55 protein-coding genes (2 of these 55 cut by a window edge) are annotated in these 57,671 nt (G+C 42.7%); 16 read left to right on the plus strand and 39 right to left on the minus strand.

Annotated features, from left to right (window positions below; genetic code table 11):
* A protein-coding gene (locus tag K2225_RS05975; RefSeq protein ID WP_220583897.1) for a sugar O-acetyltransferase crosses the window boundary here: on the minus strand, nt 1-547 show its 5' portion. It extends 8 nt beyond the left edge of the window; only the first 547 of its 555 coding nucleotides appear in the window; its start codon is at nt 545-547; its stop codon lies off the left edge, out of view.
* 88 nt (nt 548-635) lie between these two features.
* On the opposite strand from K2225_RS05975, the gene K2225_RS05980 reads away from it, so the two are divergent.
* From K2225_RS05980 to K2225_RS05990, 3 genes are all read left to right on the plus strand, one after another.
* Nucleotides 636-1,139 (plus strand): GNAT family N-acetyltransferase, encoded by a 504-nt coding sequence (locus tag K2225_RS05980; protein ID WP_220583898.1) that lies wholly within the window; start codon nt 636-638, stop codon nt 1,137-1,139.
* Nucleotides 1,140-1,394: 255 nt separating this feature from the next.
* Nucleotides 1,395-2,117, plus strand: coding sequence for an ABC transporter ATP-binding protein (locus tag K2225_RS05985; protein WP_220583899.1), 723 nt, complete (start codon nt 1,395-1,397; stop codon nt 2,115-2,117).
* The gene (locus K2225_RS05990) at nt 2,110-3,744 is read left to right on the plus strand and encodes a putative ABC transporter permease subunit (RefSeq protein ID WP_220583900.1); all 1,635 of its coding nucleotides are present in this window, start codon (nt 2,110-2,112) and stop codon (nt 3,742-3,744) included. The genes K2225_RS05985 and K2225_RS05990 overlap by 8 nt, the downstream gene beginning before the upstream one ends.
* Before the next feature lie 65 nt (nt 3,745-3,809).
* Here the strand turns inward: K2225_RS05990 and K2225_RS05995 are convergent, their stop codons facing one another.
* The gene (locus K2225_RS05995; protein WP_220583901.1) at nt 3,810-4,016 is read right to left on the minus strand and encodes a zinc ribbon domain-containing protein; all 207 of its coding nucleotides are present in this window, start codon (nt 4,014-4,016) and stop codon (nt 3,810-3,812) included.
* A 35-nt stretch (nt 4,017-4,051) separates the two neighbouring features.
* Entirely contained in the window at nt 4,052-4,471 is a 420-nt protein-coding gene (locus K2225_RS06000; RefSeq protein ID WP_220583902.1) for a universal stress protein, read from the minus strand.
* 282 nt (nt 4,472-4,753) lie between these two features.
* On the opposite strand from K2225_RS06000, the gene K2225_RS06005 reads away from it, so the two are divergent.
* On the plus strand, nt 4,754-6,214 hold the full coding sequence (locus tag K2225_RS06005; protein WP_220583903.1) for a SulP family inorganic anion transporter: 1,461 nt from the start codon (nt 4,754-4,756) through the stop codon (nt 6,212-6,214).
* 14 nt (nt 6,215-6,228) lie between these two features.
* Here the strand turns inward: K2225_RS06005 and K2225_RS06010 are convergent, their stop codons facing one another.
* Both K2225_RS06010 and K2225_RS06015 read right to left on the minus strand, forming a co-directional pair.
* Nucleotides 6,229-6,774 (minus strand): GNAT family N-acetyltransferase, encoded by a 546-nt coding sequence (locus K2225_RS06010; RefSeq protein ID WP_255574286.1) that lies wholly within the window; start codon nt 6,772-6,774, stop codon nt 6,229-6,231.
* 47 nt (nt 6,775-6,821) lie between these two features.
* Entirely contained in the window at nt 6,822-7,094 is a 273-nt protein-coding gene (locus K2225_RS06015; RefSeq protein ID WP_220583905.1) for a hypothetical protein, read from the minus strand.
* 719 nt (nt 7,095-7,813) lie between these two features.
* On the opposite strand from K2225_RS06015, the gene K2225_RS06020 reads away from it, so the two are divergent.
* Nucleotides 7,814-8,686, plus strand: coding sequence for a DMT family transporter (locus K2225_RS06020; protein WP_220583906.1), 873 nt, complete (start codon nt 7,814-7,816; stop codon nt 8,684-8,686).
* A gap of 88 nt (nt 8,687-8,774) precedes the next feature.
* Here K2225_RS06020 and abc-f read toward each other — a convergent pair whose 3' ends face one another.
* Entirely contained in the window at nt 8,775-10,349 is a 1,575-nt protein-coding gene (gene abc-f / locus K2225_RS06025; RefSeq protein ID WP_220583907.1) for a ribosomal protection-like ABC-F family protein, read from the minus strand.
* A gap of 283 nt (nt 10,350-10,632) precedes the next feature.
* Between abc-f and K2225_RS06030 the strand changes: the two genes are divergently transcribed.
* Both K2225_RS06030 and K2225_RS06035 read left to right on the plus strand, forming a co-directional pair.
* The gene (locus K2225_RS06030; protein WP_220583908.1) at nt 10,633-11,166 is read left to right on the plus strand and encodes a dihydrofolate reductase family protein; all 534 of its coding nucleotides are present in this window, start codon (nt 10,633-10,635) and stop codon (nt 11,164-11,166) included.
* Nucleotides 11,163-11,789 carry a class I SAM-dependent methyltransferase gene (locus tag K2225_RS06035; protein WP_255574238.1) on the plus strand — a complete coding sequence of 209 codons (627 nt, stop codon included), beginning with the start codon at nt 11,163-11,165 and terminating at the stop codon, nt 11,787-11,789. Before K2225_RS06030 ends, K2225_RS06035 begins: the two co-directional genes overlap by 4 nt.
* Before the next feature lie 15 nt (nt 11,790-11,804).
* Here K2225_RS06035 and K2225_RS06040 read toward each other — a convergent pair whose 3' ends face one another.
* Nucleotides 11,805-11,984, minus strand: coding sequence for a hypothetical protein (locus K2225_RS06040; protein ID WP_220583909.1), 180 nt, complete (start codon nt 11,982-11,984; stop codon nt 11,805-11,807).
* Nucleotides 11,985-12,114: 130 nt separating this feature from the next.
* Here K2225_RS06040 and K2225_RS06045 point away from each other — a divergent pair, with 130 nt between their 5' ends.
* A complete protein-coding gene (locus tag K2225_RS06045) occupies nt 12,115-13,092 on the plus strand; it encodes a S66 family peptidase (protein ID WP_220583910.1) in 978 nt (325 codons plus the stop codon).
* Nucleotides 13,093-13,124: 32 nt separating this feature from the next.
* Here the strand turns inward: K2225_RS06045 and K2225_RS06050 are convergent, their stop codons facing one another.
* Nucleotides 13,125-13,883, minus strand: a complete 759-nt coding sequence (locus tag K2225_RS06050; RefSeq protein ID WP_220583911.1) for a (S)-benzoin forming benzil reductase — start codon at nt 13,881-13,883, stop codon at nt 13,125-13,127.
* 140 nt (nt 13,884-14,023) lie between these two features.
* Here K2225_RS06050 and K2225_RS06055 point away from each other — a divergent pair, with 140 nt between their 5' ends.
* Entirely contained in the window at nt 14,024-14,659 is a 636-nt protein-coding gene (locus K2225_RS06055) for a YczE/YyaS/YitT family protein (RefSeq protein ID WP_220583912.1), read from the plus strand.
* A 20-nt stretch (nt 14,660-14,679) separates the two neighbouring features.
* Here the strand turns inward: K2225_RS06055 and K2225_RS06060 are convergent, their stop codons facing one another.
* The 8 genes from K2225_RS06060 to K2225_RS06095 form a co-directional block, all read right to left on the minus strand.
* Nucleotides 14,680-15,117 (minus strand): hypothetical protein, encoded by a 438-nt coding sequence (locus K2225_RS06060; protein WP_220583913.1) that lies wholly within the window; start codon nt 15,115-15,117, stop codon nt 14,680-14,682.
* A 249-nt stretch (nt 15,118-15,366) separates the two neighbouring features.
* Nucleotides 15,367-16,257 (minus strand): D-amino-acid transaminase, encoded by an 891-nt coding sequence (dat, locus tag K2225_RS06065; protein WP_220583914.1) that lies wholly within the window; start codon nt 16,255-16,257, stop codon nt 15,367-15,369.
* Nucleotides 16,258-16,362: 105 nt separating this feature from the next.
* Nucleotides 16,363-17,103 (minus strand): UMP kinase, encoded by a 741-nt coding sequence (gene pyrH, locus K2225_RS06070; protein WP_220583915.1) that lies wholly within the window; start codon nt 17,101-17,103, stop codon nt 16,363-16,365.
* Between the two features lie 128 nt (nt 17,104-17,231).
* Nucleotides 17,232-17,768, minus strand: a complete 537-nt coding sequence (locus K2225_RS06075) for a hypothetical protein (RefSeq protein WP_220583916.1) — start codon at nt 17,766-17,768, stop codon at nt 17,232-17,234.
* Nucleotides 17,769-17,942: 174 nt separating this feature from the next.
* Entirely contained in the window at nt 17,943-19,352 is a 1,410-nt protein-coding gene (locus K2225_RS06080; protein ID WP_220583917.1) for a SpoVR family protein, read from the minus strand.
* Nucleotides 19,353-19,436: 84 nt separating this feature from the next.
* The gene (locus tag K2225_RS06085) at nt 19,437-19,934 is read right to left on the minus strand and encodes a GNAT family N-acetyltransferase (protein ID WP_220583918.1); all 498 of its coding nucleotides are present in this window, start codon (nt 19,932-19,934) and stop codon (nt 19,437-19,439) included.
* A gap of 183 nt (nt 19,935-20,117) precedes the next feature.
* Complete coding sequence (locus K2225_RS06090) at nt 20,118-22,325, minus strand: YhgE/Pip domain-containing protein (protein WP_220583919.1); 2,208 nt, start codon at nt 22,323-22,325, stop codon at nt 20,118-20,120.
* Between the two features lie 69 nt (nt 22,326-22,394).
* Complete coding sequence (locus tag K2225_RS06095; RefSeq protein WP_220583920.1) at nt 22,395-22,970, minus strand: TetR/AcrR family transcriptional regulator; 576 nt, start codon at nt 22,968-22,970, stop codon at nt 22,395-22,397.
* Between the two features lie 128 nt (nt 22,971-23,098).
* Here K2225_RS06095 and K2225_RS06100 point away from each other — a divergent pair, with 128 nt between their 5' ends.
* Complete coding sequence (locus K2225_RS06100) at nt 23,099-23,812, plus strand: class I SAM-dependent methyltransferase (protein WP_220583921.1); 714 nt, start codon at nt 23,099-23,101, stop codon at nt 23,810-23,812.
* 17 nt (nt 23,813-23,829) lie between these two features.
* Here K2225_RS06100 and K2225_RS06105 read toward each other — a convergent pair whose 3' ends face one another.
* Complete coding sequence (locus K2225_RS06105; protein WP_220583922.1) at nt 23,830-24,372, minus strand: YhcN/YlaJ family sporulation lipoprotein; 543 nt, start codon at nt 24,370-24,372, stop codon at nt 23,830-23,832.
* A 128-nt stretch (nt 24,373-24,500) separates the two neighbouring features.
* Complete coding sequence (locus K2225_RS06110) at nt 24,501-24,971, minus strand: hypothetical protein (protein WP_220583923.1); 471 nt, start codon at nt 24,969-24,971, stop codon at nt 24,501-24,503.
* Nucleotides 24,972-25,155: 184 nt separating this feature from the next.
* Here K2225_RS06110 and K2225_RS06115 point away from each other — a divergent pair, with 184 nt between their 5' ends.
* Complete coding sequence (locus K2225_RS06115; RefSeq protein ID WP_146814402.1) at nt 25,156-25,392, plus strand: YhdB family protein; 237 nt, start codon at nt 25,156-25,158, stop codon at nt 25,390-25,392.
* A 55-nt stretch (nt 25,393-25,447) separates the two neighbouring features.
* On the opposite strand, the gene K2225_RS06120 is transcribed toward K2225_RS06115, so the two are convergent.
* On the minus strand, nt 25,448-26,173 hold the full coding sequence (locus K2225_RS06120) for an SDR family oxidoreductase (protein WP_220583924.1): 726 nt from the start codon (nt 26,171-26,173) through the stop codon (nt 25,448-25,450).
* Nucleotides 26,174-26,186: 13 nt separating this feature from the next.
* The gene (locus tag K2225_RS06125; protein WP_220583925.1) at nt 26,187-27,749 is read right to left on the minus strand and encodes a bifunctional GNAT family N-acetyltransferase/carbon-nitrogen hydrolase family protein; all 1,563 of its coding nucleotides are present in this window, start codon (nt 27,747-27,749) and stop codon (nt 26,187-26,189) included.
* Nucleotides 27,750-28,501: 752 nt separating this feature from the next.
* Here K2225_RS06125 and K2225_RS06130 point away from each other — a divergent pair.
* Complete coding sequence (locus tag K2225_RS06130; RefSeq protein WP_220583926.1) at nt 28,502-29,119, plus strand: TetR/AcrR family transcriptional regulator; 618 nt, start codon at nt 28,502-28,504, stop codon at nt 29,117-29,119.
* 47 nt (nt 29,120-29,166) lie between these two features.
* On the opposite strand, the gene K2225_RS06135 is transcribed toward K2225_RS06130, so the two are convergent.
* From K2225_RS06135 to K2225_RS06170, 8 genes are all read right to left on the minus strand, one after another.
* Nucleotides 29,167-30,588, minus strand: a complete 1,422-nt coding sequence (locus tag K2225_RS06135) for a dihydrolipoyl dehydrogenase family protein (RefSeq protein WP_220583927.1) — start codon at nt 30,586-30,588, stop codon at nt 29,167-29,169.
* Nucleotides 30,578-30,979: a DUF1499 domain-containing protein gene (locus K2225_RS06140; protein ID WP_220583928.1), complete on the minus strand. Its 402-nt coding sequence runs from the start codon at nt 30,977-30,979 to the stop codon at nt 30,578-30,580. The genes K2225_RS06135 and K2225_RS06140 overlap by 11 nt, the downstream gene beginning before the upstream one ends.
* Nucleotides 30,980-31,050: 71 nt before the next feature.
* Nucleotides 31,051-32,235 carry an anti-sigma-I factor RsgI family protein gene (locus K2225_RS06145; protein ID WP_220583929.1) on the minus strand — a complete coding sequence of 395 codons (1,185 nt, stop codon included), beginning with the start codon at nt 32,233-32,235 and terminating at the stop codon, nt 31,051-31,053.
* A complete protein-coding gene (gene sigI / locus K2225_RS06150; RefSeq protein WP_220583930.1) occupies nt 32,232-32,969 on the minus strand; it encodes an RNA polymerase sigma factor SigI in 738 nt (245 codons plus the stop codon). The genes K2225_RS06145 and sigI overlap by 4 nt, the downstream gene beginning before the upstream one ends.
* Before the next feature lie 359 nt (nt 32,970-33,328).
* Nucleotides 33,329-34,162 (minus strand): S1C family serine protease, encoded by an 834-nt coding sequence (locus tag K2225_RS06155; protein ID WP_220583931.1) that lies wholly within the window; start codon nt 34,160-34,162, stop codon nt 33,329-33,331.
* 32 nt (nt 34,163-34,194) lie between these two features.
* Entirely contained in the window at nt 34,195-36,222 is a 2,028-nt protein-coding gene (locus tag K2225_RS06160) for an ABC transporter ATP-binding protein (RefSeq protein WP_220583932.1), read from the minus strand.
* Entirely contained in the window at nt 36,219-37,967 is a 1,749-nt protein-coding gene (locus K2225_RS06165) for an ABC transporter ATP-binding protein (RefSeq protein ID WP_220583933.1), read from the minus strand. The genes K2225_RS06160 and K2225_RS06165 overlap by 4 nt, the downstream gene beginning before the upstream one ends.
* A 901-nt stretch (nt 37,968-38,868) precedes the next feature.
* Entirely contained in the window at nt 38,869-39,888 is a 1,020-nt protein-coding gene (locus K2225_RS06170) for a TIGR00341 family protein (protein WP_220583934.1), read from the minus strand.
* Between the two features lie 188 nt (nt 39,889-40,076).
* Between K2225_RS06170 and K2225_RS06175 the strand changes: the two genes are divergently transcribed.
* Genes K2225_RS06175 through K2225_RS06185 form a run of 3 tightly spaced genes read left to right on the plus strand, consistent with a single transcriptional unit; the run spans nt 40,077 to nt 43,788 of the window.
* Nucleotides 40,077-41,558 carry a spore germination protein gene (locus tag K2225_RS06175; RefSeq protein ID WP_220583935.1) on the plus strand — a complete coding sequence of 494 codons (1,482 nt, stop codon included), beginning with the start codon at nt 40,077-40,079 and terminating at the stop codon, nt 41,556-41,558.
* A complete protein-coding gene (locus K2225_RS06180) occupies nt 41,555-42,661 on the plus strand; it encodes a GerAB/ArcD/ProY family transporter (RefSeq protein WP_220583936.1) in 1,107 nt (368 codons plus the stop codon). The genes K2225_RS06175 and K2225_RS06180 overlap by 4 nt, the downstream gene beginning before the upstream one ends.
* A complete protein-coding gene (locus K2225_RS06185; RefSeq protein WP_220583937.1) occupies nt 42,658-43,788 on the plus strand; it encodes a Ger(x)C family spore germination protein in 1,131 nt (376 codons plus the stop codon). The genes K2225_RS06180 and K2225_RS06185 overlap by 4 nt, the downstream gene beginning before the upstream one ends.
* 129 nt (nt 43,789-43,917) lie before the next feature.
* On the opposite strand, the gene helD is transcribed toward K2225_RS06185, so the two are convergent.
* The 4 genes from helD to K2225_RS06205 all read right to left on the minus strand — a co-directional run bounded on the left by helD (nt 43,918) and on the right by K2225_RS06205 (nt 48,517).
* Entirely contained in the window at nt 43,918-46,200 is a 2,283-nt protein-coding gene (helD, locus tag K2225_RS06190) for an RNA polymerase recycling motor HelD (protein ID WP_370632712.1), read from the minus strand.
* 255 nt (nt 46,201-46,455) lie between these two features.
* Nucleotides 46,456-46,809 carry a hypothetical protein gene (locus K2225_RS06195; RefSeq protein WP_146818533.1) on the minus strand — a complete coding sequence of 118 codons (354 nt, stop codon included), beginning with the start codon at nt 46,807-46,809 and terminating at the stop codon, nt 46,456-46,458.
* Nucleotides 46,810-46,814: 5 nt separating this feature from the next.
* Nucleotides 46,815-47,237, minus strand: coding sequence for an ATP-binding protein (locus K2225_RS06200; protein ID WP_220583938.1), 423 nt, complete (start codon nt 47,235-47,237; stop codon nt 46,815-46,817).
* A gap of 203 nt (nt 47,238-47,440) precedes the next feature.
* Nucleotides 47,441-48,517 carry an undecaprenyldiphospho-muramoylpentapeptide beta-N-acetylglucosaminyltransferase gene (locus tag K2225_RS06205; protein WP_220583939.1) on the minus strand — a complete coding sequence of 359 codons (1,077 nt, stop codon included), beginning with the start codon at nt 48,515-48,517 and terminating at the stop codon, nt 47,441-47,443.
* 110 nt (nt 48,518-48,627) lie between these two features.
* On the opposite strand from K2225_RS06205, the gene K2225_RS06210 reads away from it, so the two are divergent.
* Nucleotides 48,628-49,989 (plus strand): MATE family efflux transporter, encoded by a 1,362-nt coding sequence (locus K2225_RS06210; protein WP_220583940.1) that lies wholly within the window; start codon nt 48,628-48,630, stop codon nt 49,987-49,989.
* A 253-nt stretch (nt 49,990-50,242) separates the two neighbouring features.
* Here the strand turns inward: K2225_RS06210 and K2225_RS06215 are convergent, their stop codons facing one another.
* The 7 genes from K2225_RS06215 to K2225_RS06245 form a co-directional block, all read right to left on the minus strand.
* Nucleotides 50,243-51,667 carry an aldehyde dehydrogenase family protein gene (locus K2225_RS06215; protein ID WP_220583941.1) on the minus strand — a complete coding sequence of 475 codons (1,425 nt, stop codon included), beginning with the start codon at nt 51,665-51,667 and terminating at the stop codon, nt 50,243-50,245.
* Nucleotides 51,668-51,800: 133 nt separating this feature from the next.
* Nucleotides 51,801-52,988, minus strand: coding sequence for a NupC/NupG family nucleoside CNT transporter (locus tag K2225_RS06220; protein WP_220583942.1), 1,188 nt, complete (start codon nt 52,986-52,988; stop codon nt 51,801-51,803).
* A gap of 268 nt (nt 52,989-53,256) precedes the next feature.
* Complete coding sequence (locus K2225_RS06225; protein WP_255574241.1) at nt 53,257-54,249, minus strand: FecCD family ABC transporter permease; 993 nt, start codon at nt 54,247-54,249, stop codon at nt 53,257-53,259.
* Entirely contained in the window at nt 54,246-55,265 is a 1,020-nt protein-coding gene (locus tag K2225_RS06230) for a FecCD family ABC transporter permease (protein ID WP_370632713.1), read from the minus strand. The genes K2225_RS06225 and K2225_RS06230 overlap by 4 nt, the downstream gene beginning before the upstream one ends.
* 107 nt (nt 55,266-55,372) lie before the next feature.
* Nucleotides 55,373-56,329, minus strand: a complete 957-nt coding sequence (locus K2225_RS06235; protein WP_220583943.1) for an ABC transporter substrate-binding protein — start codon at nt 56,327-56,329, stop codon at nt 55,373-55,375.
* 126 nt (nt 56,330-56,455) lie between these two features.
* On the minus strand, nt 56,456-57,067 hold the full coding sequence (gene safA / locus K2225_RS06240; RefSeq protein WP_220584033.1) for a SafA/ExsA family spore coat assembly protein: 612 nt from the start codon (nt 57,065-57,067) through the stop codon (nt 56,456-56,458).
* 156 nt (nt 57,068-57,223) lie between these two features.
* Nucleotides 57,224-57,671 carry the 3' portion of a hypothetical protein gene (locus tag K2225_RS06245; protein ID WP_220583944.1) on the minus strand. It continues 47 nt past the right edge of the window, so 448 of the gene's 495 nt are visible here — the last part of the coding sequence; its start codon lies beyond the right edge, outside the window — the gene reads right to left on this strand; it ends in the stop codon at nt 57,224-57,226.

Below are 57,671 nucleotides of genomic sequence, written 5' to 3' on the forward strand. Positions count from 1 at the left end.
CTCTTCGAATTTCCTTCGCAGGGTTACCAGCTACAAACACGTTCGGCGGGATATCCTTCGTTACCACTGCTCCTGAGCCAATTACGACATTATCTCCAATGGTCACTCCTGGGTTGATGACAGCACTTCCTCCAATCCAAACATCATCACCAATGGTAATCGGTCTGCCTGACTCCAACCCACTCGCCCTTGTTTCTCGATCCATTGGATGAGTGGCCGTGTACAATTGAACATTCGGACCAATCAGTACTCTTCGCCCGATACGAATCTCACATACATCCAGAAATACGCAGTTGCAATTAGCAAAAAAACCGTCCCCTACATGAATATTGTAACCATAATCACAATAAAATGGGGGTTCGAGTCCCATCTCCCCTTCAATCGTTCCGAAAAGGTCTTGTATGAGCTGCTTACGATAATGGTCTTCTGTATCTTTCGTCTGGTTCAATTGGTACGTCAATTGCTTTGCGCGTGACCGTTCCATCATTAACTCATCGTCCCAGGATTTATACAATTCGCCTGCCAGCATCTTTTCCTTTTCAGTCATGAGATCACCTCAGTCATTGGATACGTTCTCTCTTTACTTTACCATAGTTTTTCGCTAGTCTAGGAACAACCGAAGGAGGTTATTTATTATGCAAGTACGCGAATTGAATCAATCCGATGCCGAAGAATATTACCGTTTAAGACTGGAAGCGCTACTTACCAATCCTGATGCGTTTATCACTACATATGAACAAGAAAAACAAAGGCCTAATCCCATTATGACGATAGCACAAAGACTGGAAAGTGAAACTTCCCGGACGTTCGGGCTTTTTGTTAAAGAGACGCTCGCAGGGGTTGTTACCTTAGTGAAAGAAACTCACCCAAAGTTTTCCCACAAAGCTTCCATCCTAGCCATGTACATAACCAAAGATCATAGACGAAAAGGTGGCGCAGAACTCTTAATCAACGAATTGATTCAATTTGCGCGTGCCATTGAGCTTGAGGTCCTTCATTTGAGCGTGGTTACAGATAATCACCCAGCAAAGGAATTGTATAAAAAACTCGGCTTCCAAACGTACGGCACAGAGGTAAAAGCCATCAAATTACCAGGCCGCTATTTAGACGAAGATCATATGGTCCTCTTTCTAAAATGATTGAACAAATATCATGTTCTTTTCGTAGAAGCTCCCTTTACTTGAAGGCTTAGTTTCGAGACTTTTGTTGAGTGGATGGGGTGATGGGGAAGCAACGACCCCCGTATCATCTCGAATTCAATCCTTCCGTAATCCTGCCATATACTTTAATAACGGAAAATAAACCATAAATCGTTGGGCGTTGGAAAATTGAAACATTCCTCCCTGCTCTTTCGTACAGAAAAGAGAAAAGCAACTTAGGTAAAGGGTGAAACTATGATAGAAATCAATCGTATCTCTAAAAGTTTTGCAGGAAAACAAGCAGTGAAAGACCTGGACCTCTCTGTTCCGGATGGTAAAATCTTTGGCTTTCTCGGCCCGAACGGGGCTGGAAAATCAACGACCATTAAGATGATGACAGGGATTTTGCCCATTGATGAAGGTTCAATCATTATGAATGGCATCGATGTGGCGAAAGAACCGATGAAGGCCAAGCATCAATTTGGGTATGTTCCGGACCGGTCAGACATATTTCTCAGGTTAAAAGGAATTGAGTACCTCAATTTTATCGCTGATGTTTTCGAAGTTCCTAAAGATATCCGCAAAGAAAAAATTGAGCATTTGACCAAAAGCTTCGGCATTTATGAGGCTTTGAATGATCATATCCAGACCTACTCCCATGGAATGAGACAGAAGATTGTAGTTAGTGGAGTACTGCTTCATGATCCAGACGTATGGATTCTAGATGAACCGTTAACGGGCCTGGATCCGAAGTCCTCCTACACATTGAAGGAAATGATGCGAGACCATGCTAGGAGAGGGAAGATCGTCTTTTTTTCCACACATGTTTTAGAAGTAGTGGAACAGTTGTGTGATGAAGTCGCAATCATCAATAATGGCCATGTACAGTTCAAGGGGAATATGGCTGAGATGAGACAGCAATTCAAAGATGATGATAATTTGGAGCAATTGTTCCTGGAGTTGACACAAAATGAATAAAGCATGGAAATTGATGCGTGTCATGGTCAAAATGCAGTTGTCCATGGCTAACAAAAGCAGCATGGAAATTTTCGGGTTTGTTGTTATTGGTTTAATGATGATCCCGTTCGGCCTGCTCATCTTATTTTTTATTCAAGGAATTATTGGAAACATGTATGCAGCCCTGGAACCACTAGGAAACGAAGGGGTCATTCTCGGATTATTGTTCGTGATGATGACTTTTATTTTCTGTTTCACAAGTATAGGAACCGTTCTCAGTTCTTTTTACTTCGCGGAAGATGTGGAGTCCTTTATTTCATTACCTTTTCAACCGTATCAAATCTTGTTCGGGAAATCAGCGGTTCCATTTCTATCGTTATATGGTTTGAATACGATCTTGCTGCTCCCTTCCCTCGTTTTTTATGGGTTACATAGCGGAGCAGGAGCTCTATATTACCTATTAGCGATAATTGTATGGGCTTTGACACCGATTATACCTTTCGTTTTAACTGCTATCGTCCTGATGTTTATCATGCGTTTCGCTAACATATCAAAAAATAAGGATCGTACGAAAGTTCTTGTTGGGCTACTTGGGTTTGCCTTTGCCATCGGAATTAATGTACTGCTACGATTAGATTCTGGCACAGGCGATGTCGCGGAAATGTTAACACAGCAAAACGCTCTTCTTGAACTTGTTACAAAATTCTTCCCCACTGCTTACTTCAGTAGTATTGCATTGACAGATATAGGGTCCTGGACTGGAGCTTTTTACTTCCTGCTGTTTGTCGCCTTATCTCTAGGAGCGATTGTGTTATTTCTTACAGTCGGACAAAAGTTATACTTTAAAGGTGTATTAGGTTTATCTGGCGGGAAGCGCAGTGAGTTTGACGAAGAAAAAGTTCAGAAGCATGTGAAGCAGCAGTCCCTACTAACGAGCTTATGGCAAAAAGAAATGCGTATCATCTTCCGAACACCGACATTCTTCACACAAATTGTCGTACAGAGTCTTTTCTTTCCTGTATTCTTGATTATTGTCATGATGTTGGACCCCAATGGACCTTTGACAGGATGGGGCACGCAGCTCAGTGAAATAGAAGGAAAGAAAGTCATTCTCGGGATGTTCGGGATCACAGTTGTGACATTAGGAATCAATCCAGCCTCCTTCTCTTCTATTTCTAGAGATGGAAAGAGCTGGTTCAACCATTTATACTTACCAATTCCATCATCAACGGTCATTTTAAGTAAGCTGCTCGTTTCATTCTTTATGAATTTTCTTTCCATACTTCTTTTAAGCTTAGCCTCGTTAATCGTACTTAAAGTACCATTTACCATATGGCTGCTCTGGTTTGTTATTTCTTTAATTACTGGCTGGGTCGCAAGCATCGCTGGACTTATGATCGACTTGTACAGTCCAAAGCTGAATTGGACGGATGAGAGAGAAGTTTTCAAAGGAAGGTTTATTGGAATCGTCCCCCTAGCACTGGAAGTGGCAGTCTTCGGGATCATCATTTTTATTTTGTGGAATAGTGGTCTCGAAGGGATATGGACTGTGAGCAGTGTACTGATCCTTATATTGTTCATCATTACTATCATTTCCCAATATTTCTTAAATCGTATGGTTGAAAGAAAATACTATAAAATTGTTTAAAACATTAAAAAAGCTCTGAGTAAAACTCAGAGCTTTTAAGTATTTCACCATATTTCATTAGATATTTAGCCTCCAAAGAAAAAGTCAAGAATATTACCCGCTTTGGAAGCGTTCTGATTATAAAACTCTGAATACCCGCAGTTTTTGCAATAAACGACGGTGAACTTATTGTTTTGTACATCCATCATTTTTGATAGACCTGATCCTGTCATGGATACATCCTTTTCTCCTGCATCTGTACTTCCACATTTAATACAACCTTGATTACTCATTGGAAACCTCTCCCTCCTCTAAACTATGATGATCATTACTTTACAATCATGACCGGGCATTTCGCTCTCTTCGCTACTTTATGGCTTACACTACCTAATACCATTTCCTGCAGGGTGTTCAAACCTCTACTTCCAATGATTACAAGGTCAAAGTTATTTTCATTTGCGTATTTAACAATGGTTGGACCTGGCTCACCATGTTGTAGGCTTATTTGATACGACGCATTTTTCTTTTGAAAGATAGCTTCAATTGGTTGCAACCTCTGCTGCCGACGCTGTTCTACTAAACCTTGATCACCTTCAGATAAAACATCTGATTTCGACTGCTCCCCGTCAATCACATAAACGATTGTGATCTCACCGTCCCCTTGTAAATTAGCTAGCTCCGCCGCACGTTCGGCAGTCCGTATAGAGTGGTCGGATCCATCTGCTGCTACTAATATCTTCTTATACATTGGAATTCCCCCCATCGATATTCATCTATTGTTTTCATTTTACCATTATCATTTATTATAAAGGTAAAAATCCTACCATTAAATAACACCCAACAAAATAATTTTTGTATAGTTTGGGTCTATTCAAGCGAAAAAGAGAGAAAAAAAGAGTAAAAAACCTATTTATGCGCTTACATGGGGTTATGTAATATCCCTCATAGGTGATATAATCTGATCGTTCTTGCCGGATTTCCGTATTGTCACGGACAATACAAAACAAAAATAGTAGAAAGAGGTGCGCAATTGAACACAGAAACAATTAAACAACAATGGTTTGGAAACGTAAAAAACGATGTGCTTTCAGGCATGGTCGTCGCAATGGCGCTCATCCCTGAAGCGATCGCTTTCTCTATCATCGCTGGAGTCGACCCCATGGTAGGACTGTACGCTTCCTTCTGTATCGCTGTCGTCATTGCTTTTATAGGTGGTCGACCAGGTATGATTTCTGCTGCGACCGGAGCTATGGCTGTCCTTATGGTCACTTTAGTTAAGGACCATGGTTTAGAGTATTTGCTGGCTGCTACGATTCTGACAGGAATTTTACAGTTTACTTTAGGTGCATTAAAAATCGGACAGCTTATGAAGTTCATTCCTAGGTCAGTCATGATTGGTTTTGTGAATGCCCTAGCAATTCTTATTTTCTCGTCACAACTTGTCCATTTTGAAGGGGCAGGATTGGCTATGTATGCGATGGTAGTTGGTTCATTAGCTATTATTTATATACTACCTAGATTTACAAAATCCGTTCCATCACCACTTGTGGCTATTGTTGTAATGACAATCATCGCCATCACGACAGGAGCTGGGTTGAAAACGGTTGGAGATATGGGTGAATTATCCAGTACGCTGCCTATTTTTCTATTACCAGATATCCCATTGACGTTTGAAACACTACAAATTATTTTCCCTATCTCATTAGCTCTTGCTTTTGTAGGGTTACTTGAATCATTATTAACCGCACAGATTGTAGATGATATGACAGATACTGTGAGTGATAAAAACAAAGAAGCTAGAGGACAGGGAATGGCTAACGTTGTTTCAGGGTTCTTTGGTGGAATGGCTGGTTGTGCCATGATCGGTCAATCCGTTATTAACGTCTCTTCAGGTGGGCGTGGACGATTATCAACACTCGTAGCAGGAATATTCATGATGTTGCTGATTATTGTATTCAATGATCTCCTCGTTCAAATTCCTATGGCCGTCCTTGTTGGAGTCATGATTATGGTATCCATCGGAACGTTTGATTGGAGCTCGCTTACACGCTTCAAGAAGACTCCAATTACAGACAGTATCGTCATGCTAGTAACCGTTGGTACAGTAGTACAAACTCATGACCTGTCTAAAGGTGTTATTGCTGGTGTCATCTTGAGTGCTATTTTCTTCGTTGCTAAGATTTCAAAGGTAAAAGTTGAGGAAGTATTCGATCAGAGTGCAGAAAAAATGGTTTATCATGTCAGCGGTCAAGTCTTCTTCGCTTCCACTGATAGCTTGATTAAGCATTTCGACTATGATGTTAAAACATCTCATGTCGTGATTGATTTTACCCATTCCCATGTTTGGGATGACTCGGCTGTGGCTGCCATTGATAAACTTGTAACGAAGTATGAAGAACGTGATATAAATGTTGAGATTGTTGGTTTGAATAAGGACAGTTCTCAACTTGTCCAACGTCTTACAGTCAATGACAAATTAAATGCTTCATAAGAAAAGCGCAAGGCCTAAAGCCTTGCGCTTTTTTCTATCCATTCTTCCCTCAACATACTGTAGACACAGGAATCCTGCCATTTCCCTTTCACAAGCAAATCCTTTCGAAGTGTTCCTTCTTTAACCATCTCGACCTTTTCCAGTACCCTGATCGATCCGATATTCTCCGGATTTGATGTTGCCACCACTCGCTGAAGTTCACAGTGTTCGAAACAAAAGTTGATCATCAATTGAACAGCCTCTGTCGCCAGACCTTTCCCCCAATGATCTTGATGAATGATAAAGCCGATTTCACCAACACCATCCCAGTCTCTAATATTCATCTCTATATTACCAACCACCTGATCGTTTTTTTTCTCTACGATGGTAAAAACATAACGGCTTCTATGCCTTTGCTTCCGATCAATAATCACTTGACGGACGAAAAAGAGACTGTCTTCCTCTGTGTTTGGCCCCCAAGGCTGGTGTTTTACCGTCTCTTCATTCGATGAATAAGGGTGAAAAGCTGACCAGTCTTCAAGTATAACTTCCCGAAGATAAATTCGGTCATTCTCTTCCATCACTTCCACTCCATCACGTCCTATATCCTTTCATTTTTATCAGTTTCTTAAAGATACGCTTTCAACTCATTCATCCATGGACTAGGATCTTCTTTCACCATATAAGCACGTACACCTTTGTGCGTATGCAAATATAGCATTCCATACATGGACGATAATTTTCGATATGATACATCATGAATGGCATGAAGAGGAAAAGTTTCCTGTGGGGACACGACCTTCGTTTCAAACAACTCCAGCTTGCCTTCTTTCTCTAAATAGAGCTGCTGATTATTTTCTATGACACGCGTTCTCTCAAATATAGGTTGAGAACATACCAACTTTATCGCCCTTTCCTTGCGCCTTTTCTACTTCAAGTATACCGCACTTATTAAGACCGTGTATAGACAATCCCCTTTACTCCTCTATATGGCAGGATTGTGGAAGACTCAGTATCGAGATGTTTCCGGGGTTCGTTGCTGAGTTGAGCGTCAGGGGTGGCTGGGAAGCAACTCGCTTTCCTGTGGGGGAGTGGCGAGCTTCCTTGGGCGGTCTGAGCACTAAGGGATCTCGCCTATCTCCTTTCTCCCACGGGAGTCTCGCAGCTTCCCAACCACCCCTTTTGATGTAAGCGAGAAACGAACCCATGTACCAAGAGTTGGAGGGTCTTCCACTATCCAACTGGTATAAAGCGCTCTGGATCAAGCTTTTAAGTGTCATGGCGGTGTTTTATAATCCAGTTCCCATAATCATACGAGCTGGCCTTTTAGAAGTGGTTTCGAGAATCTTCCATGGTAAAGGGGCGGAGGGGAACGGTGAGACTCCTATGGGACGTGTGGGACAGGTGAGACCCCGGAAGGCGTAGCCTGGGGAGGCTCACCGCCCGAAAGCGAACCTTTTCCCGGAGCCCCTAGAACCACACCATCGTTTCGAAACCGAGTCTTCCACAATCGGGAGCGTTTGTGGAAGAAGGGCGTCTGGCTTTCTTTCAAGGATTTTTTGTATTAGGATAGTAAAGGTGTTTTTTTTGCACAACCTAAGTACAACTGGAGGAACCATCATGAGCAATCGAAACAAAGGAATCATACTTCTACTCATATCTGCCTTCGGCTTCTCTATGATGGCGGCATTAGTCAAGCTGTCTGGAGACGTTCCGACTGTTCAAAAGACTTTATTTCGAAACCTTGTATCAGCCATTATCGCCTTTGGGTTTGTTCTATACAACAAAGAACGATTATTTGGTAAAAAGGAAAACCAGAAGCTTCTGCTCTCGCGTTCCGCACTTGGTACCATTGGGATGGTGTTGTTTTTCTATGCCATTGACAACCTCGTGCTTTCAGATGCAGATATGCTCAACAAACTCAGTCCATTTTTGTTAATCATATTTTCAGCCATCTTTTTGAAAGAGAAAGCGCGTCTGTATCAAATCATCGCTATTATCGTAGCGTTTATCGGTACACTGTTCATCATTAAACCAGCGTTCTCTGTCGAGTTCATTCCTTACCTCGCCGGGATTTTCTCCGCTGTTTTTGCGGCGGGCGCCTATACGTTGCTTCGTGTCTTGGGAGATAAAGAAAAGTTTTACACCATCGTTTTCTATTTTTCATTTTTCACAACAGTGACCCTGCTCCCTTTTACCATTGCTTTCTATGAACCGATGAGTTTGAAACAATGGGTGTACCTGCTATCCGCTGGTGCCTTTGCGACCTTAGGTCAATTCGGTTTAACCATAGCCTACAAATACGCACCGGCTCGGGAGATCTCTATTTTCTTCTATTCAACCGTTGTCTACTCAGCACTAATAAGTATCCTTTTATTTGATCAAGTACCCGATATCTTCAGCATCCTCGGTTACTTCACGATCTTCGGTGCCTCCCTCTATATGTTCTTGAAAAACAACAAAGAGGCAAAAAAAGTGGAGACGGCTCGGTAGCCGGGAACAGCAATCAATGGAGGACTTTTTCACAAAAAACTCTCTCCTATTAAAAAAAAGCGACCGCGTCCGGTCGCTTTTTTTAATTCTATTTCAGTTTCTTTAATTGAGACAACGTTTGTTGATACTCAGACTCCAGTTCATCTACATCATCATCCACACCGGGCATACTCAGCCGGCTGATAAGTTCCGACAACCTTGTCTCTAATGCCATCTTATCGTAGACCTCATCGTCTGCAACGGGTGGATTCTCCACATACTCTTCCCATTCTTTCCAAGTGCCTTCAAAAGTTTTCAACTTTGAATCTTCTATCATCCATAAATGATCGGCTGTCCTCTCTATGAACGTACGATCATGGGTCACAAAAAGAATCGTTCCTGGAAAATCACATATTAACCGTTCTAAAGCTTGAATAGCTTCGAGATCCAAGTGATTTGTGGGTTCATCGAGCACGAGAAAAGTCGAACCGCTGGCCATCAGTTTCGCCAAAGACAGTTTCACTCGTTCTCCTCCACTCAATTGGCCTATGGTTTTGTTCATATCATCAGTAAAAAACCTAAGGCGTGCAAGGATGATGCGGATGGTGGTTTCCGAGAGTAAACTCGCTTCACTAGCATAGTCGTACACTTTCTTTTCTAAAGGAAGTTCTTCCAAAGTCTGATGAAAATACCCGATCCTCACTCCAGGAGAAAGCCACTCCGTAGTTGATAAGAGTTGTTGAATAAAGGTGGTTTTCCCTGTTCCATTTCCACCGATAAAGGCAATCTTCGACCCATTTTTCAAAGACAACTTAGGAGTGGAAAAAAGAAACCTTGAGCCCGCTTGGACCTCAGCCTCTTCCACTCTACCCAACACCTTCTTACTTGATGAACTCAAAGTGTTGAATTCCATTTTCACTTGATCCCACTCCATCGGCTTTTCTGCCTTTTCGAGACGATCCAATCTGCGTTCTAATGTTTTACTGACACGCTCCACCTTCTTTTGATGGGCAGCCGCTTTGTTTTTCCCAAGCTGCCACTCGGAATTTCCCATTCTCTTTGGAGGTTTTCTCATTCCTTTGGATTGGGACTGCTTCTGGCGGATTCGTTCTTCGATTCTGCTCTTTTCTTTCACATACTGTTCGTGCTTTTCGTATTTCTGCTTTCGTTCAAGTTCTTTTTGCGCTTCAAAAAAATCATAATTTCCATGGTATTCGGTTATATCCCCTTCTTCAAGTTCCCAAATCTTATTGCAGCAGCGATTGAGCAGTTTCCGATCATGGGAAACAATAACAAAAGCACCCTCATGCTTGAGCAGGTTTTCTTCTAATGTCCCGATATGTTCCCAGTCCAGATTATTCGTGGGTTCATCGAGAAAAAGCAGGGGATGACCCTGTTCAAGAACTCGCTCCAGTCTTGCGAGTGTTTTCTCCCCACCACTCATAGTGGAACGCTTCCATTCTTCTTCGTTCATCTGTTGCAGCCATCCATAAGAAGTGTGCCATTCCACTTGTGGTTCTATGTCGAGTTCTCCGAACAAATATTGTAATAAGAGACTTTTCCCTTCTCCGTTTCTGCCTACCAGACCAATTCGTTCTCCTTCGTGGACCTTTAGTTCTTTAACGTTAAGAATGTCCCTGCTCCCGATTTGATACTGTATATTGATTGCGCGCATGTGTAACATAAATAAACCTCCCTGGATCGTTCCAGAGAGGTTTTTAGTCTACCATCGCTTTTTGGGCCCACCACGACATACGTAAAGGGTGATGTAAAAGCAATCGAATCCTTTTTAAAAAAGGACAGACCAATCCTGTATCTGGAACGAGTGTAATTTCTTATTCTCATACTCGTTTAGCAACAGGATTAGTACTTCATTGCTTTAAACGTCATTCCCTTCTTTTTTGATTATGTTTATTATATGATGAAGTGGCTTGGAAATACAAGACAAAAAGAACGGAGGAATTCATATGGGGAAAGTCACATTATTCATTGCTCAAAGTGCCGATGGTTACATCGCAAGAGAAGATGGCAGCATTGACTGGCTGCGGGATAGTGCAGACGAAGACTATGGGTATGAAGAGTTTTTCCAAACGGTCGATACCGTATTTATGGGAAGGAAGACATATGATCATATCTTTGAATTAGCTGAAGAATTCCCTTATAAAATGAAAGACGTCTACGTGGTCAGTAACACGCGCGAAGGCCATGACGATTATGCAACATATCTACAACCTGAACAAATCCTCCCTCTCGTGAACATGCTGAAGAATGAACAAAACAAAACTATATGGGTCGTCGGTGGAGCAAAACTGATTCACTACTTCATTTCTGCTGGATTGATTGATGAATACCGGATTTTTATTCAACCAACGTTGATTGGCAAAGGCATTCCACTTTTTCAAAAGCATGACCACGAAGAAGAACTGCAGCTTACAGAAACACATACGTATCAAGACGGGATGCTTGCGGTTACTTACCAAAGAAAGGAGCAGAAACATTGATTCCACAAGATTTAAAAAAGAATCTCTCTGACGCGTATGACCGCCAATCGAAACAGCGTAACCAAAACCGTACACAAGATTGGAAAATCCATGAGCGGACGGACTTCCTGCAGAGGTTGAGGTATGAAAACAAACATTCCCTACTCGAAATCGGGGCTGGTCCCGGAAAAGACAGCCTTTTCTTCTCACAAGAAGGATTTGACGTTCACGCCACTGATCTATCTAAAGAAATGGTGGAGCGCTGCCGTGAAAAAGGACTAAAAGCTGACGTTATGAGTTTTGATGATCTACAGTTTCCAGGAGAACATTTTGATGCGGTCTGGGCGTTGAATTGTCTGCTTCATGTACCCAAAAAGAATCTTCCGGGAATTCTTACCGATATTCGTAACCTCTTGAAGAAAGACGGACTGTTTTATTTAGGGGTTTATGGGGGCATCACCCACGAAGGCATCTGGCAAAATGACTTTCATGAGCCTAAACGCTTTTTTTCTTTTTATGAAGACGATCACCTTGAATCCATTTTAACCAAAGAGTTTACGCTCGAAGCCTTTCATAAAATCCCAATGAATGAAGAAGAAGAAGATGGCCCTAGTCATTTTCAGGGAGTTATTCTACGAAAATGACTCATGGCTCCCGATTCACTCCGCTCCCCCGTCTCCGCCGCCATCCGAATGGTCGAACTGATGAAAACCAGGCTGCCACGTGCTCTCATCTTTTTTAGAGGCCAAGGTGCGAGTGCTCGTTGATTGTCCTACAAACCTAAGGATGAGAAATACAAACGCAAGGACAAGGACCAGGCCGAAAATTGTTGGAAACATATCCATCCTCCTTTTTCATCCATACGATTGGATACAAAAATAGTTTCGGAATATTCTTGAAGTTAATAGACGAAACCACGCTTATTTGGTATAGTGATGGAATTTACCACTGTCCTAAGGGGGAAAGCCAATGATACCTGAGAAGTTGAAGAAGGGAGATGAAATACGAGTGATCTCTCCCTCTAAGAGTTTAGCAATTGTAGCACCTGATCAGCAGAATCTTGCCGTAGAACGATTGAATCGGGCAGGGTTCAAGGTCACTTTTAGTACATATGCAGCAGAAAGCAGTCATTCCATCTCGAATCCCATCCATCACCGAGTGACTGATATTCACGAAGCTTTTTCTGATCGAAATGTCAAAGCCATCCTGACTACACTCGGCGGATACAATAGCAACCAATTGTTGAACCATCTTGACTACGATCTGATCCAAGAGAACCCAAAAATCTTTTGTGGCTATTCAGACATTACGGCTCTGTCCAACACCATTTATAAAAAAACTGGACTGGTCACTTACAGTGGTCCTCACTTCTCCACTTTCGGTATGGAAAAAGGAATCGACTATACGCTCGATCATTTTATGAAAGTATTCACTGAAACAGAACAGTTACACATCCGCCCAGCACTTGATTGGAGTGACGATCGCTGGTATTTGGACCAACAGGAACGACAATTCTATTCCAATCCCGGTTATGAAGTGCTATATGAAGGAATGGCCGAAGGAATTTCCTTAGGTGGGAACCTTTGCACATTGAACTTGCTTCAGGGAACGCCGTTTATGCCTTCCCTAGAGGGGAAAATTCTGTTCCTTGAAGATGACCTATTATCAGATCCTCCCACCTTCGACCGTAATTTACAATCATTGGTCCACCAACCTGAATTCAGCGGTGTGCGGGGAATAGTCATCGGCCGGTTCCAAAAAGAATCGAACATGGACGATGACACGCTTGTACAAATATTGAAGTCGAAAAAAGAACTCGAACAGGTACCCATCATCTATAATGCCAGCTTCGGCCATACCACACCGATTTTCACTTTTCCTATCGGAGGCAAGGTTAGAATAAAAGCACACCCCCAAAACCCAACCATTGACCTTCTCGAATATTAAAAGGAGCCCAGTTCATCACTGGGCTCTTTCCATCACTTATCTACTAGATCATAAAGTTTATACACACGACCATTCTCTATTTCATCGCTTTTCTCTAGTAGGTTCATCAATACACTCGCCACCTCATCAGGCGAGCGTAATTCCCCTTCTTCTTTTAACTTCCTGAATTTCTCCACATCGGCAAAAGCGTCTTCTGAAGAGGAACGAATTTCTCCTTGCATGTCTGTATCAATAACACCAGGACTATAAGCAAGGATGGTGTGTCCCCTTCCCTCCTGTTCCAGAGCCAGTGTTTGTGTGAAACGGTTGATGGCTGCTTTGGAGCTGCTGTATGTACTCCAGCCATGAATGGTTTTCTCTGCCGCACCGGAGGTAATGTTTATGATTCCAAGAGATGTTTCTCTTTCATTCGCTTCTTTAACAAAACGGTTCACAGTAAGGATGGGCGCCGTTAGATTCACTTGCATATGTTTTTGTACAGCGTCTGCTTCCAATTGACCAACTGTTTCAATAGGTTCGATGACCCCTGCATTATTGACGAGATAAACGTAATGAGTTTCCTTGTGAAATACAAGGTCCACCATTTGATTGAGCCCTCGATTTAAGTCGTCCATATCACTCAAGTCACAGCTGACATGATGAAACTCCAATCCTTTTTCATCTGCCAAAGCTTTCAGTCCTTCATTACCTGAGCGTGAGACCGTGACCACATTCACATTCTTCAAAAGATATTGTCGAGCAATCGCTTCTCCTAAGCCCCGGGAAGCCCCCGTTACAACTGCATATTGCATATCTACCAACCCTTTCTCCATTCTCTTTTTTTGCTTTCCCTTTTATACAATCGGCAAACGCTCCGGTCAGAAACTTTACATCCCAGAAACCAAACGATATGATAAACGGAGCACAAGTGGACACATAAAGGAGTCTACCTATGAAATATTTTTTTCTGTTTATTATTTATGTTGCAGGACTTGTCGTTTCAAGTCTTGGCCTTGCACTGATTATAAAATCCGGTTTAGGAGTCGGCCCGGGAGACAGCATTGCTGTCGGACTGTCCATGCACCTTCCTGTAACTGTAGGAAGCGTCATGATCGTCGCTTTTGTGATTCTATTACTTGTCAATGCAAAATTGGAGCATAAACGCCCCCAATTCGAATCATTGATCCCGATTATCATCCGTGGAAGAACGTTGGATATCTTTCTATACGGCTTGCTTGAAAATATGGAGTATGAAGCATGGTGGGCCCAATGGGGGATTTTCTCACTCGGCCTCTTTGCCACAGCTGTTGGAATCTCCGTCTACTTACGGACCCCATTCCCGCGCATTCCTCTTGATCACTTCATGATGATCATGAATGAAAAAACGAACCAATCAAAAAGTACGGTACGCATTTTCTCCGAGTCCGGAATGGCTCTCATTGGTTTTTTACTTGGAGCGCCCGTAGGTTTTGGGACATTGATTGTCGCCCTGCTGTTAGGGCCGCTTATTCAATGGACATTCCAGTGGGCAAGGCCGATTGCAGCCCTTTGGACAGAACCAAAGAAAAAAATGACTCAAAAAGCGTGATGCTGCCATCACGCTTTTTTTCATTCCTCAAAGGAGAGCTTCGTCACACCTGTTTCTTCAAGCTTTCGACCAATCTCTTCCTCAATGGCGAGGCGCTTTTCCATCTGTTCTTCTGTCAGTTTCCCGTCCATAGAACCATAGATTTCGGTCATTTCTTTTTCGGCAAGTTTTTCGACCAATTTATCCCAGAAACTGAATTCATCATATTCTTCTACGTGCGTGTCCAATAGTCTCGATTCATAGTCCACATCAAGGTCATGGACACCGATTTGTTCCTGATAGGAAACTTTGTCCTCAAGATTCGCTTCCTTGTATTTTGACAGAACAAGTTCTCTTACATCTTCGAACTGTTCATCCAGCTCCAACTTGATCGAATTGACCATCCATGTCCCTAAAAACACCATCTCAACAAGTATTTCATATTGTTCTTTTGTCATTTCAAGTTTTACATTACCCAAAAAAGACCGCTCCTTTCCTCTTTTCCTTAGCATTATAGCATATCCACAAGCCTCTATTTATTATCCCGCTTGTACCCTTTCTTCATAGCATTCCCTGCCGATGTCCCACACCATGGCATACCATGTACAACGGCCTTCCAGTTAGTACCTGGCACCGTCTTAAGGTTTACGGATGCCAGATATGGTGTCACTCATTCACATAACAATACATTAAAAAAACCGGTAGCTGTTAAGCTACCGGTCTTCCTATTATTCAGCTGCCGTCTGACTTGTAAAGATCGAATCCTCCTGATTGATATGAGCATCTGATTCATAACATTTTTGGAGTTTCCTAGTGAGGGCACCAGGTAAACCATCACCAATGGTCTGCCCGTCAACTTCTAGAATCGGCATGATTTCTGAAGTGCTGCTGGACAAAAACAATTCATCCGCATAGGCAAGGTCCTCCACTTGGAAGGCTTCTTCAATAAAGTCAATGTTTTCTCTCTCACAGAAAGCCTCCACTCTCATCCTTACACATCCATGCAGAATGTTCTTCTTAGCAGGATGGGTGTACACTTTCCCCTGCCTTACAAAATAAACGTTGGAAGAGCTGCATTCAGTCACTTCTCCATTTTTATGAAGGATTGCCTCATAACACCCTTGTTCTTTAGCTGTCTGTTTAGCAAGGACATTAGGAAGCAAGTTTAAGCTCTTAATGTAGCACCAGTCCCAGCGGACATCTTCCTGAGTAATAGCGGTTACGCCATCACGTAAAAATGAATATGGACGAGGTAGGTCTTTCACATACGCATACAGGTTAGCTTGTGTTTGTTCCGGAAAAGCATGATCCCTCGGTGCAGAGCCTCTGGTAATCTGCAAGTACACCTTGGCATCTCCTTCAATTCCGTTTTTCTTAAGCAGTTCATCCAGCCGTTCGTACATGTCTTCCTTTTTATATGGGACATCGATCTTAACGGCTGCCGCTGAACGGTAAAGCCGGTCGATGTGTTCATCGATTAAGTAATAGTTCCCGTTATACACACGGATCACTTCATAAATTCCGTCACCGAATTGAAGTCCCCGTTCCTCAAATGGGTACTTCAATGTATCTTGTTTTACAAAATCATTTTCTGTCAAAATATGGTCATGAATCGTCATCACTTTGCCTCCTCAAGTCATCTCCAGGTTTAACGAATAGTTTATCAGAAAAAAGGGCGGGGATGGACCCTTAGATGAAAAACTTTTTAAATGGCACCGTTCGACCTATTCCAAAGTTTGAAGCCTGGAAGGCCGATGTGAAATGAGAGTACCCTCATCCGTCCCCATACAAACCCTTTTCATAAGCCCTGGAAGATCAAAGTTAAAAATGTGGACAGGCACTTGGAAATCTCGTGCGAGAATAAGAGCGGACTGATCCATGACCTGGATGTTATGGAGAAGGATATCATCATAATTTAACGTGCCATACATTTGCGCTCCTTTATGTTTGACAGGATCCGATGTGTATACACCATCGACTCCTTGCTTGGCAACAAGGATGGCGTCACAATCCAATTCAATCGCCCTTTGTACCGCAGGATAATCGGTCGTGACAAACGGCTGCCCGTTTCCTCCCGCCAAAATGAGGACCATTCCTTTACTCAGGTGGTGTAAAGCTTTCAAACGAATATACGGCTCCGCTACACTTGCTATCGGAATGGATGTCATAACTCTGATTTCTTTTTTGGATTTTTTCTTCAACACGCCTCTTAACATGAGACTGTTTATAATCGTACCGATTGTACCTATATTGTCGGCCTCTACTCGCTCAATTCCCCAGTCTTCAGCAGTCCTCCCTCTGAAGATATTGCCTCCTCCGACAACGACCGCAACCTCCATTCCACTTTCAAGAAGCGATAGGATTTCATTTGCGATGTGATCCATGCGTTGGTTGTCGAAACTGTCCTTACTGTTTCCTTTCAAGGCACCACCACTGATTTTAAGTAAGACACGAGAATATCTCATTATGAATCCCCTTTTCATTGACCATTACTTATGAGAAAAAAAGAGCCTAGACCTGTGTCTAAGCTCTCATGACTAAAAGAATTTCCCAAACGTTCTTCTATGCTATCGTATGCTCAAGCAAGCGTTATTCATTCCACTTCTACAGTGATTTCCATCCAAGGATGCTCGTAGGGTACGCCTCCATTGCCGTCATCTTTGATTGGATAAAAAGCTAAATCAAGTTCCTCCAACTCCTGATCATATCGGAAGTTATCGAATTGGATATAGCGAAAAGTAGTGAACGTCCCTTCCTTCGTACCAATCGTATGTCCATTATAGGTGGTGCCATTGGAGTCTACGGCTTTTACTAAGAATTCGATATGACCTTTCTCTCTCAGCCAATCCTCTTCCTTGTTTTTCATTACAGCATTTCTGTCACCATACCACATCCCAAGATACAGTCCTTTTGCATCGTTCCGGCTGTAAAGCCTGGTCAAATGGACTTTCGTATCCCCAATTTCCTTAGATGAAACCGTAATCGGTTCCGGGTGCTGTCTTGGGGTTTCTACCATCGGGTAGGTCTGGTTGTTTTTCAGTGCGTTGACTTCCTTGTTGTCCACATAAAAAAAGACAGCGGCAATTAATACAGCAATCAACCCATATATAGCCACGCGCACCTTTTTCATCCATCTCACCTCTTTTTTATAAGAAGGTAAACCTTACCGTCATTATATCAAAATCCTTTTCGCCACGTTGTCAAATGGAGGGAGAGGTTTTGTCGATTTCTTACTGATTAAGTCTTCAACATTCTTTTAAAGCAAAAAAACTGCTCTTCCCTTAAGGGAAGAGCAGTTTGAATCTTATAAGTATTTTTTCTGTACTTTTTTACCACCATAACTGAAAACAACATCCCGGCCTTCGACTTTCGTTTCTATATGGACATTCCGGCCCCACAGCTGATAAACATACGGCAATGTTTTTTCCAAATACCCAACATCGAGCTCAACTTCTTCATAGTGGTGTTTTAAATAGAGTTCCCCACCCTTCACATAATCACCATCCTGGACAGTAATATAAGGGAACCCTCCATTGACCCTCATGGTGACAAGCTGATCACGGACAGCCTCATGATCTTTATCTGTGATTTTATATTTCTGCCCTTGTTTTTGGAAAAGGTATAAATCTTCTCTTCGGGCCAGATCTCTCGTTAAATAATTTCGGATGAAGCTTTGATCTGATTCGATTTCCCGAACCTCGAACATTTTTTCTCTTCCCGAACCGGGTTCGACCCCATGTTTGATCATTTCCTCCGTCGGATTGTCATAGCGCTCTTCAATGTCCTCAAAAATCTTCAACCCCAGATAATATGGATTCAACTGGGTTTTACTTGGCTGTACCACGCTCGCATTGAGCTTGGCGAATTCAATGGCCTCGTCACTTGTCAAATCCATTTCTCTTAATATTCGAGCATGCCAGTATGAAGCCCAACCTTCGTTCATGATCTTTGTTTCCAACTGTGGCCAGAAATACAGCATTTCCTCCCGCATCATTGTCAAGATATCCCGCTGCCAGTCCTCCAGTTCACGACTGTACTGTTCAATGAAAAGCAATAAATCCTTCTCGGGCCTCGGAGGAAATTTCTTTTTCTTTCTGAACCTTGGCTGCTCTTCTGAAGATGATTCATCAATTTTCCAAATATCATCATATTCTGTTTGAAACGGTTTTTCTTCACTTTCTTCTTCGTCCATAGACCATGCAAGCTTAGGCCGGACCAATGATGGGTCAATGTGTTCTTGAATGGCAAGCACAGCATCAAGGAATGATTCGACCTCATGTTTTCCGTATATTTTGTCGTAAGTAGCGATTCGTTCTGCCGTAGCCGCCATACTTTCCACCATGTCCCTCTTTGTATTCTGGAACCGGGCATTATTTTTGAAAAAGTCACAGTGAGCCAGGACGTGTGCGACAATCAGCTTATTTTGGATCAAACTGTTAGAGTTCAACAGGAAGGCATAACAAGGATTCGAGTTAATGACAAGTTCATAAATCTTACTTAGTCCGAGATCATATTGCAGCTTCATCTTATAGTATTGCTTTCCAAAGCTCCAGTGGGAAAAGCGTGTCGGCATCCCGTACGCTCCGAATGTATAAATAATATCATCAGGACAGACTTCGTAACGCATTGGGTAGAAATCAAGCCCGAAACCTTTAGCGATTTCCGTTATTTCTCTGATCGCATATTCGAGCTTCTTTTGGTCATCTGGTCTCAAAGATGCCCCCTCCTTCGATTTCGCTTATCTTACTATATGAGGGTAAAGCAGCGAACATGAAGGTTCAGTCCATCTTCTTGTCCTCTATACTAGAATTTTAGCCATGATATACTCATCGACGGGACTCTCATTGATCATCAGGGATTGTCTTTTCACTCCTTCTTTTTCAAAGCCCATGCGTTCATAAAAGCGGACAGCCCTTTCATTATGGACCATAACTGTAAGTTCAAGCCTCGTCACACCTTTTGCTTCCGCCCATTGAAATAATTGATAGAAAAGCTCTTTAGCGACCCCTTGACCGTGGAAGTCCTTCAATACTCCCGTAATAACGCTCGCTGTATGTAGTGTCCTTGGTGCACCACCGCCAAAAACGGTCACATGCCCGATGACTCCCCCGTCCAGCTCGGACAGGATGATTGTAGAGTTTTCTTCCTTCCCCACCCTTTGCATCAAACCTTTTACTTTTTCAATCGTGGATTTCCTTTCGTCTTTCCCATATAATAAAAAATCAGTTTCTGACTCCAATTGTTCGATAAGGTTTTGATAAGCTTCCGCATCATAAACCTCTGCCGTTTTAATCATCTTCCATTCCCCCCTCTTTTCACATTTTATCAGAATATGGGCTGACAGACGCCAATCTCTCCTGTCCGTTTCATTGATATACAATCGTCTGACCAGCCGTGCTTTGAGCAAGGAAAAGGGCTGATTTCAGTGTCTGCACTTCTTAGGAATCCTGAACAAAAAAAAGAGAGCACATGGCTCTCTTTATGCTGCCTCCTCCTGAAGGGAAACGTTTTGTTTTCGATTTTTCAATATAAAATAGATGATCGTTAGTATAGAAGCACCTAAAATGAACCCTGTTAAAATAGATGCATTCTGCCACATTAAAGCGAAATTGCCATCAGAAATGATTGATTTGAATCCTGCTACTGAGTAAGTCATAGGTAAGAGGGGATTAAACCACTGCAGAGGTTCTGGAATCAATTCCAGCGGGAACGTCCCTGCACTCGTCGTCAGTTGAAGGATTAAAATCAAAATAGCCACGAATCTTCCTGGGTCACCAAGCCATGTCACGAGCATTTGTACAAGCGTCATAAAGGTCAAACTCGTGAGGATGCTGAACAAGTAGAAATATCCTACATGAGTAACTTCCAAGTTCAACCCATACAAGATCACACTTGCTGCGATGACAGCTTGTATGGTACCTGCTACAAACAAAACTCCAAACTTAGCCGAAAACCATCCAAGTCCGCTTCTTGGACTTTCGAAAGGTTCACGGACAGGGTAAACAATGGTAATTAACAATGCGCCTACGAATAAGCCTAAAGACAAGAAATAAGGGGTAAAGCCTGTGCCGTAATTCGGCACGTGGTTCAGGGATTCTTTGTCCACACCTACTGGAGATCCCATCATTTCTCCTGTCTCCTCGTCCGCTTTCACTTCATTCGCTTCCGATGAAGCGGTGCTCAGGTTCGATTCAAACTCCTGCGTTCCAGAAGTTAATGCACCTGTTCCCTCTGACAACTCACCCGCTCCTTCTTGAAGTTGTTTGGAACCATCCGCCAGCTGGTTAGACCCATCGAAGATCCTGCTTGCTCCTTGATTGATTTCAGAGGCGCCAGACGCTAGTTTCACAGCTCCTTCCTGAGCTTTAGCCAGTTCTTTTGAAAACCTACCCATGGAGGTCTTCAATTGCTCTTGCCCATCGGAAAGCTTTGTGGCTCCCTTATAAAGATCGCTTTGGCCTGCGACTAGTGTTTCGGCTCCTTTTTGCAGTTGAGTTTGCGCTTTAAGGAGTTCTTCAACTTTCCCATTTAAGGGGCCAGTTGCCTCGCTAACTTTAGCTGTTGCTGAGTTAAGAGAACTTGCTCCTTTTGCGAGTTCGAAAGCCCCAGTCTCCAGCCCCTCTATCTTTTGGAGGAGAGCCTTCTGTTGTTCTTCAGGCATGGTTTCAACTAAAGGAACCAATTCTTTCTTCAGACTTGTGATCCCTTCAGCCACTTGCTGGGCAGAAGTAGATACCTGATCTGCGCCTTGATTCACTCCGTTCATACTTTCATTGAGCTTTTCTGCACCACTTTTTAACGGGGAAGTTTTTTCAATCATTAAAGAGATTCCCTCACTTAAAGATTCGGCTCCTTCTTTAGATTGAGCGATGCCGTTTTGTAGGCTTTCCGAGCCACCTTCGGCATCAGCTGTCCCTTTTTCAAGCTGTGCAAATCCGTGTTGCAATTTGCCTAGTCCATTACGTAAATCAGAGGACCCGTCAGCCAAATCAGATGCTCCATTCCTTAGCGCTTGCGTCCCGCTTGCCAGCTCCAATTGTTTATCAGTGAATGTTTTTAAACTTTCTTCCAATTTTTTAGCTCCCTGGTCCAAGTCTGCAGCTCCCTGGTCCAAGTTTCCTGCTTTTTCACTTGCATCTGCCAGCCCTTTTTGAAGTTCACTGAACTGCTCGAACATGGCATTGGCATAGGTTTCAGTCATTTCACTGGATAACTTAGCTTTCATCTTTTCTGTTGCCGATTCACCAATTTGGGCAGATAAGAAGTTGAACCCTTCGTTCGGCACGTATTTCAACTGTAGAGGTTTCGGCGTATCATCCATCACCGTTGTAGCATCCGCAGAAAAATTCTCAGGAATCTCAACAAGCATATAATAATCTTGCTCTTCAAGACCTTCATAACCCTTTTCCTCTGAGACTACGTGGTATTCAAAATCTCCTCCATCATTCAATTGGTTCACGAACTCTTTTCCTACTTGAAGAGGTTCTCCATTAAATTCTGCCCCCTCATCGAGGTTCACGATTGCTACCGGCAATTCATCCATGCTGTCATAAGGGTTCCAAAACGCCCATAAAAACATCGCGCTGTAAATCAGCGGGATGAGAAGGACCGCTAAAAACGGTACCAGTACTTTTTTATTTTTTCCAATATGCTTCCACTCTGAGATCCAAAGCTTCCAACCACTCATTTTCCTACCTCCTAATAACATATGACTATATTATTCATTTGGTCATTTTCCGTCAAAAAAAGAGGACCATCATTCGGGTGATAATCCTTTGAACACGTAATCATCAAATAAATGAAGGATCTTTTCCTTGGATAGGGGATCATGTGCTTCTTCCCAATCGATAATCAGTGCCGTGTATAACTTCAACATCATAAAGGCCGTAATTTCCGGGTCACATTCGCGAATATCTCCCTCTGCTACAGCTGTTCTTATCTTATCCTTTAGATACTCCAAGATTAAAGCCTCTACATTTTGAAGAGCTTCCTTTACAGCTGCCGTTCCTATTTCACGTGCTTCATATACGAGTTTCACCGTTAACTGGTGGCTCTTACGGTATTGAAGCAGTTCTATAAGTGCTAAGTGTACATTTTCTTTCAGGGATCGCTCGTCATCCATGACAGATTCCGCTTTTCCCTTCATTTCTAAGAGAAGCTCTGCGATAATGTCCTGAAACAATTCTTCTTTGTTTTGAAAGAAGTTGTAAATGGTGCCTTTTCCTACATTCGCAGCTTTGGCGACTTGATCCATCGTTGTCGCTTTATAGCCAAAAATGGAAAAAGATTGACGGGCGGCCTCACGAATTTCTTCTCTTCTATCCAAACTCATCTTTATCACCTGACCATTTGAACAATTTAGTCACCTTTACTACAAAAAAGATTATACACTCTTTAATTTCAGTTGCAACCCTTTTTTCATGTAAACTGGAAGATATGAAAAGAGAAGGGAGTTTTCCTATGAAAGAGAATGTTCTGCGTTCTTATGAGTATTTATCCACACATTATGCGTTCGATGTTGATTCAAAACCCTACAATGCCTATTTAGAACGACCGGCTATGATTAATCTTCTTCCTTGTCTTCAAGGAAAAAAAGTGCTCGATGCAGGTTGTGCTGCTGGATGGTATGCACGCTACATGGCTGATCATGGAGCAGCTGTTACAGCGTTTGATCTAAGTCCTTCGATGATTGATGTGACCAAGCGCAGAGCAGGGAATGCCAACGTTCACGCTTCTGTTCATGATTTGACAGATCCCTTGCCAGCGGATAATGATTCTTTTGACATCATTGTAAGTTCACTCACTCTCCACTACATAAAAGAATGGCGCCCTGTTTTTCAGGAGTTCCACCGCACCCTAAAACCAGGAGGAACGTTTCTTTTTTCTACTCACCACCCGTTCATGGATTATATGAACCATAAAGCAGAAAACTATTATGCCACTCAGCAAATCGAGGATGAGTGGACCGTAAACGGAGAAAGAGTCCCCATGACTTTCTATAGACGCCCTCTGGAAGAGATTATTTCATCAGTGACTGATCATTTCCGTTTCATAAATTTAACAGAGCCAAGACCGACGCAGAAGTTCAAAGAAGTCCACCCAGAAGGCTTCGATAAAGTTTCAAGGAAGCCGAACTTCATGATTGTAAAAGCTGAAAAGCCAGAATCTCCGTAAGAGATCCTGGCTTTTTATTATGAGCGTTGGTCAGGGAAAATCCGGTCGACCATTTCTCCGAATTCACGGAAAAATCCTGTGACTGGTTCACCATTTTGAGCATCTTCTACATAATTGTTTGTTAAGTCAACAAAATCTGGGTTTGTTGAGATATAAACATTGTTTATGTCCTGATCCGATGCTTTAACCGCTTTTTTGATTTGCTTTTCCATTTCATCAGAGACTTCGTTCTTGTCTCCCTTTGGATTATCAAGCTCTGCCGCTACATAAGCATTATCACGTGTTTTCAACACGTAAACACGATCTACGCCATCGACATTCTTTTCGATACGATTTGCTGCATCCTTGGCCACTTTGTAATTCGTGTTATGAACCATTCCGCGATCATTGTCATACTGGTTCGCTTTTTGACCATTTTCAGACATGTCATCAGCTGTACGTTCGAAGCTTGTATTTTCCACTCCATTGTAGTTGCCATTGTCAGCAGCTTCTTGTTCTGCCTGGCAGGCCACAAGAGTTCCGGCTGCCAATAGACCGATGGCTAATACTTTAATCTTCATGCTATTCAACCTCCTTCCATCCATGTTTACGGTTAGTATGTGTGGTTGGAAGGCAAATATGCGATTGCTAAAAACAGGAAGACGGTGTCAATATAAAGAAAATCCTCAGTCGAAAAGTGAACGGAGGATTAACTATTCAGAAACGGGATGCTCCACCAGATATGAATGAATATTAAATAAACGAAAAAAATAGCGTTAATAAATAAAAGGAAAGCAGAAACCAGTTTATAATGACCTTCTACTTTTTTGTACCCGATCCGAATGAAGATAAAGCCAGCAATCAAAAGCAAATACAAGCTGATGAACCATATCCATGTATATGGTGTTGAAGCATCAAATCCTACTTCGTATCCGATTCCAAATAATAACCAGGGGGCTAAAAAACATAAAATGGATAAAGGGACATACCGTTGATCACTTTTTATGTAAAAAAGAGAAAGAATGGCAACAACAAGGGTAATTCCTCCAATGATTTCTGAAATCAAAATCATTACCTTCTGGGTGGCATCAGCTTCGGCTGTTACAACGCTAAGAAATAGCAGCATCCCCAATAGGATGACACACCCCACATTTGCATAAAGAAGATTTTTTTCTGACATCACGAAGACTCCTTCCGCCAAAAGCAAAACTTTTCCATACTATCATAACAAAATTTCCAATGCTCTGCGGAAGAAAAAAGCAAAAATGTGTCGACATTCCCAGAACTGTGACGAACTCTCTGATTGAGCAAGAACGCTCAAGGGGATAATAAGACCACTCCTTTCATAAAGGAAGTGTCATCCAATGAGTCACTATGATTACGACAAAGCCCTGCATTTCATGATCTGGGGCCAATGGGACGACTTGCTTGTCCTGATGGTACGAACAAGGGATGAATTTCTTTCTAAAAAGATTGAAACATTCCTCCACTCGGCTTACTATCCGAGTAAACAAAGCGAAATGCTCGAATCTCACGAAGCCTTGTTAAGCTATATCGATCATGCTCAAGCGACAACACTGCAACCAAGCTTTTTCACATAAAAGACAGACAAGGTCATCCAATTTTTGGATGACCTTGTCTTCATTTATTTTCCATTTATACACGTGGATATTCTTGGATAAGCGGGTGGAGATGCATCTCATCAATGACCATATGCTTCGGAGCAAGCGCCATATAGACGACGGCTTCCGCAATATCATGAACTTTGAGCCATTCCGACTTTTCAGGATCTCCTTGGGTCCCATTGGCAAAATAAGTGTCCACCATTCCGGGATTAATGGTCCCAGCACGGATGCCATCTTTTCTCACTTCTTGAGCAAGCGACCCCATAAATCCTTGAACAGCATACTTCGTGGAGGTGTAAAGAGCGCCCCCCTCAGGAATTGTATAACGTGAGACATCGGATGCGACAGTAATGATGGTACCAAACTTCTGTGACTTCATAATCGGGAGCACCGCTTTGGTCGCGAGAAATACGCCCTGAACGTTGATATCATACGTCCGCCGCCACTCCTCTACTGTTACTTCTTCGATTGGTTTGAAGTCCCCAATACCCGCATTGTTAACAAGAATGTCCACTTTGCCATACGCTTTTTTTGTTCCTTCCACGACCTGATCGATTTCGTTTTCATCACTGACATCGGCCGTATAAGATAAAACATTTGTGTACCCTTGCTTTTCTAACTCTTCCTTCGTTTGATGTATTTCTTCTGAGCTGCCGATGATGGATAAATAAGCCCCTTTTTCGGCGAGTTGAAAAGCTATTTCTTTTCCTATGCCCCTTGAAGCTCCTGTCACAATAGCTACTTGTTTGTCCAACACAACAAATTCCTCCTTACGTTCGTTCCGGCTTTTCTTCTGTGTCTATTTTAAATCGTAGATCAAATAAATCCCGGCGTCTGTCACGGATCTGACGGACGGTTCCTGACTTCCGTTGTCTTCTAAGTATTTCTAAATCAACATCTCCAACAACAACCGTTTCCACATTCGGGTTACATTCACCAATAATCCCATCCCGGGCAAATTCGAAATCCGATGGTGTGAAGATGCCTGATTGTGCATACTGAATGTCCATATTCTCCACTTGCGTCAAATTCCCTACCGTTCCAGCAATAACTGTGTAGACTTGGTTTTCCACCGCACGGGCCTGGGCACAATAACGGACGCGCAAGTACCCTTGTCTGTCATCTGTACAAAATGGTACAAAGATAATATTCGCTCCTTGATCGACTGCATAGCGTGCAAGCTCAGGAAACTGGATATCATAACAAATCTGAATGGCGATTTTACCACAATCCGTATCAAAGACTTTGACCGCATCTCCAGGTTGAATCCCCCACCACGTCCGTTCATTCGGTGTTACATGAATCTTATATTGCTTTTCAATCGTACCATCGCGTCTGAATAGGTAAGATATGTTATATATTTGATCTTCTTCTTCCACGAAGTGAGACCCACCGATAATGTTCACATTGTACTTCACAGCCAGGTGAGTGAACATTTCAATATATTCTTCGGTGTAAGAACTCAATTTACGAACAGCTTTTGATGGCACTTTTTCTTCTAGGAAGGACATAAGCTGAGTGGTGAAAATTTCAGGAAACACCGCAAAATCAGAACCATAATCAGCAGCAACATCCACATAATACTCACATTGCTTCGCAAACTCTTCAAAGGAATCGATATTTTTCATCATATATTGGATAACCATAATTCTGACTGGATGACTCGTCTTGAAATAGCGCTTCGTACGGGCACGATAATCAATATTATTCCATTCCATCAACGTTGCATACTTTAAAGACTTCTCATCATCAGGAAGGTAATCAGGATTGATCCTCATGACAGTAAAGCCGTTCATGATTTGGAAAGTGAGGACAGGATCATAAATGTTTTGATTACGGACTTCCTCCACGTATTCACGCGGCGACATCTCACCTTCATATTTATGGTAATTCGGAATACGCCCTCCGATGATGATACTCTTCAAATTCAATGAGCGGGCTAATTCTTTCCTCGCTTCATACAGACGCTTTCCTATTTTCATCCCTCTGTATTCAGGGTGGACCATCACTTCAATTCCATACAGATTATAGCCGTCTGGATCATGATTCGTGATATACCCTTCATCTGTAATGTCATCCCATGTATGCTTATCATCATACTCATCAAAATTGACAATTAAACTTGAACAGCTTCCTATGATTTCCCCCTCGAACTCGACAACGAACTGCCCTTCTGCAAAGTGTGTTAAGTGGCTCTCCAGATGTTCCCTCTTCCATGGATCCATGTCAGGGAAACAAACTTTCTGTAATTCAAAAATCTGTTCGATATCTTTATCCTGCATGTTTCTAACAATTATTTTCTTTTCATACTGAGTCAGATCAAGCTTTGACATCTTATCTTCCTCTCTTTATGATGATCTTTCAATCATTTTCATCGTACTCAACCTCCATCCATCTTGTCTAGCTTTTTAAAAAGTTATTCCACTAAATGGCAGGTTTATGTAAGACTCAGTTTCGAGACTTTCATTTAGTGGGTGGGGGCTACGGGGAATAGCTCGCTTTCCGCGGGAGCGCGATGAGCCTCCTCAGGCTGACGCCTTGTGGGGTCTCACCTAGCACTCTTTTCCCGCAGGAGTCTCGCCATTCCCCTCCGCCCCTTTGCTATTTCAAACTCTCGAAACCATCTCCAGAATAAAAAGTCATTCCGTTTAACTGGAGTATAAGATTGAAACTTCCATGACTAGGTACTTAAACTCTGAAAGCTTGATACAGAGCGTTTTATGCTTTTAACAATCGGAATAGCGGAAGACCATCCTACTTGGAAAGGGTTTCGTTTCTCACATACATCGAATGGGGTGGTTGGGAAGCTGGGAGACTCCCGTGGGAGAAGGAGATAGGCGAGATCCCGCAGGACGCAGTCCGAGGAAGCTCGGCGCTCCCCCACAGGAAAGCGAGTAGCTTCCCAACCACCCCTAACGCTGAACCTGGGTAACGAACCCCGAAAACATCTCGAAACTGAGTCTTCAAGTAAAGGGAGCTTTTCTGGAAGATGGAGTTGATAAAGTTCATGGTGTTCAGAAATGAAATGTATGAATTGAATCGGTTCATAACTTCGTGTATGATGGTTTAAGAAGAGGTGTAGACAATGAACGGATTTGAAAGACGGAAAGAACGCAAAAAGCAAAACATCTTGAACGCCTCCCTGAAGTTGTTCTCAGAATATGGGGTGCAGAAAGTCAGCATCCAGGAAATTGCAAAAAAAGCACAAGTTTCTCAAGTCACCATTTATAATTATTTTGGCGGCAAAGATGAGCTCCTATTCGAGACAGTCAAAAAATTCATTTACGAACGACTGGACCGTTTTCGGGACGTCGTCCACAATGACGATATGGACTTCAAAAAAAAGATTCGGTTTGTAATCCAAGATAAAAAAGAAAACATCCTCCATATGGACCCCGGATTTCTTCAAACAGTAATGAGGGACCAGCCTGAGTTGCAAGAGATGATTCAAACGTTCACAGAGAAAGATGCAGTCCCTTTACTGATGGAACTTGTGGAACAGGGAAAAGCTCAAGGGTACGTCCATCCGGATATTTCTTTTCGCTCCATCATGTTTTATATTGAAATGTACTACCAGGCGATGCGATCGAAGGAAGATCTCTTCGATCATTCTCTACCCGAATTAAGTGAAGAAATCACTCATATGTTTTTCTATGGGTTGATGGGGAATCAGGACGAGCATTTGCATGAAGATAAAGAATAACGAAAAAATGCGTAGAGACTTTTCTCTACGCATTTTGTTATCCTTGCTTATCGTAACTTTTTCACATACCAACGAATAAGGTCGTTCCATTTACTTCCAAATAGCTTCTCTCTCCAATATAGGTCTGCGGTTTGAGAAACGACATTATTTTTTGCAGGGTAAGGGTGTACGACATTCGAGATGCTCTGAAACTTCTTATTGAGTGCCTGCACGGTCCCCACTTCCTGCATCCATTCTCCAGCTCCTTCACCAATCGCATGAGCCCCGACGATTTTCCCTCGGTCCGTTGTCAAAACTTTTACTAGTCCCTCTTTCTTCCGCTCCGCCATAAAACGATCGTTGTCTGCTAATTTTGTTTTGAAGGTTAACAAGTCTTCTCCATACTGCTCTTGTGCTTCTTCTTCTGTCAAACCGAGGTGGTAAATTTCAGGGTTTGAGTAGACAACCCATGGTATCTTTTCATAAGAAGCTTTTCTAGAAAGACCCAGAACAGCATTAGAAACGGCGATTTTCCCTTCCATTCCTGCGACATGAGTGAAAGGCATCGATCCATTACAGTCACCTACAGCATAAATGTGTTTTTTATTGGTTCTTAAAGTTGCATCCACTTGAATTGAGCCTTTTTCAGTTACAATACCAGCCTTGTCCAGCCCAAGCTTTCCAATGTTCGCTTTTCTGCCAGCCGCCACAAGAATGGAATCTGCAGTAATGCTGTTTGATATATCATCTTTCGTATAGTGAATATCAACCTGATCTCCTTTTTTCTCCACGCGTTCAACCTTTGCATTCGTTAAAATATTCAGTTCTTCAGATAATAAACGTTGCGACAAGTTCGCTATTTCCTTATCCTCTTTAGACAGAATCCTATCGCTGCCTTCTATTACGGTTACCTCCACACCTAAACGACTCATCGCCTGAGCCAGTTCCACTCCGATCACCCCTCCACCGATAACGACCATAGAAGAAGGTTTCTGATTCAGTGAAAAAATGGTTTCATTTGTTAAGTAATTCACTTTATCCATCCCATCAATCGGGGGAATGGCTGGAGAAGATCCAGTAGCTATGACAAAACGTTTTGCTGTAATCGTCTGTTCCCCTACCTGGAGGGTATGTTCATCTATGAATGTTCCTTCTGCTTCATAAATATCAATACCAAGGTCGATAAAACGATCCTTTGAATCATGCTCTTGGACATCTTGTAGAGCATTTGCGACCCGTTCCATCGCTGACTTAAACATACGACCGTAATCTTCTTCCGTCAATTCAGAGTATTGGGAGACCTCTTTCACCTCTTTAGCCGCTTGAATCAACGCCTTTGAAGGCATGCATCCATAATGAAGACAATCCCCACCAAGTTCCTTTTTCCGTTCAATAAGAGCTACCTTAGCACCAAAACTCGCTGCGCCTGCTGCTACTGTTAAGCCACCTGAACCTCCACCTATAACGACGATTTGATAATCAAACGTCATGGATTTCTCTCCTCATGGACTCATAATGTTCAGAGAAGTCCTTCATTCGTTTTTTATTGACTCCAAAGTCTGAATACCCCACTCTTGAAGCAGATCTGAAATGTACGACCTCTTCCTCCTGATCAAAATAGAACTCGACATCGTCCTTGAACTTCATCCACTTAGATTCGACAACGGCATGGATATAATTTTCGTTTTCTGTTTCAACTGCCGTCCTCTCCATCTCACTTAGGACTTCTTTGATTACAGACTTTGTGGTCTCTAGATCTTTGGAAAAAGCAAGCGCTGTCATCTTCTTTTCTTCTTGCTCTGCTTGAGTACTCACACAGTTCGGAGACTTCGGACAGTCCGACAGCCTCCCATTTTTGACGCCTATATAAGGTTTGCTCATTGCTACTCCTCCTTTTCTACACGATACCCTTATACTCCATGCTTCTTCAACAAAAAAGCACTCCTAACTGTCTAGGAGTGCTTTCCATTCGAAGAATTTCCGTTACCCTGAGGAGTTTTCTCTTTATCGTTCGAGCTGCTCCCTTTGTTTCGGTCATTCTGCTTATCCTCTTGTTTCGAACCTGAATTCTTGTCCTTCCCTTTCTCTTTCGATTTAGGAGAGGGTTGTGTAGATTTTTCCGAATGTTTATCTTTCGAATTTTCATTCTCATTATCTTTATGTGAATTCTTGTTGTCTTTCTTTTCTATGTTCTTCTTGCTGTCTTTCTCTTCTATGTGTCTTTCCCCTTGATCAGCCTTTTTTTTCTGCTGACCAGGAGCTTGGTCTTTTCCTTTTGAGCGTGCTTGTTCAGGTTCCCGTTTTTTTGCATCCTGTTTCTCTGGCTTTAGGACAGGAGGGGCCACCGGTTTCAGGTCAGATTCAAGCACTTCCCCTTGTTTTTCATCAGATGAATCTTCTTTATAAAAGGATTGAATAATTTCTCGATCATCATCTTCAACATGAACAGGGAGTTCTGATTCTGCTTTTTGATCCGTTACTTTTTTCTTTATTCGGTCTGCAACCATTTCATTCACAGATGCCTTTTGTTCAATAGCTTTTCTTCGTAAATCCTTTGGGACTAAAAAGGTAGCAATACTTATATTCGCGGACTTTTCCATGAGGAAGGTTTCAATCTCTTCCGTGTAATCCTGCTTCACTTCTTCTTTTAAATAACTGATACCAATAAGGACCTGGTTCGCATCATTGCTATATCCTCTTTCTTGACTCAACTCTATCAACTCAAAGGTGACTTCCGATGCATCTTTCTTTTTCCAATCTTTCAAGGAAGATACGATTTCATACGCTTCATCATTTTGAGGCATTATATCTATCACTTGCATCTGATCATTTAATTCAAGTTCAACACTTGGATTAATATCAATGTTCATATAAGCATACGCTTGATTGCTTCCATACCAGGAAAAAACAGGGAACACCATTAATAGAAAGATAATGGCTACAACAGCTGCTCGCGTATAGCGATTGCGCAAAACTTGAGTCCATTGATGCAGGACTTTCCGTTCATCCACTGTCCTGAATTGGACTTCCATTCCAATATCTGCATGGTTAATCTTCTCAGCTCTATGGAATTTGCCATCTCTAGTCATGACTATCATATATTCACTCTGCTGTTCCATGACAATACCTTTTTTCACATACCCACCCCTTTCAGATAATCCTTAAGATATACGTAATCCCCGTTCAGGATGAGAACTAGTGCGATGATGAATTTACGGTTTCGTTCTAACGTTTTTTTACTAACATCGACACGATCGACCAAGTCTTTGATTGGTAATCGGCCTTTATCGATGACTTGCGAACATAAAAATTCATCTTCATAAACGAGCCTGGCCACCTGAACAGCAGACTCTCTGGCATCTCTATGTTTGGGAGATGCATCAATCAGCTCATCAAATGAAAGCTTATACTTCTGCAATTGGGCCTGAAATTCCAGAATTTCTTCTTTACGATGCCAAGCTTCCGTTTCCAATTGAAACTTTTCCTTAGCCGCTGAAATCTCTACTGGGTTTTCCATTTGTTCTTCATCATGGAAGTCCTCATCAAGCGAAGTGACTTGTACACGTTTTTGTTCGTTACGAATGTAATCAATCACTTTCCGCTTAATCACGAGCCTTGCAAAAGAAAGAAATGAACTCCCCTTATCACAAGAATAAGATTGGATGGCTTCATTGAATGCAAGCAAACCGATACTGAACTCATCATCTTTTTTAGGGTCTATATATCTTTTACAAACTTCAGAAACACTTTTGGCGATGAAAGGTTGATACTGTTTCAGCATTTCATTACGTGCATCATCATCTCCCTGTTTGGCTGAAGCTACTTGTTCATCCAGGGAGGGATCTGCTTTTTGAAAAAGACGTTTGATCAACCTTTATCACCTCCAGCCTATTAATATTTTCGATTATGGCTTTAATTTTTTGGGTGTCTTTTTTAAGATTATTTCAATTGTGTTACAAAATCGTATCAACCAAAATTTCTGAAGTTTGTCGAAATGGGGTCAGGTAAAAAGGTATTGTCCTTGACCATGACCATTTTACTGAACAACACCTGAACGGTCTACTTCATAGGGGTTACATTTTATTAAATAACCATTTCAAAAAATAAGCCCTAAGACTCTTCCATGATGCACAAAGAATAATAAGATGCATTTAACCCGCGTTATTGGGTATATGTACCCACGCAATGTTAGATCTTTCATGTAACAATTCGTACAATCAAAAAGGAAACCTAAGGAAGGTTTCCTTTTTCTGTCTGTTCATAATAATAATCAATAGGTACTGCGAGGCCGACCCGCCCCTCTTCATCGTCATGTAATGTAGCAAACACTACCCCGATCACTTTACCATGATCATTGATGACCGGGCTTCCTGAATTCCCCCGGTAAATAGGAGCATCAAGCATGAGGACTTGTTGATCCCAATCAGACAACTGTTTATATCCTATTACATTCCCCTCATTAGCAATTCCTGTGAACTTGAGCGGATTTCCGATGAAATACACATGGTCATGTGCATCAAAAGCCGCTTCATCAGCAAGCTCCAAATGAGGGAGGTTCTTACCTTCAACATCCAAAACAGCGAGGTCGACGTCAGGATAAGAGGCCACTATTTCAGCACTGAAGAGACCATCATCTGGAAAGCCTACTGAAATTCTTTTTTCGTCTTCTATGACGTGGTGGTTAGTAAGGATATAGCCATCTTCGGTAAAAGCAAATCCGGTCCCCTTGCTGCGACCAGCCTCCACCACTACCACGGATTCCTTATACGTCTGCACCTTTTCATCTGTCGAAAGTTTTGCAGAAGTCATGAGGAAATCAATCGCAGGAATAGAAAACGTATTTGGAAGAACAGCCACGATGTTTAACACCATCATGAAAGCGATCAACCAGAATATCCACTTAGGGAAAGGACGCTTCTCCTTCTGCTGTTCTTTTTCCAATCTTTCGCGTTCATATGCTTTTCTCTTCTCTTCCTGTACGAGTTCATACAGTTCATCATCATCTATTTCTTCATACAAGTCATCATCGATTATGTCCTTCTTTTCGTATTCTTGCTCATGCATGAAACCTGCCTCCATGTAAGCAGTTTTGAGACCTACACCGCTTCTATCCCTACAGCACCTTGCTGCATCTGGTACATGCGGTAGTACTCGCCTTTACTATGAATCAATTGCTGGTGGGTCCCTTGTTCCATTATTGTACCATGATTAAGAACAAAAATTTGGTCCGCTTGTTGAATGGTAGACAAACGATGAGCAATCACCAAGGTCGTTCTTCCTTCCTTCAAAACTTCAAGTGCTTGTTGAATCACCTGCTCAGTTTCTGTATCAATATTCGCTGTTGCTTCATCCAAAATCAATATCGCAGGATCAAAAGCTAACGCACGTGCAAAAGAGACCAACTGCCTTTCCCCCATCGACAAGGTATCTCCTTTTTCATTAACAGGTTCATCATATTTTCCGGGTAATTTTTCCACAAAGTGATCAGCTCCAACAGCTTTCAACGCTTCTATTGCCATTTCCCGGGAAATACGCTCATCCCCCATGGTCACGTTCGACAAAATCGTCCCACTAAAAATAAAAGGATCTTGAAGAACAATGCCCATATGGCTGCGAACTTGCTGTCTCGACCACTCACTGGTGGACTTTCCATTGATCCGGATTGTTCCTTGCTGGGGGTCATAGAAACGGAACAATAGATTCATGATGGAACTCTTACCTGAACCCGTATGACCGACAAAGGCAGCGGTCTCTCCAGGATTCACATTGAATGAAAGATCTTTAAGCACTTCATTTCCCTTTTTGTAGGCAAATGTTACTTGGTCAAAGTGAATATCTCCTTTGTACCGTTCAATCGGTTTGTTTACAACAGTCTCACCACGTTCATCCAGGATTTCAAACACACGTCCTGCAGCCACACGGGCTTCTTCGAGCTGAGGTAATTGATTGACAAGATCTGTAACCGGCTGGAAGAGTCTGTTCAGATAGTCTACAAAAGCATAGAGGACGCCGGCCGTAACGATCCCTTCAGGACCTATGGAACCTGCCCCGAAATACCAGATAAAAGCTACGAAAGCAAGGTTCCTCAGTACATTCACTAGATTGAATGATGTTAAAGCACTTAATCTGATTAATTTCCTCTGGTAAGTAAAGTGTCGTTCATTCAAGCGTTCAAAATCTGCTAATGTCTGCCTTTCCTGCCTAAAAGATTGGATGATTGACATTCCCTGAATGGCTTCATTGATGTTTCCATTCATGTCACTTACAGTAGAACGGATAACTCTGTTATACCTCCCTGCGTATCCTTTGAACAGCTTCATCCAAATCAGCAGAATTGGGATCAATAATAAGCTCAACAGAGCCAGCTTCCAATCCAATAACAGCAAGGCAATATAAATACCTCCCATATAAAAGAAGCTCGTAACAAATGTCGCCAGCACTTTTACATACAGCTCACGAATCGATTCTGTATCATTCGTTACCCGAGCGACCACCTTCCCCGCCGGCTGATTAACAAAGAATTGAATCGGCAGTGTTTGTATGTGTGAAAAGAGATCATCTCTCATTTTCTTAATAATCCTATTGGAAGACTTTTGCAACAAGAACGTATGCGAAAACTGAAACACGGATGCAATGAGCAGTAACCCAACATATAAACTAAGGAGCCAATAAATCGATTTCATTTCAGGAAGAAAAAAGCTGTACAATTCCTGAAGCTTTAATTTTTCAGCACCTATCCTATACGTACGGTCTGAGGTTTCAATGGTCAAAACCCCATCCTTCCACTGACGACTGCCAGTGATAGGTACTTGTTCCTCCGTGAAATAATAGTCTCTCCCCACCTGCAAAATCGTTCGAGTTTGAAGAGTTTCATCGGATTCATCTCTTCGATCAGAGCGTTTATACAGAGCGTCTCTGTACCTAACCGTGTGTTCATCCTTTGATTCAACCTGATACCATTGGTTTTCAATTCCAATGATATGCTGATCAATCAGCCTTTTGGCAATGAAAGGACCGGTGAGTTCTAAAGCGACGGCGATGATTAAACAAACCAGACCAATGAATATACGTTTACGAAACAACCACGCATACTGAAACAACTGTTTTTCGGCCGATTTCTTCATCGTCCCACCTCCCCGTTTTCCAACTGTTGATGCTCATACTGCTGTTGATACCATCCGCCATTTTCAACCAATTCATTATGCGTTCCCTTTTCAATCACTGCTCCATCATCGAGCACCAGGATTTGATCCGCATGGGTTACGGCTGAAAGTCTGTGAGCAACAATGAACGTCGTCTTTCCTTGCCGTTCTCTTCTCAAGTGTTCTAGAATTTCAGCTTCTGTTTTTCCGTCTACCGCTGACATAGCATCATCCAGCAATAGAATTTCAGGGTCCATGATGAATGCTCGGGCAATGGAAACCCTTTGCTTTTGTCCACCCGAGAGCGTAACCCCACTTTCTCCAACCTTTGTGTCCAGACCCTCAGGCAGTTGTAGAAGATCATCCGCAAAATGAGCCAGCTCCAATACGCGGTTAATTTCCTGGTCGGATGCACCCGGTTTACCAAATTGGATATTCTCTCTGATCGTCTTTGAGAACAGCACTTGATCTTGTGGTACATAACCAATCCAGGCTCTTGTCTGATCAAGACTAAGGTCTCCTAGGGGAACGCCATTCACCTCAAGCCTCCCTGTATCCCCGGGATATTCTCGAAGAAGCTGACGGAACAACGTTGTCTTTCCTGCTCCTGTTTTTCCAACAATGCCAACGGTCTCACCTTGCTTTACTGTTAAATCAATACCGTTAAGACTTTGTTTATCTGCCCCTGGATAAAGGAAGGAGAGCCCTTTAAACGCAATCTGCTTCGGTTTTTCTACGAAGGCAGGGGACTGTGGGTTTTTCACGTCCGGTTCGTAATCAAGCGTCGACTGGACGCGATCCAAGGACGCATTTCCACGTTGCAAGACATTGATCAGTTCCCCGACAGCGAACATTGGCCAAATTAACATCCCTAGATAAACATTAAAGGAAACCATCTCTCCTAAAGTGATTTGGTTCTGGAACACGAGATTCGCTCCATACCCTAATCCAATCGTATAAGAAAGACCAACTAATATTTTTATTGTCGGTTCAAATAGCGCATCAATCTTCGCTACTTCTATGTTTTTGTCGTACACTTCTGTGGTCATTTTGTTGAATGAACGCTCATCATTCTTTTCTTGCACAAATGCTCGAATGACTCGAACTCCTCGAATAGACTCGAGAACCTGGTTGTTCATTTCCCCGAAAGATTCCTGCGCTTCTGTAAAGCGCTTATGAATCACTTTACCGTACCGCTTCATGACAAGAGCCATAATCGGTAACGGAATCAATGCCGCAAAGGTCAATGGCCAGCTTATTGTAAAACCCATAACAGCAATAATCAGCATCATAAATATGGTCGAATCAACCAATGTCAGGATACCGAAACCTGCCGTCATCGTCAGAGCCTTCAGGTCATTCGTTGCTCTCGCCATTAAATCCCCTGTACGGTTCTTCCCAAAAAAAGTAGGTGTCATTCGCAGAAAATGGTTCATCAAACGGGATCTCATCGTCCTCTCCATCATCATCGCACCACTGAACAGCGTATAATCCCATAAATAGGAAATGGTATAACTCGCGATGATTATGCCCACGTAAATGAGTAACAATTCCATTAGACGTTCTCTCGTAAAGGAATTAAATTGTATTTCGTCAATCGCGATCCCCACTAGTTTTGGAGGGATCAAATCGATCATACTTACAACGATTAAAGCTATAATCGCCAATGTGTAACGCTTCCAGTAAGTTTTAAAGAACCAACGCAACTTGAACAGTACACTAAACATCATTTACCACCCTCTCTTCATAACAGTCGCTAACCACTCTCTTTCCAATCTTCGTTCCATTCTTTCTTTTCCATGTAGTGAACCATTTTGATTCCTCCTCAAACCTTTTATGGATTTATATAAAAATCGGCCTTGTAACCGACTTCTATCCAGACACAAAAAAGCATACGTCCTTTGACGTATGCTTCCACACATAAAAAAAGGCACGTACCTACGTGACCTTGTTCCTTCTATATGGTTTTCAAAAATGTTAGATAAACAAATGGCTCTCAGTCACGATCGATATGAAGTTGTCTTTATAGTGAAGACGTTGCTTTTCCATCATCGTGACCTCCTTTTGTATCAATGATTATTTATTATATATTTTTCTGAATTTTAAATCAACCAATATTTTCAAACCATGACTATTCAACAATATGGCAGGATTGTGGAAGACTCAGTTTCGAGACTTTTATGGGAGCTTAGGGGCTCCGGGAAAAGGTTCGCTTTCCGTGGGCGAGTGATGAGCCTCCTCGAGCTAACGCTCTGCGGGGTCTCATCTACCACGCACTTCCCACAGGAGTCTCACCGTTTCCCTACGCCCCTTTACCAAATGAGGTTCTCCAAATCCCTCTTAAAGTAACATGCCTAGTTGTGTTGGGAAATCCTGCTTAATCTGCATCGGTATAGGATTCCTAACTACAAAAGCTCTTATTACTGGAAGGTAGTTTCGAGAATGTCTTACGAAAAGTGGGCGGAGGGGAATAGCGAGACTCCTGCGGGAAAAAAGTGCAGGGTGAGACCCCACAGGACGAAGTCCGAGGAGGCTCACCGCGCTCCCGCGGAAAGCGAGCTATTCCCCTCCGCCCCATCCACTCAACTAACGTCTCGAAACTGAGTCTTCAAGTAAAGGGAGCTATAGTTAGATAATGTTCTGGCCTTCCAGAATGACAATGGCAAGGATAAGGACGATGATGATGACGAATACGATGGAGAGGGGGCGGGAAACGTTCGCTCTTTGAACCTCCTCCCAGCGGACAGGGCGGATGCCGCTGAGCGAAAAGATGGATACAGCAGCCAGCAGGATAGACATGATGTTCACCGTAACTAATAAGAAGGCCCCGTACGCCGCTGCCATCGATCCATCCCCGATTGACATCCCCATCGCGACCGATGGTGGAAGCAAAGCTACAGCTACCATAACCCCGACCAAGTTCCCTGATAAACGATTTAAAAAAGCGAGCGCTCCAGCTGCTCCAGACGCCACCCCTAATGGAATGTCAATCAAGGTAACCTTCGTCCGATCCAGGTATTGAGCGTTTTCCATTCCGACATCAGTAAAATAACCGAAGGCTATGGATATCAATAATACGATCGCTACTCCATACAGAGAACTAACCGCTGATTGTCCAAGCCCTTTATAATCACCAAGAATCGCAAAAAAAGCAACCGATATCACCGGTCCAATCATGGGAGCAATGACCATCGCCCCGATGACCACCGCTTCACTATCTTTAATGATACCAACAGTAGCTACAATTGCTGATAATAATATAAGTAAGGAATAATTCATTGTAATATCGCTGTTTTTTTCAGCCGCATTCATCAATTCATGCCGGCTCGCTCGAAGAAGGCGGGATTTTTCCTCTTCGTTTTCTTCTTTTTCTTCTTCCTCTTTGGTTTCTTCGTGTATAGTTTCCTTGGAAATGTAAGTTTGCACAGGGATGAGCAGTGTCTCAAACCCTTCCACTACATTGGAAACTTCCTCTAGATAGTTGAGAATCTCTTCTACTTCATTTTTTTGAACGAGGATTCGTACGAGCATCCTCTCTTCTGATTCGCTTGAAACCCAATACGAACGATGGTCATACTTTTTTAACTTCTCATCGATGGAATCGAAGTGTTGATCGGGAATGTACACTTCAATTAATTGCAAATTCATACTCTTCACCTCTATTTAACCGATCTGTAAAAAGTTGATGCTTCCTGAGTATAAGTATTCTCGGGGTATCAAGGGCTTTTCATCCTTCTGCTCTGTTCCAAATACAGAAGTATCGAACCTCCTTCATAATGTCTCCTATTTTCCACATACTAATTCTACTTAGAGAAGAAGAGAAAGGGGGTTCCTATATGTCTCTCCAATTACCGATGAAGAAAGAGGAATATTTGTCAACGTCCAAGGATTTGCTTAATCAAAGTCCAGACCTCGTCCAGAAAGTGTTTAATCATGAAGGGCAATGGATCAGTGTCCAATTCATTCATTATCAAGTGAACAAAGAACAACTGGAAGACGAGATTTTAGAAGTCATCACAAAATCCTCTCGCCCCTGGTCAAATGATGACTTGATGAATAAAATCCCTATGGCTTCGACGAAACAAGAGAAAAAGATGGATGCAATTATTGAGCAGATGATTCATGGTAGTGCCTGCATTTATATAGAAGGTGAAAAGGAAGCGACACTATTCGCACTGCCTCAGCAAGAGCACCGTTCCTTAAACCAAGCAGAAACAGAGTCGCTCGTCTTCGGCCCTCAGGTTTCGTTTACTGAATCCCTTATGACAAACCTGAATGTCATACGTTGGCGTTTAGACACACCAGATCTTGTTACAGAAAAATTAATTGTCGGTGAGCGGATCCAATCGGAAATACGGATCGTGTACTTGAAATCTCTCGCCAATACAGAAAATGTAGAGACCATGAGGCAACGGATTAGAGATCTACAAGTCTCTGAAGTAGAAGACACGAGTGTTCTTGGACAATTGATTGAAGACTCATCCAGTACAGTCTTCCCTCAGTTGATTTTCACGGAACTCCCGGATCGCTTTTGCAATGCCATTTCTAAAGGACGTGTAGGGGTGATGGTTGATAAAAGCCCGACCATGTTGATTGGCCCCATGAACCTTTTCAGCTTTTTCGAGTCAACGGAAGATTTGTATATGCGCTGGAATATGGGGAGTTTCATAAGGTTGCTTCGTTTCATATCTATGGCTCTGTCCATCATTTTGACACCGATGTATGTAGCTGCACTGACATTTCACTATGAAATCATTCCAAGTACGTTGCTTGTATCATTAGGTCAATCAAGGTCGACGGTCCCCTTCCCTCCCGTTTTAGAAGCGCTTTTACTGGAGATGTTGATTGAATTGCTGCGCGAAGCAGGAGCTCGCTTACCTACGAAGGTCGGTCAGACCATGGGGATCGTTGGCGGTATCGTTCTCGGACAGGCGGCTGTAGAAGCTGGATTCACAAGCAACATCCTCATCATAATTATTGCTCTTAGTGCCTTGGCCTCTTTCACCGCCCCAAGTTATTTAATGGGAACAGCCATCCGGATCATCCGCTTTCCCATGATCCTTCTGGCGGGTGCCTGGGGGATCATCGGCATTGTATTTGCCTTGTCTTTTCTGGTCATCCACTTATTAAAACAAAAATCATTGGGCCGTCCGTACTTGGCTCCCATTTATCCACTGCAATGGAGTGATTTCAGTGAATCTATATATCGAGTACCTTTTCAAAAAAATGCAAAACGTTCGAAAGCCCTCATGACCAAAGACGAGTACAGATATAGTGAATCAAAAGCGACTGAACGAAATGATGTGGATCGTCTATGAAGACGAACATCCCCTTTCATCCTGATCATACCGTTCAAGCTTTCTATCTTTTCTTTATCATCCACACCTCTCAAATTGGAGCGGGATTAATGGGGGTGCCTAGAATCCTTGTGCTTGAAGCGGGGGTGGATGCCTGGATTTCCGTACTAGTCGCGGGGCTTTACCTTCATTTCATTGTTTTCATCATGCTGCAAATCTTAAAGTCTTATGAAAATGCCGACATCCTTGGAATTCAACAAGACTTGTTTGGCGTATGGATTGGGAAAGCGCTGGGAACCGTTTATGTGCTCTATATTTTCCTACTTCTTTTGACGGTGATCAAAAATTACATTGAAGTGGTACAGGTGTTTGTCTTTCCAGAGATGCCGATCTGGCTTATGGCTCTCTTTTTACTCTCTCTCATGGTTTATAGTATTCTAGGCGGGTTCAGAGTAGTGGTAGGTACGAGCGTCGTCTTTTTCTTCCTTACCATCTGGCTTGTTTTTACAATCTATAAACCGATCACATACATGGATTGGGAACACTTCTTACCAGTGTTTCAGACACCCGCCCCTGATTTACTAAAAGGGGTGCAGCAAGTCACTTTTACCGTGCTTGGCCTTGAGATTCTCCTTTTCGTTTATCCATTTATTCAAGATAAAAAAAGAGCGGCATTACCTGCACACGCAGCCGTCTTTTTTACAATATGCTTAATTCTTTTAGTGACTGTCGTTTCTATCGGTTATTTCAGCCCTGATCAGTTAAAATCGACCGTATGGGCAACTTTATCCTTGTTCAAAATCATTAGTTTCTCCGTTTTGGAACGGTTTGATTTTATTGCCGTTGCGTTATGGATGATGGTGATCATCCCGAATATCGTATTATTTGGATGGATGATTGTACATTCCTTGAAGCGATTGTTCAATGTTCCTAAAAAGCCAACGCTCTATGGACTAGCCTTTCTCTTATTTCTTACTTCCATAACGGCTGAAAAAAGAGTCTCCCTCAACGAGCTGACCGACTGGACGGGGCAGATTGGATTTTGGATAGTTTTTGTCTATCCATTGTTCATTTACGTGATGGTTCTATTAAAAAAATTAATGAAAAAGAGGAATGCTTCATGAAATGGTCCTCCATTCTGATCGTCGTTTTCCTACTCGCTGGTTGTATCCCGAAGTCTTACATTGAAACACTAGGAATTATTACAGCTGTCGGATATGATTTGACTGAAGACCAACGAATTCGAGGTACCCTCGTCATGTACCAGTTCGACACGGATCAAGCCAACACATCACAGGTCGTTACAGGGGAAGCCGATACATCGAAGGGGATCCGTTTTGCTACAAGCCGGCTTACAAGTCATCGACTCGTATCCGGTCAAGTGAGACTTGAAATATTCGAAGATGAGCTTGCTAAACGAGGGATGATGAAGTACATGGACACCCTTCAAAGGGATGCGGCCATATCGGACATGGGTTATTTAGCTACAAGTACCGTTCCCTCAGAAGAACTGCTGAAATCAGAGAATGACGAAGATCGTCCCAATACGGGGAATTACATTCAGGAACTTATTAAAAAAAGCATCAGTGAAGAAGCCATCCCGAATGCTGTACTGACAAGCTTCCTGCATGACTATTATGATACCGGCAAAGATCCCATCCTTCCATCTCTTACACTTGAAGATAATAAAGCAGTGATTAACGGGATCAGTTTATTCCAGGATGACCGCTATGTCCATACAACTTCTCATGAAAATACATTCTATATTATGTTGATGAAACAACAGTTCGACCATGGGCAATTTCAAGTCCAACTGGCAGATGATGCGTTAGAGAAATACCACAAGAAGGAAAGCATCGACAAGCCAGGCGAAGGCGCCCTGCATGTTTCAATTCATGAGCTAAGTTCAGAACATGACATCCATCCATCAAAAGGAGATCCAACCAAACAATCATTCACACTGAAAATGGAAGGTCGTTTGTTGGAAATCACTCAGGATATCGACTTAAAAAATACAGAAGCTGTAGAAGCGTTGGAAAAACAAATTGAAAATGAAGTGAAGGAACACCTTCAAGAGACATTGCAGATTTTGATTGAACATCAAGTGGATCCCGTTGGTTTCGGGGCTAAATATAACACCCAAAACAGATCAAATCGAGTGACAAAAGAAAATTGGCGCGAACAAATACCAAGCCTAGAAGTTGATTTTGACGTATCATTTAAGCTTCTGCGTTATGGTATTTCCGAATAAAGATAAAAACCCTTGTGAAAAAGGTTTACCTTTATCACAAGGGTTTCATTTCATGTACACCTTATAAATACCGTTTTTGTTTGTCTTTCTACTGGTATCAATCGCTACCTGAGCCTTAGGAAGGAAACATCAACAAGTCCAAAGTCCATCCTTGTCAGTTAGGAGGAAATCATCAGGCTGTCTACCTATCATATAGAGACGATGGAGAGGTCTCGTCATAGCTACATAGAGCATTTTCAAATCCAGTTCATTTTTTACATAAGCGTGTTCGTCACAATAGAGAAAAACAACATCAAACTCCAGTCCTTTAGCAAGGTAGGCAGGGAGAATAACACGATCCCCCAATTCGTCCGTGTTCTCTTCCATAATCTCGAAGGAAGGAAGTTCATGGGCTAGCTTCTCCGCCTCCTGTTTTGTTTTTGTGACAAAAGCGAAGTTGTTCATCCCTTTTCTGACCAAGTCATGGATCAGATCATGAAGGCGCCCCTTCCGATACTCCTCTCTGGAAAGAAAAGTAGGCACATCCCCATGTCGGACTACAGGTTCTGCTTTCGGAAGTGCATCTGGCATATCATCTAAAAGCCGATTAGCTAAGTTCATGATTTCAATTGTCGTCCGATACGTCTTTTGCAGAGTGAGGTAGTTCGCTGTCGGAAAAATATCGTTTTGCAGTGTTTCCCAATTCTCTACTCCTCGGTAATGATAAATCCCTTGCGCTAAGTCTCCTACGATGGTGAACAAATCCGTTTGAAAAGCCTTTCTCAAACTGAAAATTTCCATAAAGCTATAATCCTGCGCTTCGTCAATGACCACTTTCTTTGCACGATCGTCAGCATCAAGACCTGTGATAAAGGTCTTCATATACAACAAAGGTGCTAAATCTTCCGCACAAAGCTTCCCGGTTGCGTGCACTTTTCTCGTATCCTTTCTCATTTGCTCCCATTCAGAAGATTCATCCACATAAACGGTCGGAAAGGTTTCCTCTTCAAAAAGCTGCTGATAGATTGTCCATACATCCACTTCCGGATACTTCTTCATATAACGATTGACCGATATCCTGGCTGCTTTCTTTATTTCATCCAGCCTTTCCTCTTTCCTTGTAATCAAAAAACTGACACGGATTTTTCGTTTCTCCGCATCCTTCATCCCATAGAGTGCATCGTCCAGGGCTTCATCATATTTGGCGGCCATTTTTTCCAGGATCCGCTTCTTTTTTCTTTTCAATTCACTTTGCAATACAGACTTAATTTTCTGAACGCGTACCTCGTAAGGAAAATAGCTGTATTCTTCAAAAAACAAACGATTGATGGCTTTTGCACTTTTAATCTTAAACCCTGCGAGCGTAAAATCATCCTCTACTTTATAGGACTTCTTCCATTTTTGCAGATAGCGATCCAAGATTTCTTTGAATCTTTTCGATCCTTTCAGCCGTGCTCCTTCAATAGAACTGCGCTCCCCGGATTTTTCTACTGCATTCATAAGCACCTCATGCTGAGTGACGACAGGCAGACGAATCCCGGTAGCCTGCAGAACAAAATCGGTAAAGGTCGTCTGTCTCGCTCGATCCACCCCAAGTTCCGGCAAAACTTCAGATATGTACTGAATAAACAAGCGGTTGGGAGCAAGAATGAGCATCTCTTCTGGACGGAAGATTTCTTTCATTGTATATAAAAAATAAGAGATCCTGTGAAGAGCAATCGTTGTTTTTCCACTCCCAGCAGCCCCTTGCACAATAATCGGCTTACGTAAATCTGCACGAATGATTCTATTTTGCTCTTCTTGAATGGTGGATACAATTTCTGTCAGACGCTTTTCGGCATTCTGAGCTAACGAATCCTGAAGCAATTCATCCTTTGTGGTAAGGTCGATATCACGGTAATCCAACAGCTCCCCATCTTCAATCTGATACTGTCTTTTTAAGGAAACATCTCCTTCATATCTTTCTCCAAGCGCTTCGTAACTCACTTCTCCAAGGCGGCCTTCATAATAGACATTCGCTAGAGGAGAACGCCAATCTAAAATGATAGGATATTGAGTTTCCCGGTCAAATAATGACGTCTTACCAATATAAAAAATTTCTCGATCGGGCTTTTCTTTTTGATGAAAATCAATGCGGGCAAAATACGGTTTGTTTCGTAGATGTTTGAGGTTCTCCAGTTGTTCTTTGGACATTTTCATGAAATTCGCATGAGAAAGCATTTCTTGGTACCTCAGACTGCTGTCTTTGAAGCTGAGGTTCTCAAGGGTGTCTTCCTGGCGCTTCTTCAGTGATTCCTGACCTGTTTCCTGTGAGGTGATCAGTCTGTCCATATACGTTTTGGTAAAAGACAGACGGTCTCGTTCTTTTTCAAATTCCGGATGCCGTTCCGTCATTTGAGCCATTCCTCCTTCTTTTTGTTCTGCACGGTTCACAGAACATTCTTCTAATGGAATGACGCGTGAGCGCTCATACAGTTTTTCAAAGCAACGAATCAATAAGATACCATAACCACGTTGGAAGCGCAATCACTAATGATATAGTTTTATGTAAGTAGGCTCCGTTACGAAAGACATCGCAGGTAAGGACCTGGCCTAGCATGATAGAAGATAAAATAAAAAGCAGTATAGTTTAAGGCTGCGCTTTGTTTTGCGCTTACACCTAAACTACACTGCTATTAAAAAGGCACCCTAGGGTCTGTTTTTGTTCTCCACATATTTCGGCAGATGCATCTCAAATATGAAGAAAGAAAGAATACGCAAAAGTACAGGATATAAGGCCAGAAATCCTACCAAATCCCCGATTCCCCCAAGAAGGTTGGTAAAAAGAAGAACGATGGCCAGAACAAGCATGAGAAAAACAGTCACAAGGCCTACTCTTCCATTGATAGGTGTCCACGCTCCTGCTATTGTCCTCGTATCCTGTTCCAGCAGTTCGAAGCAACGGTAGTGATAAGGACGTATTCTGAACCAGTTGGATGCTGTGACAAGTTCGTCACGGTCCTGAATTTTTTTGTAACAATACCGACAGATGTTTGTGTTCACGAAATCTACTCCTGATTGAGATATTTTTTCATTAGCAAACACTCGTTGCCTTTTTCATTATATCGCAAAACATCCATAACTCTAAGCATTAACGTAATCCCACGCCCACTCTCATCCAAGTCTTCTACACTTGGGAACCAGTGCTTCATGTCACCTGTCACCTGATAAGGCCTCCAGTCAAACCCGTCTCCATGATCATAGACTCTGACGAGTAACCGTGAATAGAGAAAGTGGATTTTCAATAAGACGGGATAATCTGTTCTCTCCTGATGGCCATGTGCCCATGCATTCCATACAGCTTCGGTAATCGATGCATCCACAAGAAGTTGATCGTTCCCGTAGTATTTGGCAAGATATGGTGAATATTTACGTCGGACATCTCTCAGTTCTCTCGGATGTCTGATATTGGCTTCTATAGATGCCTTCATCATTCAGCCTCTCCTCTTCTAAGTCAATGATTAGCAAACCATTGGACTTAGTAAATGGATTTGTTCCCTTTTCTATTCCCTTTATCCAAATCACTTAAAAGGGGAAGTGTCAACTTTTTCATAAAAATGGAAATCTATAAAGGTAGGATGAGTGAGAGAACAACTACCCCAGTCTGGCTTTATTAGTTTGTAAGAAGGAGCGATCATTTTTTCCTTTCATGACTCTGAATGATATCCACCACTTTATCTTTCGTTTGCTCACTTTGATAGCTTTGCATGGACTCAAGAATCTGATCACGATTGTTGATAAGTTGACGAAGATCATTCAATAAGGTTTCATTTGTGAGCTCTTCTTCCTCTCGTTTCATCGCATATCCCTGATTAACAAAAGAGTCTGCATTTAAAATTTGGTCTCCACGACTTGCTTTTCTTGATAATGGGATGAGAAGCATCGGTTTTTTCAAAGCTAAAAACTCAAATATAGCGTTTGATCCTGCTCTGGAGACGATATAGTCTGTAGCAGCAAATAAATCCTTCAGCTCATCTTGGACATACTCGAACTGGGCATATCCACGTTTGTTGATGGACGTGTCTTTGTGCCCTTGTCCACAGATGTGAACAATCTGAACTTCCTGGAGCAATTCATCTAAATTATCGCGTATCGCATCATTGATTCTCTTCGACCCTGTACTGCCTCCCATCACCATGACCACAGGTTTCTGCTTATGGAATTCACACAAGGCTAAACCTTTAGAGCGGTCTCCTTCAAACAGTTCTTCGCGGACTACGGCCCCGATATATTCACCCTTTCCTTCCGGCAGATGTTTCATTGTTTCGGGAAAAGTAGCCAGGATTTTTTTTGCAAACGGGAAGGATAGTTTATTAGCCAGCCCCGGCGTATAATCCGATTCATGAATAACGGTCGGAACGCTCTTCAAGCGTGCCGCCATAACGACAGGTACAGAGACAAATCCCCCTTTTGAAAAAATGACCTGGGGCTTCCGTTTCTGGATGATCCGGAGAGATTGAGCTAATCCTTTCAACACCTTGAAAGGATCCTTGAAGTTTTCCTTCGACATGTACCTTCTCAGTTTTCCTGTTGAGATGCCGTGGTAGGTGACTCCATCCAACGGCTCAATCAAATTTCTTTCAATTCCACTATAGGATCCAATGTAATCGACGGTATATCCTTGTTTCTGAAATTCTGGAATAAGCGCAAGGTTCACGATGACGTGCCCCGCTGTCCCTCCACCTGTAAATAAAATCCTTTTTTGACTCATATGTTAATCAACGTCCTTTCAGAGGGCTTCTTAAGTAATTCTGGATGTGTTACTATGCTATAATCCTCGTATTCCTCTAAAGAGAATTGTACCAGAAAAGAGTGTGGCCTATGTACGAAACAAAAACATTAAAAGAAAAAATCAAACTGTTCAGCGTCATCCTCATTCCAATCCTGATTACACAAATTGGGATGTACCTAATGAATTTTTTCGATACGATTATGGCTGGTCAATCCGGCCCTGACCAACTGGCAGGAGTAGCGATAGGGTCAAGCATATGGATGCCTGTCTTTACAGGATTGAATGGCATCCTCATGGCTATTTCCCCAATTGTAGCTCAATTAAAAGGGGCGAAGAAAGAAAATGAAATCTCTTATTCCGTTAAACAAGGGATTTATTTATCCATTTTTTTGGCTGGAGGAATAGGAACACTCGGGTTCTTTTTATTGGATCCGATTTTGTCTTTATTAGATATCACTCCAGAAGTCCGGCATGTAGCAAAATATTACTTAATGACACTGGGAATCGGGATTGTGCCCTTGTTTGTCTTCAACATCCTTCGGTCATTTGTAGATGCCCTAGGTCAAACCAAAGTTTCAATGGCCGTCATCCTGATGACACTGCCGATCAATGTTCTTTTTAATTATATGTTCATCTTCGGTCGATTGGGTGCCCCTGAACTGGGAGGGATTGGAGCGGGAGTAGCTTCTGCTCTTACCTATTGGGTATCATTAGTCATCCTTGTTACCATCGTTCACAAACTCCGTCCATTAAGAACCTATAAGATTTTCCAATCATGGATTTCTCCTGAATGGAAAGAGTGGTGGGCACAATTGAAAATTGGCATTCCCATCGGTTTTGCCATCTTTTTTGAAACAAGTATTTTCGCTGCCGTCACTTTTTTTATGACGGCTTATGATACGAATACCATTGCCGCTCACCAGGCAGCCATTAATTTTGCCTCTCTTCTCTATATGGTTCCCTTGAGTATCGCCTTTGCACTAACCATTGCCGTTGGATTCGAAGTCGGGGCAGAAAGGTATAAAGAAGCGAGAACATATTCTTATTTAGGCATTGTATCTGCTGTTACGATGAGTCTTTTTGCAGGACTGATTTTATTTTTGTTCGATGATGCGATCGCAAGACTCTACAGCACAGATGAAAGGGTAATTGAATTGACTAAGAATTTCATCATCTATGCTATCTTCTTTCAGCTGTCGGATGGATTCGGCGCACCTCTGCAAGGGATTCTCCGGGGATATAAGGATGTGAATATCACGCTTGTTATGGCGTTCATTTCTTATTGGGGCATTGGTTTGCCAAGTGGGTACTGGCTTGCGAACTATACAGCCCTCGGTCCTTACGGATACTGGTTAAGCCTGACGATCGGCTTAACCGCAGGAGCCATCACCCTCCTCATCCGTATGCTGTACATCCAAAAAAGAAATACCCAAATAAGCAGCGCTTCCTAACCTACAGGGCAGAATCGTGGAATACTTGATTTCGAGACTTTTGTTGAGTGGGTTGAGGCTGGGGGAATAAGTCGCTTTCCTCCTGAGCGCGGTGAGCCACCTCAGGCTGACGCATTATGGGGTCTCACCAAACACTATTTCCCGCAGCCCCAAAACTCCCAGAAACATCTCGGAACTCAGTCAGGAGCATATCTTAGATATGATAAAGAAGCGTCCTGGGAATGGACGCTTCTTTTTAGTTTATTATTGATCGTTACTGGTTTAAGTTAAGAACGATCAAGCGTTCCTCTGTCATGTCTTCAATCGTATACTTCGGACCTTCTTTCCCCCACCCGCTGTCTTTCACACCACCATAAGGCATGAGGTCTACCCGGTATTGGGAGGAGTCATTAACCATTAAGCCTCCCACTTCAACATTCTTAGCTGCATAAAAAGCGGTATCAATATTTTGTGTGAAGATACCACCTTGAAGGCCATAAGGGGAGTCATTCACTTCTTCGATACAAGAGGAAAGGTCGGAAAATGGAATGATGCTCACAACGGGAGCGAAAATTTCTTCACAAACGACTTTCATGTCTGGTTTTACATTTGTTAAAACCGTAGGGTGAAATAAAGCAGCCTCACGATTGCCGCCGTGGATGATTTTGGCTCCTGCTGCTTTCGCTTCCTCCACCCAATCTTCGGCACGTGCGGCTTCTTCTTCGCTGATCATAGGACCGACATCGGTATTCGGGTCGTTCGGGTCTCCCACATTCAACTTTTCAATAGCTTGGATGAACTTGTCCTGAAATACTTCACGAACGTCTTCATGTACATACAATCGTTGGACAGAAATACAAACTTGGCCAGCAAAGGCATAACTTTTAGCGGCTACGTTTTCTGCAGCTGCATCAAGGTCCGCTTCTCTATCAATAATGACGGGAGAGTTATTTCCGAGTTCAAGGACGAGTTTGTTCAGCCCTGTATTTTGTTTTAACTTCAATCCGACTTCTGCACTTCCAGTAAATGTGTACAAGTTAATCCGCTCATCTTTCATCATTTGGTTGCCGACCGTTGAGCCTGAGCCAACCACCACATTCAGAAACCCTTTTGGAAGTCCGGCTTCTTCGAACAACTTGGCCAATTTCAACGCAGAAATCGGTGTCTTACTTGCAGGCTTCAAGACCACTGCATTCCCTGCCGCTATAGCAGGGGCAATTTTATGTGCCACAAGGTTCACCGGAAAATTGAAAGGGCTGATGGCTCCGACAACTCCTACTGGGACCTTGATCGTAAAAGCCATACGGTTTTCAGACCCTGGCGCTGCCTCTACTGGAACACCTTCCCCGTGAATCCGCTTCGCCTCTTCTGCTGCTAGTTCAAAAGTCTGAGCTGCCCGGTCTACCTCTGTTAACGCTTGTTTGATCGGCTTCCCGGCTTCCATTGTAATGACTTTTGCCATGTCCTCCTGGTTCTCTTTCAATAGTTCGCTTACACGTTTCAATATTTCAAAGCGTTCATAAGGAGACATGGCATGCTGTTTATACGCATGCGTCGCTGCTTCAATGGCTGCATCCACTTCTTTTTCAGACGCTTTAGCCACCTGTGCAAAGGTTTCCTGTGTGTATTTGTTCCATACGTCGAGTTGATCATTGGTGTCTATCCATTCCCCATTAATATAGAGCTTATGATGATCCATGAACCTCTCTCCTTTGAAATAGAATCTACGACTTTTCCTATTCCCTTATTCACGGTTGGATAACACGCACGGATGCTTATAAAACAAAAAAAGCCTGAATGGAGGCAACCCTCCATTCAGACTTTTCGGCACTTTATAGGAATAATCCTGCAATTGTTGCAGAAAGCATAGAACCTAAAGTCGCACCGATAAGAAGCTTCATACCGAAACCAGATACTCGTCCACCTTTTTCCGCATCGATCCCTTGAACCGTACCAGCAATGATACCGATCGAGGAGAAGTTAGCGAAACTTGTAAGGAAGACCGTTACGATACCAACTGTTTTCTCCGATACGCTATCAAGCATATTTGAGAATTCAAGCATCGCGACAAATTCGTTCGTTACAATTTTCGTACCCATGATTGCACCAGCGTCAACGACTTCAGCTGCTGGAATACCCATCAGCAAACCAATTGGAGCAATAATATAACCAAGGAGTTCTTGAAGCGTAAACCCGTTGAATACAGCTCCAAACACCCAGTTTACAAGCTCAAGTGATGCGATAAAAGCAATCAACATGGATGCAACGATCAAGGCGATTTTACCACCATCAAGAGCCCCATTACCCATGGCTTCGAAGAAACTTTTAGCATTGGAAACATCCTGAATATCCACTTTGTCCTCTTCTTTAGAAACTTTAACCGGTGCAATAATGGATGCAACGATCAAGGCACTGAACATGTTTAAAGGAAGAGCAACTAGGATATATTGACTTGGCAGCATTCCAAGGTACGCACCTACGATAGAAGCAGATACAGATCCCATTGCAGAAGCACTGACAATATACAAACGGTTGTCATTCAAGTTGTGAAACTGTGACTTGATCGCAATCAAAGCCTCTGACTGACCGAAGAAAATACTGTTTACTGCGTTGAAAGATTCAACCTTCGGCAAACCAGTAATCTTAGATAGTCCCCAACCGAGATATTTAATAATGAATGGCAAGATCTTCAAATACGTCAAAACAGATAGAATAGTTGCGAAGAAAATGATGATGAGTAGAACGTTGAAGAAAAACACGCCGTTTTCTCCTACCTCTACGCCACCTAGTACGAAGTTAACCCCGACCGTTCCAAATTCAATCAATTTGTTGAACCCGGCGGAAATCCCGTCAATAATGAGTTTACCGATGGTCGTGTTGAACATGAAAGCCGTAATCAGCAACTGAACGACAATCATAACCCCTATACCTTTGTAGTTAATGTTCTTACGATCGTTGGACATCAGAAAAGCGATTCCAAGAATGATCGCAATAGCAAGAATTCCTAAAAGAATACCCACAATAAGTCCTCCCCTAATTGTTAAATAAAGTATTTATGAAAATGCTTACATCAAGTAATTCCACTATGGATTTTATCAGGTTGTCAGACGTCATGCAAGGTTTATTTGTATGTAATAAATAACAAATCATGACATGCTAGTCACCCTATGCTCTAATATGCCTTTATTTATAAGGGTTTATCCCTTTTTAAGGATCTTAATAATTTTTTGTCACATGGGTATACACTTGTACACATAAAAAAAGAAACGCCAAAAAGCGTTTCTTTTTCTATGACTTTTGCATTTTTCTTAATAAGAACAAGAAGTACGGGGCTCCAATAACAGCTGTAAAAATTCCTGCCGGGACTTCTGTAGGTGGAAACAAGCCTCGCCCCAAATTGTCAGCAACCATTAAGAGTAACGTTCCCGTCAGCGCTGAAACAGGCAAAAGATAGATATGCTTATTTCCCACCAATTGTCGGGCAATATGCGGAGCAATTAAACCGACAAATCCGAGTGTACCTACTACTGCTACTGAAGCACCTGCAAGAATCACCGCTATGATCAATAATAGCAGTCTTGCCTTTCGAACAGGTTCTCCGAGTCCTTCTGCGACATCGTCTCCAAGACTAAGAACATCAAGTTTTGGAGCTAGGAAAAGCGTAACCGGGACAACAATCACAATCCAAGGCAGCAGCAGCCACACATCTGTCCAATCTTTCCCCCATAAGCTGCCGGTTAACCAGACCAGTGCTGCATTCGTCTCTAACGGAAATTTAACCGTCAAAAACTGAATTCCTGCCTGACAAATCGCTCCTAACGCAATACCAACAAGAGCGAGGGTTGCTGGCTGGACGCCTCTTTTAAATGCGAAGATATAGAGGCCGATCGTGACTAATCCCGCTCCTATGAATGCGGCAATCGGAAGGCCGATGACAGGCAAAGAAGGAAAGAGAATGATGACAGCGGCCGCTGCAAACCCTGCGCCCTTAGTAATTCCTATGACATCCGGTGAAGCAAGGGGATTTCGTATGATTCCTTGTAGGATGGCGCCGGATATCCCTAATCCAGTTCCTACCAACAAGCTCATAATAATTCGTGGCAAACGAAAATTCTCAATAATGTATCCGTCGCCTCCTGCTTCCACACCAGCAAAATAATTGAATATGGCACCGGGCGGAATCCATACAGCCCCGACACCAATGGATAGAAAAGCCCCTACCAAGACGAGGATAGAAAGGGAGGTCATGATCGCGACGGGATGCATCTTTTTCAATCTCATGCTGCTCGTCCCCCTCTGCTAGCCAAATATAAGAAAAATGGGGCACCCAGAAGTGCCGTCACTATACCCACCGGAGACTCTGCGGGAAAGGAAATGAACCTGGACAATACATCCGAGATTGTCAATAATGCCGCGCCAAAGACGGCTGATACCGGAAGGACGACACGATAATCTGACCCCATGAGCTTTCGTACAATATTAGGTATGATCAAGCCTATGAAACCGATTGGACCTGCAACGGCTACCGAAATGCCGGCCAACAGGATGACTAAGATGGCTGATGAAGCCCGGATCCACCCAATTCTCTGTCCTAATCCCCTCGCGACATCGTCACCTAATCCGAGAATCGTCAGCCCTTTGCCTAGAAATAGTGCACCGATCAGACCAGTCAATGACCACGGAATCATCAAGCGGACATCAGCCCATGTGCGACCATCGATACCACCGGCAAGCCAAAAAAGAACATCTTCGGTTGATGTTTCATGAAAAAGGACGATCCCTTCAATTAAAGAGGACAAAAACAAATGGACCGTAATCCCTGCCAATGCCAATTTGACGGGCGTCATCCCTTCACCTGTAGAGGAGAGTGAATAGACAATCGCACCTCCAACAGCTGCACCCAAGAATGCAAAATATACAAGCGTCGAAGAACCTAGCCCAGGAAAGAGCACAACACCAGCGACCACCATTAATGACGCTCCTGCATTGACTCCAAAAACTTGAGGAGAGGCTAAGGGATTGTTTGTAATGGCTTGCATGATCCCTCCGGCAATAGCTAAACATGCACCGACAATCATTCCTACTATAGCTCTCGGTAAGCGGATGGTATGAATGATGGAAGCGGCTTTCCCGTCATCAGGAGAAACCAAAAGTTTGAACACATCAGCAAATGGAATGGCGTAGGCCCCAATACTTAAACTCGCGATGAAGCTTGCAATAAGGACAAAGATGCCGCAAAAGAAAGTAAGGATCCACTTATATTTGAATAAAGATGATTGCTCAGATATATGCTGCACTTGAATTCTCCTATCTATAGACTCTTTTCACCTTATCACAAACGCTGGGAAAACGTCTTCTGCTAAAAAAGGAAAGAGCGAAGGGCCTCCCTCCGCTCTCTGAACAATTATTCTTCATATAAATAGTTGATGGCGTCCTCTAGAATTTTCTCAGATGAAATCAAGCCTCGGAAACGGGACCACATGTTACGATCCACCTCGTGGACCTCTCCATTTTCCACAGCTGAAATATCCTGATACAATTCATTGTTTTCCCACTCATCAACGACCGTTTGATCTCCAGCGACCATATGGAACATCACATCTGGATTGAACTCAACGACCTGCTCCAGGTTAATCTTGTTGTAGCGTTCGTCTCCACTCTGGATCGCGTTTTTCAAACCAATAGACTCCAACAGAGAGCCGGTGTAAGATTCCATGTTGTGGGCGAAGTAACCGCTATCCGCGACTACTGCAGGGAGAACGGTCCGCTCCTCATCCTCAGGTACCTGCGCTCGAAGCTCTTCCATTTTCGCCTTGTGATCGGCTAGAACTTCTTCCCCTTTTTCTTCCATGCCCATTGCTTTTGACACGGTTTCAAAGCTTGAGATAATGCCTTCATAATCTGCGGCTAGAGAAGGAAGAATGATCGTTGGAGCAATATCCGACAACTGATCATAGATATCTTTGTGCCTCTTCATATCTGCAATAATCAAATCCGGTTGAAGGGAACTGATCACTTCTAAGGAAGGCTGCTTTCTAGTACCTACAGATGTATAGTCACCGATTTTCTCACGGATCGGTTCAATGATGCGTTCTGAATCATCATCGTCTGCGATGCCGACAGGGGAAACCCCTAAAGAAGCAAGGTTGTCAACGAATGAAAACTCAAGAGCTACGACCTTCTCAGGCTGTCCTGTAATTTCGGTTTCTCCCATTTCATGTTCAATTACGCGTGTATCTTCCGTGGATTCACTGCTTTCATCCTGAGTATCTTCTGAAGCTTGATCTTCGGAAGAACTTCCACAAGCACTGACAACTAGGATAAGAGCGAGCATAATAAACGAAAATAAAGTTTTCTTCATATGTAATACCTCCATTGTTATTGATAATCATTATCAAACGCTTCATTTATCATACTTAATATTGAGATAAATGTAAAGGGTACAACAAAAGGACTGCCGCCTTTAATAGAGCGACAGTCCTTCCATTTATTGCGAAATAAACATCTGTGTCCAATAGTGCCCGTAGCTTCCGCCCTCTGCATAACCTACACCAATCTGCCTTAAATTCGGATCTAGAATGTTCTTCCTGTGTCCCGGACTGTTCATCCATCCATTGACCACTTCCTGTGGCGTTCGTTGACCCGCAGCGATGTTTTCTGCGGCACGATTGTAGGAAATATTGAAATCTCTCATCATATCAAATGGTGAACCATAGGTAGGGGACGTGTGTGAAAAGTAGTTTTTATTCGCCATGTCTCTGGACTTGTACCTGGCAACGCGTGACAACTGCCAGTTGGCTTTCAAAGCAGGAAGACCGTTTTTCGCCCTTTCCTGGTTCGTCAAGTCAATCACTTGGCTTTCGACTGATTTAATGTCCGCTTTCAGAGGAATTGTCACCCTGTCTCCTGGATAAATGAGATCAGGATTGGTGAACTGTGGGTTTGCATTGATGATTTCACTCAAACCAATCTTGTATTTTTTTGAGATCTTCCATAATGTATCCCCGCTCTTAACGGTGTAAGTATCTGTTGCTGCATGGGTCATCTGAGGGGTTTGCACAAACAACACCGCAGCAAAAATGATGGCGCCTAACCACATCCATACTTTCAAGTGCTCTCACTCCTTTTTTAGTGTCAGATGTAGTTTGACCCTCACCGTTAAAATTATGTATATAGAGGAAAAGTTTAGGAATTAAAAACGCACCCACCGGTGGTCAGTCGGTGGGTGCTATACCATAGGGGAGGTATAATCATTTTATGAATGAAACGAGCGGGCCACTTCAACCAATTGTTGTCGTGTCACACTCTGTTCATTACCTTCTTCAGGCGCCACACTGGCACGGTAAGTCATCAAGTACGTCACTCCATCCTTTTCCCAGGTCAGTTTTTTGGAGAAGCGATTATCTTCATAAACTCCTTCTACTTCTTCACTAATGGAAAGTTCTTCCGGATCTATCCAGGGAGTATCCATTTCACCTTGGGAGAATTGAATGGTCAACAGATCATTGTCTGGGGTGTAAAAACTTAAATCCATGCACTCTTTCCCTTCATCCTGATAGATGTCAGAGACGACACTGATCATCGGGATAGGAATGTACTCAGGCAGCTCTGGTTTAAACTCTAATTGTTCAACTGCCGAAGATACCTTCTCCATGTTGTAAGAATGGTACCCACTAGGAACCGCATGGGTTTTGCTGCAAGCA

This window comes from Halobacillus sp. Nhm2S1 (assembly GCF_019599545.1).
Lineage (GTDB): Bacteria > Bacillota > Bacilli > Bacillales > Halobacillaceae > Halobacillus.

Bases quoted from the DNA above. Each gene is read 5' to 3' on its own strand.
- K2225_RS05980 (WP_220583898.1), top strand. From the start codon at position 636: ATGCAAGTACGCGAATTGAATCAATCCGATGCCGAAGAATATTACCGT.
- K2225_RS05985 (WP_220583899.1), top strand. From the start codon at position 1,395: ATGATAGAAATCAATCGTATCTCTAAAAGTTTTGCAGGAAAACAAGCA.
- K2225_RS05990 (WP_220583900.1), top strand. From the start codon at position 2,110: ATGAATAAAGCATGGAAATTGATGCGTGTCATGGTCAAAATGCAGTTG.
- K2225_RS05995 (WP_220583901.1), bottom strand. From the start codon at position 4,016: ATGAGTAATCAAGGTTGTATTAAATGTGGAAGTACAGATGCAGGAGAA.
- K2225_RS06000 (WP_220583902.1), bottom strand. From the start codon at position 4,471: ATGTATAAGAAGATATTAGTAGCAGCAGATGGATCCGACCACTCTATA.
- K2225_RS06010 (WP_255574286.1), bottom strand. From the start codon at position 6,774: ATGGAAGAGAATGACCGAATTTATCTTCGGGAAGTTATACTTGAAGAC.
- K2225_RS06020 (WP_220583906.1), top strand. From the start codon at position 7,814: ATGAGCAATCGAAACAAAGGAATCATACTTCTACTCATATCTGCCTTC.
- abc-f (WP_220583907.1), bottom strand. From the start codon at position 10,349: ATGTTACACATGCGCGCAATCAATATACAGTATCAAATCGGGAGCAGG.
- K2225_RS06030 (WP_220583908.1), top strand. From the start codon at position 10,633: ATGGGGAAAGTCACATTATTCATTGCTCAAAGTGCCGATGGTTACATC.
- K2225_RS06040 (WP_220583909.1), bottom strand. From the start codon at position 11,984: ATGTTTCCAACAATTTTCGGCCTGGTCCTTGTCCTTGCGTTTGTATTT.
- K2225_RS06045 (WP_220583910.1), top strand. From the start codon at position 12,115: ATGATACCTGAGAAGTTGAAGAAGGGAGATGAAATACGAGTGATCTCT.
- K2225_RS06050 (WP_220583911.1), bottom strand. From the start codon at position 13,883: ATGCAATATGCAGTTGTAACGGGGGCTTCCCGGGGCTTAGGAGAAGCG.
- K2225_RS06055 (WP_220583912.1), top strand. From the start codon at position 14,024: ATGAAATATTTTTTTCTGTTTATTATTTATGTTGCAGGACTTGTCGTT.
- dat (WP_220583914.1), bottom strand. From the start codon at position 16,257: ATGACGATTCATGACCATATTTTGACAGAAAATGATTTTGTAAAACAA.
- pyrH (WP_220583915.1), bottom strand. From the start codon at position 17,103: ATGAGATATTCTCGTGTCTTACTTAAAATCAGTGGTGGTGCCTTGAAA.
- K2225_RS06075 (WP_220583916.1), bottom strand. From the start codon at position 17,768: ATGAAAAAGGTGCGCGTGGCTATATATGGGTTGATTGCTGTATTAATT.
- K2225_RS06085 (WP_220583918.1), bottom strand. From the start codon at position 19,934: ATGATTAAAACGGCAGAGGTTTATGATGCGGAAGCTTATCAAAACCTT.
- K2225_RS06090 (WP_220583919.1), bottom strand. From the start codon at position 22,325: ATGAGTGGTTGGAAGCTTTGGATCTCAGAGTGGAAGCATATTGGAAAA.
- K2225_RS06095 (WP_220583920.1), bottom strand. From the start codon at position 22,970: ATGAGTTTGGATAGAAGAGAAGAAATTCGTGAGGCCGCCCGTCAATCT.
- K2225_RS06100 (WP_220583921.1), top strand. From the start codon at position 23,099: ATGAAAGAGAATGTTCTGCGTTCTTATGAGTATTTATCCACACATTAT.
- K2225_RS06105 (WP_220583922.1), bottom strand. From the start codon at position 24,372: ATGAAGATTAAAGTATTAGCCATCGGTCTATTGGCAGCCGGAACTCTT.
- K2225_RS06110 (WP_220583923.1), bottom strand. From the start codon at position 24,971: ATGTCAGAAAAAAATCTTCTTTATGCAAATGTGGGGTGTGTCATCCTA.
- K2225_RS06115 (WP_146814402.1), top strand. From the start codon at position 25,156: ATGAGTCACTATGATTACGACAAAGCCCTGCATTTCATGATCTGGGGC.
- K2225_RS06125 (WP_220583925.1), bottom strand. From the start codon at position 27,749: ATGTCAAAGCTTGATCTGACTCAGTATGAAAAGAAAATAATTGTTAGA.
- K2225_RS06130 (WP_220583926.1), top strand. From the start codon at position 28,502: ATGAACGGATTTGAAAGACGGAAAGAACGCAAAAAGCAAAACATCTTG.
- K2225_RS06135 (WP_220583927.1), bottom strand. From the start codon at position 30,588: ATGACGTTTGATTATCAAATCGTCGTTATAGGTGGAGGTTCAGGTGGC.
- K2225_RS06140 (WP_220583928.1), bottom strand. From the start codon at position 30,979: ATGAGCAAACCTTATATAGGCGTCAAAAATGGGAGGCTGTCGGACTGT.
- K2225_RS06155 (WP_220583931.1), bottom strand. From the start codon at position 34,162: ATGCATGAGCAAGAATACGAAAAGAAGGACATAATCGATGATGACTTG.
- K2225_RS06160 (WP_220583932.1), bottom strand. From the start codon at position 36,222: ATGAAGAAATCGGCCGAAAAACAGTTGTTTCAGTATGCGTGGTTGTTT.
- K2225_RS06165 (WP_220583933.1), bottom strand. From the start codon at position 37,967: ATGTTTAGTGTACTGTTCAAGTTGCGTTGGTTCTTTAAAACTTACTGG.
- K2225_RS06170 (WP_220583934.1), bottom strand. From the start codon at position 39,888: ATGAATTTGCAATTAATTGAAGTGTACATTCCCGATCAACACTTCGAT.
- K2225_RS06175 (WP_220583935.1), top strand. From the start codon at position 40,077: ATGTCTCTCCAATTACCGATGAAGAAAGAGGAATATTTGTCAACGTCC.
- K2225_RS06180 (WP_220583936.1), top strand. From the start codon at position 41,555: ATGAAGACGAACATCCCCTTTCATCCTGATCATACCGTTCAAGCTTTC.
- K2225_RS06185 (WP_220583937.1), top strand. From the start codon at position 42,658: ATGAAATGGTCCTCCATTCTGATCGTCGTTTTCCTACTCGCTGGTTGT.
- K2225_RS06200 (WP_220583938.1), bottom strand. From the start codon at position 47,237: ATGAAGGCATCTATAGAAGCCAATATCAGACATCCGAGAGAACTGAGA.
- K2225_RS06205 (WP_220583939.1), bottom strand. From the start codon at position 48,517: ATGAGTCAAAAAAGGATTTTATTTACAGGTGGAGGGACAGCGGGGCAC.
- K2225_RS06210 (WP_220583940.1), top strand. From the start codon at position 48,628: ATGTACGAAACAAAAACATTAAAAGAAAAAATCAAACTGTTCAGCGTC.
- K2225_RS06215 (WP_220583941.1), bottom strand. From the start codon at position 51,667: ATGGATCATCATAAGCTCTATATTAATGGGGAATGGATAGACACCAAT.
- K2225_RS06225 (WP_255574241.1), bottom strand. From the start codon at position 54,249: ATGAGATTGAAAAAGATGCATCCCGTCGCGATCATGACCTCCCTTTCT.
- K2225_RS06235 (WP_220583943.1), bottom strand. From the start codon at position 56,329: ATGAAGAAAACTTTATTTTCGTTTATTATGCTCGCTCTTATCCTAGTT.
- safA (WP_220584033.1), bottom strand. From the start codon at position 57,067: ATGTGGTTAGGCGCCATCATTTTTGCTGCGGTGTTGTTTGTGCAAACC.